Annotated in this window: 68 protein-coding genes, 1 tRNA gene and 1 riboswitch (2 of these 70 cut by a window edge); of the genes, 55 read left to right on the top strand and 14 right to left on the bottom strand. The window is 46.3% G+C overall.

What is annotated here, in order from left to right:
- Both AB447_RS04285 and AB447_RS04280 read left to right on the top strand, forming a co-directional pair.
- Positions 1-916 carry the 3' portion of a YqgU-like beta propeller domain-containing protein gene (locus tag AB447_RS04285; protein WP_445661404.1) on the top strand. The gene continues 179 nt to the left of window position 1, outside the view, so the window shows 916 of its 1,095 coding nt (coding positions 180-1,095); the start codon falls outside the window, past its left edge; the stop codon is at positions 914-916.
- A gap of 16 nt (positions 917-932) precedes the next feature.
- Complete coding sequence (locus tag AB447_RS04280; protein WP_046129980.1) at positions 933-1,247, top strand: MTH1187 family thiamine-binding protein; 315 nt, start codon at positions 933-935, stop codon at positions 1,245-1,247.
- A gap of 70 nt (positions 1,248-1,317) precedes the next feature.
- Here AB447_RS04280 and AB447_RS24965 read toward each other — a convergent pair whose 3' ends face one another.
- Positions 1,318-1,491 (bottom strand): DUF2759 domain-containing protein, encoded by a 174-nt coding sequence (locus tag AB447_RS24965; protein WP_046129979.1) that lies wholly within the window; start codon positions 1,489-1,491, stop codon positions 1,318-1,320.
- A gap of 140 nt (positions 1,492-1,631) precedes the next feature.
- Here AB447_RS24965 and AB447_RS04275 point away from each other — a divergent pair, with 140 nt between their 5' ends.
- Entirely contained in the window at positions 1,632-2,270 is a 639-nt protein-coding gene (locus AB447_RS04275) for an MBL fold metallo-hydrolase (RefSeq protein WP_048356171.1), read from the top strand.
- A gap of 48 nt (positions 2,271-2,318) precedes the next feature.
- Here the strand turns inward: AB447_RS04275 and AB447_RS04270 are convergent, their stop codons facing one another.
- Positions 2,319-2,564 carry a DUF2626 domain-containing protein gene (locus AB447_RS04270; RefSeq protein WP_046129977.1) on the bottom strand — a complete coding sequence of 82 codons (246 nt, stop codon included), beginning with the start codon at positions 2,562-2,564 and terminating at the stop codon, positions 2,319-2,321.
- A gap of 203 nt (positions 2,565-2,767) precedes the next feature.
- On the opposite strand from AB447_RS04270, the gene AB447_RS04265 reads away from it, so the two are divergent.
- Entirely contained in the window at positions 2,768-3,148 is a 381-nt protein-coding gene (locus tag AB447_RS04265) for a Spx/MgsR family RNA polymerase-binding regulatory protein (RefSeq protein ID WP_046129976.1), read from the top strand.
- Positions 3,149-3,211: 63 nt separating this feature from the next.
- On the opposite strand, the gene AB447_RS04260 is transcribed toward AB447_RS04265, so the two are convergent.
- A tRNA-Gln gene (locus AB447_RS04260) sits at positions 3,212-3,283 on the bottom strand.
- A gap of 77 nt (positions 3,284-3,360) precedes the next feature.
- Between AB447_RS04260 and AB447_RS04255 the strand changes: the two genes are divergently transcribed.
- From AB447_RS04255 to AB447_RS04215, 9 genes are all read left to right on the top strand, one after another.
- Positions 3,361-4,200: an STAS domain-containing protein gene (locus tag AB447_RS04255; RefSeq protein ID WP_048356172.1), complete on the top strand. Its 840-nt coding sequence runs from the start codon at positions 3,361-3,363 to the stop codon at positions 4,198-4,200.
- A 156-nt stretch (positions 4,201-4,356) separates the two neighbouring features.
- The gene (gene comGA / locus AB447_RS04250) at positions 4,357-5,424 is read left to right on the top strand and encodes a competence type IV pilus ATPase ComGA (RefSeq protein ID WP_046129974.1); all 1,068 of its coding nucleotides are present in this window, start codon (positions 4,357-4,359) and stop codon (positions 5,422-5,424) included.
- The gene (gene comGB, locus AB447_RS04245; protein ID WP_046129973.1) at positions 5,411-6,448 is read left to right on the top strand and encodes a competence type IV pilus assembly protein ComGB; all 1,038 of its coding nucleotides are present in this window, start codon (positions 5,411-5,413) and stop codon (positions 6,446-6,448) included. The genes comGA and comGB overlap by 14 nt, the downstream gene beginning before the upstream one ends.
- A gap of 14 nt (positions 6,449-6,462) precedes the next feature.
- Positions 6,463-6,756: a competence type IV pilus major pilin ComGC gene (comGC, locus tag AB447_RS04240; RefSeq protein WP_046129972.1), complete on the top strand. Its 294-nt coding sequence runs from the start codon at positions 6,463-6,465 to the stop codon at positions 6,754-6,756.
- Positions 6,756-7,199, top strand: a complete 444-nt coding sequence (comGD, locus tag AB447_RS04235; RefSeq protein WP_046129971.1) for a competence type IV pilus minor pilin ComGD — start codon at positions 6,756-6,758, stop codon at positions 7,197-7,199. Before comGC ends, comGD begins: the two co-directional genes overlap by 1 nt.
- Positions 7,183-7,530, top strand: a complete 348-nt coding sequence (gene comGE / locus AB447_RS04230) for a competence type IV pilus minor pilin ComGE (RefSeq protein WP_048356538.1) — start codon at positions 7,183-7,185, stop codon at positions 7,528-7,530. The genes comGD and comGE overlap by 17 nt, the downstream gene beginning before the upstream one ends.
- On the top strand, positions 7,445-7,930 hold the full coding sequence (comGF, locus tag AB447_RS04225) for a competence type IV pilus minor pilin ComGF (protein WP_082634619.1): 486 nt from the start codon (positions 7,445-7,447) through the stop codon (positions 7,928-7,930). Before comGE ends, comGF begins: the two co-directional genes overlap by 86 nt.
- A gap of 11 nt (positions 7,931-7,941) precedes the next feature.
- Positions 7,942-8,307, top strand: a complete 366-nt coding sequence (gene comGG, locus AB447_RS04220; protein WP_048356539.1) for a competence type IV pilus minor pilin ComGG — start codon at positions 7,942-7,944, stop codon at positions 8,305-8,307.
- A gap of 81 nt (positions 8,308-8,388) precedes the next feature.
- Positions 8,389-8,571, top strand: a complete 183-nt coding sequence (locus AB447_RS04215) for a YqzE family protein (protein WP_048356540.1) — start codon at positions 8,389-8,391, stop codon at positions 8,569-8,571.
- An 84-nt stretch (positions 8,572-8,655) separates the two neighbouring features.
- On the opposite strand, the gene AB447_RS04210 is transcribed toward AB447_RS04215, so the two are convergent.
- The gene (locus AB447_RS04210; RefSeq protein ID WP_046129967.1) at positions 8,656-8,979 is read right to left on the bottom strand and encodes a DUF3889 domain-containing protein; all 324 of its coding nucleotides are present in this window, start codon (positions 8,977-8,979) and stop codon (positions 8,656-8,658) included.
- A gap of 262 nt (positions 8,980-9,241) precedes the next feature.
- On the opposite strand from AB447_RS04210, the gene tapA reads away from it, so the two are divergent.
- The 3 genes from tapA (at position 9,242) to tasA (ending at position 11,408) form a co-directional block, all read left to right on the top strand.
- Positions 9,242-9,967 carry an amyloid fiber anchoring/assembly protein TapA gene (gene tapA, locus AB447_RS04205; RefSeq protein ID WP_046129966.1) on the top strand — a complete coding sequence of 242 codons (726 nt, stop codon included), beginning with the start codon at positions 9,242-9,244 and terminating at the stop codon, positions 9,965-9,967.
- Positions 9,964-10,545: a signal peptidase I SipW gene (gene sipW / locus AB447_RS04200; RefSeq protein WP_046129965.1), complete on the top strand. Its 582-nt coding sequence runs from the start codon at positions 9,964-9,966 to the stop codon at positions 10,543-10,545. Before tapA ends, sipW begins: the two co-directional genes overlap by 4 nt.
- Before the next feature lie 68 nt (positions 10,546-10,613).
- Positions 10,614-11,408, top strand: a complete 795-nt coding sequence (tasA, locus tag AB447_RS04195) for a biofilm matrix protein TasA (protein ID WP_048356541.1) — start codon at positions 10,614-10,616, stop codon at positions 11,406-11,408.
- Between the two features lie 103 nt (positions 11,409-11,511).
- Here tasA and sinR read toward each other — a convergent pair whose 3' ends face one another.
- The 4 genes from sinR to AB447_RS04175 all read right to left on the bottom strand — a co-directional run bounded on the left by sinR (position 11,512) and on the right by AB447_RS04175 (position 14,708).
- Positions 11,512-11,847, bottom strand: coding sequence for a transcriptional regulator SinR (sinR, locus tag AB447_RS04190; RefSeq protein ID WP_096891855.1), 336 nt, complete (start codon positions 11,845-11,847; stop codon positions 11,512-11,514).
- 33 nt (positions 11,848-11,880) lie between these two features.
- Positions 11,881-12,057: an anti-repressor SinI gene (gene sinI, locus AB447_RS04185; protein ID WP_046129962.1), complete on the bottom strand. Its 177-nt coding sequence runs from the start codon at positions 12,055-12,057 to the stop codon at positions 11,881-11,883.
- A 185-nt stretch (positions 12,058-12,242) separates the two neighbouring features.
- Complete coding sequence (locus tag AB447_RS04180; RefSeq protein WP_048356322.1) at positions 12,243-13,037, bottom strand: YqhG family protein; 795 nt, start codon at positions 13,035-13,037, stop codon at positions 12,243-12,245.
- Positions 13,038-13,040: 3 nt separating this feature from the next.
- Complete coding sequence (locus tag AB447_RS04175) at positions 13,041-14,708, bottom strand: DEAD/DEAH box helicase (RefSeq protein ID WP_057957444.1); 1,668 nt, start codon at positions 14,706-14,708, stop codon at positions 13,041-13,043.
- A 242-nt stretch (positions 14,709-14,950) separates the two neighbouring features.
- Positions 14,951-15,055: riboswitch (glycine riboswitch) on the top strand.
- A gap of 233 nt (positions 15,056-15,288) precedes the next feature.
- Between AB447_RS04175 and gcvT the strand changes: the two genes are divergently transcribed.
- Genes gcvT through gcvPB form a run of 3 tightly spaced genes read left to right on the top strand, consistent with a single transcriptional unit; the run spans position 15,289 to position 19,211 of the window.
- Positions 15,289-16,383, top strand: a complete 1,095-nt coding sequence (gcvT, locus tag AB447_RS04170; RefSeq protein WP_048356323.1) for a glycine cleavage system aminomethyltransferase GcvT — start codon at positions 15,289-15,291, stop codon at positions 16,381-16,383.
- Positions 16,384-16,411: 28 nt separating this feature from the next.
- Positions 16,412-17,758, top strand: coding sequence for an aminomethyl-transferring glycine dehydrogenase subunit GcvPA (gene gcvPA / locus AB447_RS04165; RefSeq protein ID WP_057957443.1), 1,347 nt, complete (start codon positions 16,412-16,414; stop codon positions 17,756-17,758).
- Positions 17,751-19,211, top strand: coding sequence for an aminomethyl-transferring glycine dehydrogenase subunit GcvPB (gene gcvPB, locus AB447_RS04160; RefSeq protein ID WP_057957442.1), 1,461 nt, complete (start codon positions 17,751-17,753; stop codon positions 19,209-19,211). Before gcvPA ends, gcvPB begins: the two co-directional genes overlap by 8 nt.
- Positions 19,212-19,284: 73 nt before the next feature.
- Here gcvPB and AB447_RS04155 read toward each other — a convergent pair whose 3' ends face one another.
- A complete protein-coding gene (locus tag AB447_RS04155; protein ID WP_048356289.1) occupies positions 19,285-19,617 on the bottom strand; it encodes a rhodanese-like domain-containing protein in 333 nt (110 codons plus the stop codon).
- A gap of 223 nt (positions 19,618-19,840) precedes the next feature.
- Between AB447_RS04155 and AB447_RS04150 the strand changes: the two genes are divergently transcribed.
- The 3 genes from AB447_RS04150 (at position 19,841) to AB447_RS04140 (ending at position 22,178) form a co-directional block, all read left to right on the top strand.
- Positions 19,841-20,677, top strand: coding sequence for a lipoate--protein ligase family protein (locus tag AB447_RS04150; RefSeq protein ID WP_048356286.1), 837 nt, complete (start codon positions 19,841-19,843; stop codon positions 20,675-20,677).
- A 94-nt stretch (positions 20,678-20,771) separates the two neighbouring features.
- Positions 20,772-21,200: a transcriptional regulator MntR gene (gene mntR, locus AB447_RS04145; RefSeq protein WP_048356287.1), complete on the top strand. Its 429-nt coding sequence runs from the start codon at positions 20,772-20,774 to the stop codon at positions 21,198-21,200.
- 102 nt (positions 21,201-21,302) lie between these two features.
- Positions 21,303-22,178, top strand: a complete 876-nt coding sequence (locus AB447_RS04140; protein WP_048405789.1) for a patatin-like phospholipase family protein — start codon at positions 21,303-21,305, stop codon at positions 22,176-22,178.
- Here AB447_RS04140 and AB447_RS04135 read toward each other — a convergent pair.
- Positions 22,175-22,561 (bottom strand): SA1362 family protein, encoded by a 387-nt coding sequence (locus AB447_RS04135; protein WP_046131894.1) that lies wholly within the window; start codon positions 22,559-22,561, stop codon positions 22,175-22,177. The genes AB447_RS04140 and AB447_RS04135 overlap by 4 nt on opposite strands.
- Positions 22,562-22,607: 46 nt before the next feature.
- A complete protein-coding gene (locus AB447_RS04130; protein WP_048356120.1) occupies positions 22,608-23,552 on the bottom strand; it encodes a DUF1385 domain-containing protein in 945 nt (314 codons plus the stop codon).
- 248 nt (positions 23,553-23,800) lie between these two features.
- Here AB447_RS04130 and AB447_RS04125 point away from each other — a divergent pair, with 248 nt between their 5' ends.
- The 28 genes from AB447_RS04125 (at position 23,801) to AB447_RS03990 (ending at position 47,394) form a co-directional block, all read left to right on the top strand.
- On the top strand, positions 23,801-24,343 hold the full coding sequence (locus AB447_RS04125; protein WP_048356119.1) for a YqhR family membrane protein: 543 nt from the start codon (positions 23,801-23,803) through the stop codon (positions 24,341-24,343).
- Between the two features lie 96 nt (positions 24,344-24,439).
- Positions 24,440-24,871 (top strand): type II 3-dehydroquinate dehydratase, encoded by a 432-nt coding sequence (gene aroQ / locus AB447_RS04120; protein WP_048356118.1) that lies wholly within the window; start codon positions 24,440-24,442, stop codon positions 24,869-24,871.
- 20 nt (positions 24,872-24,891) lie between these two features.
- Complete coding sequence (locus tag AB447_RS04115) at positions 24,892-25,953, top strand: M24 family metallopeptidase (protein ID WP_057957441.1); 1,062 nt, start codon at positions 24,892-24,894, stop codon at positions 25,951-25,953.
- 31 nt (positions 25,954-25,984) lie between these two features.
- Positions 25,985-26,542, top strand: a complete 558-nt coding sequence (gene efp / locus AB447_RS04110) for an elongation factor P (RefSeq protein WP_048356117.1) — start codon at positions 25,985-25,987, stop codon at positions 26,540-26,542.
- Positions 26,543-26,684: 142 nt separating this feature from the next.
- A complete protein-coding gene (locus tag AB447_RS04105; RefSeq protein ID WP_048356116.1) occupies positions 26,685-26,966 on the top strand; it encodes a YqhV family protein in 282 nt (93 codons plus the stop codon).
- Between the two features lie 81 nt (positions 26,967-27,047).
- Positions 27,048-27,971: a stage III sporulation protein AA gene (gene spoIIIAA, locus AB447_RS04100; RefSeq protein ID WP_048356115.1), complete on the top strand. Its 924-nt coding sequence runs from the start codon at positions 27,048-27,050 to the stop codon at positions 27,969-27,971.
- Positions 27,965-28,480 carry a stage III sporulation protein SpoIIIAB gene (gene spoIIIAB / locus AB447_RS04095; protein ID WP_046131887.1) on the top strand — a complete coding sequence of 172 codons (516 nt, stop codon included), beginning with the start codon at positions 27,965-27,967 and terminating at the stop codon, positions 28,478-28,480. The genes spoIIIAA and spoIIIAB overlap by 7 nt, the downstream gene beginning before the upstream one ends.
- Positions 28,481-28,502: 22 nt before the next feature.
- Complete coding sequence (gene spoIIIAC, locus AB447_RS04090) at positions 28,503-28,709, top strand: stage III sporulation protein AC (protein ID WP_003183409.1); 207 nt, start codon at positions 28,503-28,505, stop codon at positions 28,707-28,709.
- A gap of 13 nt (positions 28,710-28,722) precedes the next feature.
- A complete protein-coding gene (gene spoIIIAD / locus AB447_RS04085) occupies positions 28,723-29,118 on the top strand; it encodes a stage III sporulation protein AD (RefSeq protein WP_269082048.1) in 396 nt (131 codons plus the stop codon).
- Positions 29,119-29,139: 21 nt separating this feature from the next.
- Positions 29,140-30,336, top strand: a complete 1,197-nt coding sequence (spoIIIAE, locus tag AB447_RS04080) for a stage III sporulation protein AE (RefSeq protein ID WP_048356114.1) — start codon at positions 29,140-29,142, stop codon at positions 30,334-30,336.
- Positions 30,337-30,348: 12 nt separating this feature from the next.
- Positions 30,349-30,978, top strand: coding sequence for a stage III sporulation protein AF (gene spoIIIAF / locus AB447_RS04075; RefSeq protein ID WP_048356113.1), 630 nt, complete (start codon positions 30,349-30,351; stop codon positions 30,976-30,978).
- Positions 30,971-31,663 carry a stage III sporulation protein AG gene (gene spoIIIAG, locus AB447_RS04070; protein WP_048356112.1) on the top strand — a complete coding sequence of 231 codons (693 nt, stop codon included), beginning with the start codon at positions 30,971-30,973 and terminating at the stop codon, positions 31,661-31,663. Before spoIIIAF ends, spoIIIAG begins: the two co-directional genes overlap by 8 nt.
- A 3-nt stretch (positions 31,664-31,666) precedes the next feature.
- The gene (locus AB447_RS04065) at positions 31,667-32,317 is read left to right on the top strand and encodes a SpoIIIAH-like family protein (protein WP_057957471.1); all 651 of its coding nucleotides are present in this window, start codon (positions 31,667-31,669) and stop codon (positions 32,315-32,317) included.
- A 176-nt stretch (positions 32,318-32,493) separates the two neighbouring features.
- A complete protein-coding gene (gene accB / locus AB447_RS04060) occupies positions 32,494-32,973 on the top strand; it encodes an acetyl-CoA carboxylase biotin carboxyl carrier protein (protein WP_048353330.1) in 480 nt (159 codons plus the stop codon).
- A gap of 11 nt (positions 32,974-32,984) precedes the next feature.
- Positions 32,985-34,337, top strand: coding sequence for an acetyl-CoA carboxylase biotin carboxylase subunit (gene accC / locus AB447_RS04055; RefSeq protein ID WP_048353331.1), 1,353 nt, complete (start codon positions 32,985-32,987; stop codon positions 34,335-34,337).
- A gap of 47 nt (positions 34,338-34,384) precedes the next feature.
- Complete coding sequence (locus tag AB447_RS04050) at positions 34,385-34,768, top strand: Asp23/Gls24 family envelope stress response protein (protein ID WP_048353348.1); 384 nt, start codon at positions 34,385-34,387, stop codon at positions 34,766-34,768.
- A gap of 279 nt (positions 34,769-35,047) precedes the next feature.
- On the top strand, positions 35,048-35,437 hold the full coding sequence (nusB, locus tag AB447_RS04045; RefSeq protein ID WP_048353332.1) for a transcription antitermination factor NusB: 390 nt from the start codon (positions 35,048-35,050) through the stop codon (positions 35,435-35,437).
- Between the two features lie 16 nt (positions 35,438-35,453).
- Entirely contained in the window at positions 35,454-36,302 is an 849-nt protein-coding gene (folD, locus tag AB447_RS04040) for a bifunctional methylenetetrahydrofolate dehydrogenase/methenyltetrahydrofolate cyclohydrolase FolD (RefSeq protein WP_048353333.1), read from the top strand.
- Positions 36,303-36,377: 75 nt separating this feature from the next.
- Positions 36,378-37,727 carry an exodeoxyribonuclease VII large subunit gene (gene xseA, locus AB447_RS04035; RefSeq protein ID WP_048353334.1) on the top strand — a complete coding sequence of 450 codons (1,350 nt, stop codon included), beginning with the start codon at positions 36,378-36,380 and terminating at the stop codon, positions 37,725-37,727.
- Positions 37,720-37,980 (top strand): exodeoxyribonuclease VII small subunit, encoded by a 261-nt coding sequence (locus tag AB447_RS04030; RefSeq protein ID WP_048353335.1) that lies wholly within the window; start codon positions 37,720-37,722, stop codon positions 37,978-37,980. The genes xseA and AB447_RS04030 overlap by 8 nt, the downstream gene beginning before the upstream one ends.
- On the top strand, positions 37,970-38,860 hold the full coding sequence (locus tag AB447_RS04025) for a polyprenyl synthetase family protein (RefSeq protein WP_048353336.1): 891 nt from the start codon (positions 37,970-37,972) through the stop codon (positions 38,858-38,860). The genes AB447_RS04030 and AB447_RS04025 overlap by 11 nt, the downstream gene beginning before the upstream one ends.
- A 264-nt stretch (positions 38,861-39,124) precedes the next feature.
- Complete coding sequence (dxs, locus tag AB447_RS04020) at positions 39,125-41,026, top strand: 1-deoxy-D-xylulose-5-phosphate synthase (RefSeq protein WP_048353349.1); 1,902 nt, start codon at positions 39,125-39,127, stop codon at positions 41,024-41,026.
- Positions 41,023-41,868 carry a TlyA family RNA methyltransferase gene (locus AB447_RS04015; protein ID WP_048353337.1) on the top strand — a complete coding sequence of 282 codons (846 nt, stop codon included), beginning with the start codon at positions 41,023-41,025 and terminating at the stop codon, positions 41,866-41,868. The genes dxs and AB447_RS04015 overlap by 4 nt, the downstream gene beginning before the upstream one ends.
- 106 nt (positions 41,869-41,974) lie before the next feature.
- Positions 41,975-42,424 (top strand): transcriptional regulator AhrC/ArgR, encoded by a 450-nt coding sequence (gene ahrC / locus AB447_RS04010; RefSeq protein WP_046131874.1) that lies wholly within the window; start codon positions 41,975-41,977, stop codon positions 42,422-42,424.
- Between the two features lie 30 nt (positions 42,425-42,454).
- Positions 42,455-44,185 (top strand): DNA repair protein RecN, encoded by a 1,731-nt coding sequence (recN, locus tag AB447_RS04005; protein WP_048353338.1) that lies wholly within the window; start codon positions 42,455-42,457, stop codon positions 44,183-44,185.
- 171 nt (positions 44,186-44,356) lie between these two features.
- Positions 44,357-45,673, top strand: coding sequence for a SpoIVB peptidase (gene spoIVB / locus AB447_RS04000; protein ID WP_048353350.1), 1,317 nt, complete (start codon positions 44,357-44,359; stop codon positions 45,671-45,673).
- 288 nt (positions 45,674-45,961) lie between these two features.
- The gene (spo0A, locus tag AB447_RS03995) at positions 45,962-46,762 is read left to right on the top strand and encodes a sporulation transcription factor Spo0A (protein ID WP_048353339.1); all 801 of its coding nucleotides are present in this window, start codon (positions 45,962-45,964) and stop codon (positions 46,760-46,762) included.
- A 329-nt stretch (positions 46,763-47,091) separates the two neighbouring features.
- Positions 47,092-47,394 (top strand): LCI fold-containing protein, encoded by a 303-nt coding sequence (locus AB447_RS03990; protein WP_057957440.1) that lies wholly within the window; start codon positions 47,092-47,094, stop codon positions 47,392-47,394.
- Between the two features lie 151 nt (positions 47,395-47,545).
- Here the strand turns inward: AB447_RS03990 and AB447_RS03985 are convergent, their stop codons facing one another.
- Positions 47,546-48,004: a hypothetical protein gene (locus tag AB447_RS03985; RefSeq protein WP_156183661.1), complete on the bottom strand. Its 459-nt coding sequence runs from the start codon at positions 48,002-48,004 to the stop codon at positions 47,546-47,548.
- A 140-nt stretch (positions 48,005-48,144) separates the two neighbouring features.
- Complete coding sequence (locus AB447_RS03980) at positions 48,145-49,059, bottom strand: class I SAM-dependent methyltransferase (RefSeq protein ID WP_048353341.1); 915 nt, start codon at positions 49,057-49,059, stop codon at positions 48,145-48,147.
- 326 nt (positions 49,060-49,385) lie between these two features.
- Between AB447_RS03980 and AB447_RS03975 the strand changes: the two genes are divergently transcribed.
- Complete coding sequence (locus tag AB447_RS03975; RefSeq protein WP_048353342.1) at positions 49,386-50,114, top strand: glycerophosphodiester phosphodiesterase; 729 nt, start codon at positions 49,386-49,388, stop codon at positions 50,112-50,114.
- A gap of 30 nt (positions 50,115-50,144) precedes the next feature.
- Here AB447_RS03975 and AB447_RS03970 read toward each other — a convergent pair whose 3' ends face one another.
- Positions 50,145-50,399 (bottom strand): DUF2627 domain-containing protein, encoded by a 255-nt coding sequence (locus AB447_RS03970; protein WP_046131867.1) that lies wholly within the window; start codon positions 50,397-50,399, stop codon positions 50,145-50,147.
- 151 nt (positions 50,400-50,550) lie between these two features.
- On the opposite strand from AB447_RS03970, the gene AB447_RS03965 reads away from it, so the two are divergent.
- The 4 genes from AB447_RS03965 to buk form a co-directional block, all read left to right on the top strand.
- Positions 50,551-52,620: a sigma-54 interaction domain-containing protein gene (locus AB447_RS03965; RefSeq protein WP_048353343.1), complete on the top strand. Its 2,070-nt coding sequence runs from the start codon at positions 50,551-50,553 to the stop codon at positions 52,618-52,620.
- A gap of 126 nt (positions 52,621-52,746) precedes the next feature.
- The gene (yqiS, locus tag AB447_RS03960) at positions 52,747-53,658 is read left to right on the top strand and encodes a phosphate butyryltransferase (RefSeq protein WP_048353344.1); all 912 of its coding nucleotides are present in this window, start codon (positions 52,747-52,749) and stop codon (positions 53,656-53,658) included.
- Positions 53,659-53,661: 3 nt separating this feature from the next.
- On the top strand, positions 53,662-54,756 hold the full coding sequence (bcd, locus tag AB447_RS03955) for a branched-chain amino acid dehydrogenase (RefSeq protein ID WP_048407115.1): 1,095 nt from the start codon (positions 53,662-53,664) through the stop codon (positions 54,754-54,756).
- A gap of 36 nt (positions 54,757-54,792) precedes the next feature.
- Positions 54,793-54,999: the 5' portion of a butyrate kinase gene (gene buk, locus AB447_RS03950; RefSeq protein ID WP_048353345.1), read on the top strand. 906 nt of this gene lie beyond the right edge of the window; only the first 207 of its 1,113 coding nucleotides appear in the window; the start codon lies at positions 54,793-54,795; its stop codon lies off the right edge, out of view.

The raw sequence follows: 54,999 nt of genomic DNA, 5'->3' as shown, positions 1-54,999 counted from the left end.
AGGGTGGCTTGATAATGAAACGATATTATATACCGCAACTGACCCGGTTGCGGGAAGTGAAGTAAAGTCATATGATATATTTACAGGGACCAAGAAAACGATATACAAAACCGATGAACGGCTGATCACAGCTGAACTGAACCGTAAAAAAGACATGATCCTCATCCAAACCGCCGGAGACGGCTCCGAGTTCAAATTGACGCTGATGAATGTGCGGGGCGAAAAGCTGTTTACAAAAGGTTTTAACACGAACGAACTGCAGGTTGACTGGAATGAGTTTGATCCTTATCTTCTATATGTGACGGCATTCACGAAAGATTGGAACTATCATTCATATTTGATCAATTCAAAAGAACAGACAACGGAGCAAAACATTGCCCAGGCTGCCTTTGTTCATTGGACATCGCCCGATTCATTCGATTATGTAAAGTGGGATAACAGGGACCGGGAAAAGCCGGCCCCTGTGTATTCCTATGACATATCGGCGGGAAGGCAAACGAAGCTTGCCGATGATGCGCTGCTTTCCGACGTGTTTGACAATGTCAGGCTGGTCGTGACATCATCGGGTAAAAACGGGTACGGGACCTACATATTTTCTGATGTGAAGTCATCGGAAAAACGGCTGTCTGTCACGCTCCCGCTGTTTTCCGATGATACAGGACAGTCGCCAATGGAATACGGCTATGATCAGAAAAACGAATGGTTTTACACGTATCAGCCGGGTGCATCGAGCTCCCTGTGCGATCTGATCGCCATCAGCCTTAAGACGGGGGAGCGGCGCGTGATTCAGAAGAGTGTGGAAATGCTTCCGATCACCGTGTCTCCAGACGGTCAATATCTATTGTACGGCTATGCGCACGATGAGATCATTTCACTCGGTTCGAAAACAATAGAACCACTTGTAGTCAAAGAATAGAAAGGAGCATGTTGCGATGGCAATAGCAGACGTAACCATCATCCCGATCGGAACGGAAACCCCGAGTGTGAGCAGTTATGTAGCGGAGATTCAAACGATTTTAGAAGGGTTTCAAAAGGAAGGAAGAATCAAATATCAGCTGACGCCGATGAACACCTTGATTGAAGGGGAGCTGAGCGATTTATTTCACGTCATTCAAACCATCCATGAAGCCCCTTTTCAAAAAGGGATACACAGGGTGGCCACAAACATCAGAATCGATGACAGGCGCGATAAGAAAACGACAATGGAAGGCAAACTGTCAAGCGTTCAAAAACATTTAAACAAATAAGCCCAAGCTTAAAAGCCTTGTTCCGTTTCATAACGGAACAAGGCTGTCCATTCAGCGGCAGAGGCGGTCTTTAGTGAGCCGTCGGATACCCGCTGTTTATAATCGTCATTACCGTAAACCAGCCGAAGACAAAAAAAGCCGCTCCTCCGAACAATATCCCGAGAACGTTGATTTGTTTAAGCGAACGAAGTGCCCCAACAGCAGATAATATCGTGACAAGGCCGAAAATGATCACGAGCAACATCAATATTAACCCCCTTCGTTTGGATCCCCTGCAGTTTATTTCCAATTTTATTTTAACCGTTTTCATTAGCTTTGTCGAGTGGAACATGGTTCATTGAAAGTTTCTCACAAAACGTTCATAATGAGACTGAGGTGAAAAGGATGAAATGGAGAAGAATGCCTTTAGGGCCGATTCAAACAAATGCGTATATTTTAGCAAATGATGACGGCGCCTGCTTAATATTTGATCCCGGCGGTGAAGCCGGTAAACTGAATGCCTATATAAAAGAACATCATCTTAGACCGCTCGCCGTTCTATTGACGCATGCCCATTTTGACCATATCGGAGCTGTTGACAAGGTGAGAAAAGAGTGGGATATTCCCGTCTATGTCCATAAAAATGAAGCGGAATGGCTGACAGATCCTTCATTAAACGGGTCGTCTCTGTTAACTGGTCAGGCTGTTACAGCAGAGAAAGCCAACCGGCTGATCGACAAAGAGCACGAGCTGAAAATCGATCCGTTCAAGCTTCAGGTTCTTTTTACGCCAGGCCACTCGCCCGGAAGCGTCTCTTATTATGCAGAAGAGGAAAACCTGATCATTTCAGGCGATGTTCTGTTTAAAGGGAGCATCGGCCGCACAGATCTCCCGGGCGGAAGCCACGATGTTCTAATGGACAGCATTCACAAAAAGCTGCTTACTCTTCCTGAAGATACGCTCGTATTGAGCGGACACGGCCCTGAGACGGATTTGCTGACGGAACAGGAACAAAATCCGTTCATCAACGGCTTCACATTATAAAATGAAAAAAGAGACGAAATCCAGGCGGATCGTCTCTTTTTTCGTGCCTTAATGGCCTCCTTGCCCGGGGACCATAATAAACACGGAATAGTATGTAAACGCGGCAAAAAAGACCGTCAAGTATGCGCCGAAAATATAAATGTACATCCGTTCTGTCAAGTTAAGATACGATAAGAACACGAAGAAAACAGTTTGGCCGAAAAACAGCAATGACGCATCTTTCATATCTCCTAAATAAAACATGACCGCAAAAATACCTGTCCAGAAACCTAACACGCGGAACATGCGATTCATTGATATCCCTCCCAGAAAGCCCCTTTGTTTCTATTATAGATCAATCGCTCTTGAAATGTAAACATTTTCATTTTGGGAAAATCAATTCATTTTTTACAATTTTGTGATAACGGAATGTTTTTTGCACGTGTTTAATGAAACAAGATCCCGGGTACTAATCATAACAAAGACAGGACAGAACAATACAGAGGAGGAAACCAACCATGGAAGAGCTGATCTTTTATTCTTACCCGAGCTGCACGTCATGCAGGAAAACAAAGCATTGGCTGAAAGCGAATCAGATCGATTTTAAGGAGCGCCATCTGTTCAGGGAGACGCCGAATCAAGAGGAATTAAAACACATTCTGTCTTTGACAACGGAAGGATTCGATGAAATATTGGCGACGAGGAGCCAAGCATTCAAAGAGCTCAATTTGAATATCGAGGAGCTGACGGTGAGCGAAGTAGTAGACTTGCTCATTGAAAAGCCGAAGCTCTTGAGACGCCCGATCATCGTCAACGGTGAAAAGCTTGTTGTCGGATATAACCCCGGCGAGCTATTAAAGCTATTAAAGAGAAGCGCTTTGCAACGCTCTGTTTCGTGAAAAAACCGAAGATATGCTGAAAAAACTTCATTTTCAGCAATCTTCGGTTTTTACGCTTGGAAACTGGGCTAGCTGGATTCGAACCAGCGCATCACGGAGTCAAAGTCCGTTGCCTTACCGCTTGGCTATAGCCCAATGCCGCTACAAAATTAGTGTTGGCAAAATCGCTTGTTTTATACATAAGCATTTCGTTTTTGATCAGGAGGATAGATATGAAAAACAAACATTCAGCCCTGTATCATTATTTAATCAAACGATCGGACAATATAACGAATCAATGGTTATCCAAAACGTCCGGCATCCCTTCGGCCGATAAGGCAAAGCCGTATATCCGGGCGGTTGCCCACCTATTGACAGCGCATCAGCCGGAAAAAGAATGGGAGGAAGCGCTGGATTGTGCGAGAGAAATGGCGCGGGACAGGGCAGCGAGCCAGGTTCCCATCTATGAAAGCATAAACGGAATCAACGTGTTCCGGAGAATAATTATTGATGAAATCGGGATGTTTTCTCATGAAGAAGCACCCGAAAGTTCCAAGAGCGACGTGTTGGAATGGAGCAGACGGCTCAATTTGATAATGGATGAAATCATCGGGCAATTCATGACGGAATATGATCTGTTGACGATGAGCCAATTAAAGACCCAAAATGAAATGATTCATGAATTAAGCGCCCCGGTGATCCCGATATCAAGCCATATAGGCGTTTTGCCGATCATAGGAGAAATCGATACACATAGAGCGAAGGGGATTTTGGAATCCGCTCTTGAGCGATGCGCAGGGCTCCGTTTGTCGCATTTATTTATCGATATTTCCGGGGTTCCGATCATCGATACAATGGTTGTATATCAGTTGTTCAGAATACTTGACACAACGAAGCTCTTAGGAATTGAAGCGACGATCTCCGGCATTCGTCCCGAAATGGCCCAGACGGTGGTCAAACTGGGCATCGATTTTTCCAATGTCAAAACAGAGCAGAATCTCGCAAAAGCTCTTTCGAAGAAAGGGTTCCGCATCCTGGAAGAAGGCGATGGCACATATAAAAACACGGTTTGAAGAGCCGTATTGTAAGAAATATGAGCCGGAAAAAGCAATTTTCGTGTTTCATAATCTTTTTTTGTCCCACGATAACGGCATATTTCCGTTTTTTGCGGATTTGAAGCTTCCGATGCTTTTCGCTTAAACTGCGATTAGAAAGGAGGCGTAACGATTGTGTACGCGATTGAATCATTAAGCGGGAAATTGATCGAAGAGGCGTGTGCGATGAGAGCTTCTGATATTCATATCGTTCCGGGGGAAAAAGAGGCGGTTATCCGCTTTAGAATTGATGATGAACTATTTCAAAAGGGCAGACTGACGAGAATGGAGTGCTCAAGGCTCATTTCTCATTTTAAATTTCTTTCTTCAATGGATATCGGGGAGCGAAGGCAGCCGCAAAGCGGTGCTTTAACCATTAAAGTGAACAATCAGCCCGTTCACTTGAGAATGTCGACTTTGCCTACCATATACGACGAAAGCCTGGTTATTCGCGTATTGCCGCAGGCAAGCGCCCCGCCGCTCAGAAGCCTGTCTTTGTTTCCAAACGCAACGGCAAAGCTGCTGTCTTTTCTGAAACATTCCCACGGTCTGCTGATCTTCACAGGTCCAACCGGTTCGGGAAAAACGACGACCCTGTACTCGCTGATCGAGTATGCCAAACAGCATTTCAACCGCAATATTATCACGCTGGAGGACCCGGTTGAATCCAGAAGCGAGCATGTTCTTCAAGTACAGGTGAATGAAAAAGCGGGCATGACGTATTCAGCAGGTTTAAAGGCTGTTCTCCGTCATGATCCCGACATGATCATCCTTGGAGAAATCCGCGATGCCGAAACAGCCAAAATCGCCGTCAGAGCTGCGCTGACGGGACATCTTGTATTATCTAGCATGCATGCGAAAAACGCAAAAGGAGCTATATACCGGCTGCTTGAGTTTGGCATTCATATGACCGAAATTGAGCAGACGCTTGTCGCTATAAGCGCACAGCGTCTCGTCAACCTTGTTTGTCCGTTATGCGGGGAGCGGTGTTCTTTGTATTGCAGGATGTCGGGGAACGGAAGAAGAGTGAGCGTTTTTGAGCTTTTGTACGGGAAGAGTCTGAACCTGTGCATAAAAGAGGCAAAAGGCGCATACGTGAACAGCCGTTTTGAAACGCTGAGAAAATTGATTCGAAAAGGGATAGCGCTCGGCTATCTCCCGGAGGAAACTTATAACAGATGGGTGCATCATGAGACTGAATAACATAAGATGGCCCCTTCGGAAGCAGGCGGAGCTGTTTGAGAAGCTCGGCGAAATGATGATGAACGGGTATACGCTTCTCGACGCTTTGAATATGCTTGAGCTGCAATTCGACAATAAGCAAAAAGCGGACATTTCATTCGGAAGAAAAAAGCTGGCAGAAGGTTATCCCGTTTTTCAGGTTTTGAATATGATTTCGTTTCATAGGGACGCCGTCAGCATTGTTTATTTTGCCGAGCAGCACGGAAATTTGCCATTCGCTTTTAAGCAAAGCGGCGAATTGCTCAGCCGCAAAGTCGACCAGTCCGAAAAATTGAAGAAGGCTGCAAAATATCCGTCATTCCTGGTTGCAACGGTCTGTCTCATCGCCTATATTATGAAATCGGCGATTATTCCGCAGTTTTCCGCGATCTATGACTCCATGAATATCGAAACATCTTTTCTGACCTCCTTCATCTTTTTATTTTTTGACAGCCTCCCGCTGTTTTTTATGTGCATTCTCATCATTGCTGTGGTTTTGTTAACGTATTATGTTTCGATTTTCCGAAAAAAAGCCCCGGAAGAAAAAATGGCCCTCCTCGTTAAAATCCCGCTGGCAGGCAGAATCCTCAAGTTATTCAACAGCTATTTTTTATCGCTTCAGCTAAGCAATCTTTTAACATCGGGATTGTCTGTATATGACAGCTTAAAAGCGTTTGAGAGCCAGCCTTTTTTGCCGTTTTTTCACAAGGAAGCAAAGCGCATGATCGAAAGGCTGAAACAGGGGGAAGCGCTGGAACAGATGCTGGACAGGCATCCGTTTTATGAAAAGGATCTCTCCAAAGCGGTGGCTCACGGTCAATTGAACGGTCATCTCCACAGGGAGCTATATTCATACAGCCAATTTTTGATCGACCGGCTTGAAAAGAAAGCGGAAAAGTGGACAAGCATGCTTCAGCCTCTGATTTACGGATTTACCGCAGCCATGATTTTAATCCTCTATTTGTCGATGCTTTTGCCAATGTATCAAATGATGAATCAGTTATAAAGGGGGACATCCATTTGAATGAAAAGGGATTTACGCTGATAGAAATGCTGGTCGTTATGCTTGTCATCTCAATTCTGCTCTTAATTACGATCCCGAATGTGACGAAGCATAATCAAAACATTCAAAAGAAAGGCTGTGAGGGATTGATCAATATGGTTCAGGCCCAAATTACCGCGTATCAGATGGATCACGACGGGAAAACGCCAAGTCTTGGAGAGCTTGAATCAGAGGGATATATCAAGAAAAATTTGGCGTGTCCTAATGGAAAATCGATCGTGATTTCAAATGGCAAGGCACAAACACAATAATGGGAAGGGACCAAACAGGGTTTACCCTTCTAGAAAGTTTAACCGTGCTATTGATCAGCTCGATCATGCTGATTCTTTTGTTTGACAGACTGCCTTCCGCATATGACGCAAGGATCGTCAAGCATTTTGCCGAACAGCTTGAAGACGATTTGCTTTATGCTCAGCAGGCAGCGCTCGCTCAAAACAAAAAAATAAACGTGCTGTTTGATGCTGATCATTGTAAATACACCATCAAGCCTGCGGATGAGAGCTTGACTCCTTATCTTATCAGGGAATATGATCACAAAATTGCCATCAAAAAGTCGACGCTCAGACAACATTTCACATACAGCCCAAACGGGGCTCCGAGTCAAGGAGGAAAGATGTTGATTGAAGCAAACCGTGCCTCCTTTGAACTGACGATTTATTTAGGAAGCGGTAAGATCAATGTTCAAAAAAAATAGAGGCTTTATGACAATCGAAACTGTTTCTGCATTCAGTATATGGGTGATGATAGCGGCTCTAATGATTCCCGTGTACCATCAGCTTGAATTAAAAGCCGAGATGGCAAAAAAAGAAGAAGCCGGGTACCGCATATTAGATGAGAAGATCAGCAGCTACATGCTGACCGGTCGCTACAAGCCCGCTGAAACCGTGTTTTATCAGGGAGCCGCATACTTGATTGAATGGGAGGAAAAAGGAGAAGAATATGAAGTCTGCATCTCTGTTGAAAACAGGCATGACCGTCAGTATTGCCTTGCGATTCTCAAAACAAAAGGGCTTTACCCTTCTTAATGTTTTGCTTTCATTAACGGTCTACATGTTTATCGCCGGAACGGCTGCCACGATTTTTCAGCTGTTTTTATCCCCGGGTGTCAAAAAAAATGAAATTCGCCCGGAAGAATGGACGATCACAGCTGAACAAATGCAGAAAGAATGCAAAGAAGCCGTTGCCGTTAAAGTGGCAGACAACGGACAGGCGCTTGAAATGACGAATTCCTCAGGTGATGCCGTTCGTTATGAACCGTATCAGGCGCTCATTCGAAAACGAGTGAATTCTAAAGGCCATGTGCCGATGCTGCAGCATGTCAAACGCGTCACATTCAGGCTTCAAGATCACCAAGTCATCGTTGAAGCAATCAGCCTTAACGGCACACAATACCGAGCTGCATTTCCGGTCTATCATTCTTCATAAAGGTGGTTCATGTGACTAATTCCAGAGGCTTTATTTACCCTGCAGCGGTTTTTTTGGCGATTATCTGCATGCTTTGCGCCGCTCATTCGGCAGCGGCTTTTATCACGAAGCATGCTTTTATCAAACAGACGAAAGACTTTTACATTCAGCAAAATCTTCTGCAAAATGGAATCCTTCACTCCATCAGGCATATGCAAGACGAAAAAGCTGGAGAGGAGAACAAAGCGTATGGCTCTGTGACGTATTCCATTACTTCAGCCGGCAAGAAAACGAAGCAAGTCAGGCTAAAAGTGAAGACGGCAGCAGAATCTGAAAGGACTGCTGATTTTCAATTCCATCTAAGGAAAAAGACCATCAGTCACTGGAAAGAGCATTAGCGATCAAAACGGTTTGGTGTATAAAAAAGAGAGGGGCTGACAACACTTCATCATAAGAGGACTCTCTCATGAGGTGATTTGATGAAAACGAACGATTATGTGAAATATATGACAGAACAGCTTGTCAAATATATGGACACGCCGAAACAAGAAAGAAAAGAAATGAAAGAAAGACGCAGGGAAGGCAAACCGCCGTCCCGCATTTTTCGGTGGTTCGGCATTCTCCCGCTCGGCTGTATGATGTTTTTTAAACGTCATAAATAGCGAAGCAAAGGGCCGTTATTCCGCCCAGGTACAGACATGGTCCGGGCATACCGAAAATGAAGCCGCTTTTCAACAGAAAGCGGCTTATTTATATTCTTCGACGACTACCACTTTATTTATTTTATGGGTTGAGGGCTCATATGAAATGGTGACAAATACGCCAAATTTTCGATTTCCTTCGCTTAATGTTACATGATATTGCTCTACTGCTTCATCGGTTCGTTTTCGGTCCCATACTTTTTGAGTGAGCCGGACTTCAGCTGCAGGGTATCTTTTTTTCGCTGCCTGGACAGCTTTTTCTTCCCATTTTGTCATGCCGGTTGTTGTTTTCTCTGCCGCCTGTATATCAAGCGGTCCGGCGATTATTGGCAGTAAAAAAAAGCATGACACGATGATTTTTTTCAGCATGGGTCATCATCCTTTCTCCCCTATTTTTTTCCTCGTTCATTTGGTTTATACGGAAAAATAAGAATAAAATTCGTACTTTATAAAGAACTTCATATTTTTCAAAAAGATGAGAATTTGAGAGATTTTTTGAGGATTTAAACGATAATGTTCTGTAAAACGAACTAAATCGACCATTTCGGCAGTTTTCAATTCAATGGGTTGTTCTTTATACTCTAACTGTAAGGTTCTTTAAAACGAACGAAAAGCTGCTAGGAGGGTAGTCATGATTCGATTATCTCGAACTAGGAGATGCCGAAAAAGAAGCAAAAAGGCAGTCATCGGTTTTCAAATAATTTTGATCATTTACCTTTTGATTGGATTGGGGAGTCAGCTGAATCATTATACGAACGCATCGTTTCATGATGTGGAAACATACAGCTTGACGATGAAAGCGTCTGCAAAATTTAAGGACATAGATGATAAGGTGTGGGACGGAAGCGATTTAAAGCTTCATAAACAGACAAAAACAAAAGGAAACGCTTGTGCGCCATTGGTTTTATTTGCTGAATTTAAAAACAGCGGCAAACACATTACTTCTTCTGAATGGAAATGGGAGCTGCACAAAATCGATGGTTCTTCAAAGCCGAAAGACGGGACTGTCATCGATAAAGGTACGATTGGCAAAGAAACAAAAAGCCGTGTATACAGGATAGAGTCAAATCGCGCGACAAAGGGAGGAACTTACGTTTTTAAATTGATCAAACCTGAAGGGCATCCCGATCACAAACGGGGAAAGCCGTTTATTTGGTCAAAGGCGATGAAGCTGAACGACTGCAAGGAAAAAACGCTGAAGCCTCCAAAAAAGGCCGAGTCTCATCGTAAGTCTGAGTCAGAAAAAACGAACAAGATGGAGCGGAAAGAACAAACAAAAGATACAGATGCCAGCCAATCTGTTCGTGAGGAAAAAAATAAAGAGAAACATTCATTAGAAAGCGGGGATGAGTCATGAAAAAAATCATGAAATGGGTCAGCAATATCTTATATGTGATTATTTTCACGCTGATCATTGCGACGGTTATCGTCGTGATTTCGACAAAATCGTCCGGCGGGGAGCCCCAGCTCTTCGGGTATCAATTGAAGACGGTTTTATCGGGTTCGATGGAGCCCGAATTTAAAACGGGGTCGATTATCGCCGTTCAAAAGGTTGACAATCCCGAGGCATTGAAAAAGGGCGACATTATTACATTCATGCAAGACCAGAACACAATGGTTACTCACCGAATTATCGGTATAACAAAAAATAAATCAAATCTCATGTTTCAGACAAAAGGGGACAACAACCAAAATCCTGATTCCGATCCAGTTCTTTCGGAAAATGTTGTCGCCAAATATTCCGGAATTACGGTTCCTTATGCCGGATATCTGCTGGACTTTGCCGGCAAACCGATCGGCACGGCCATCTTATTGATCGTACCGGGCCTATTGCTAATCCTTTATGCGGTCATCACTGTCTCGGCGGCATTGCGTGAGATTGAGCAAAAAGCAAAAGCGATCGAAACTGCCGGCAAAGACCGGGTTTCAATGTAACTTTCGTTGGTCACCTGTTATTCAGGTCTCCATATATAGATTTTCTTATTATAAAAGGAGGAGTTATCATGGGTACAAAGAAAAAAATCGGATTGGGAGTTGCATCCGCTGCTCTTGGACTGGCATTAGTAGGAGGAGGAACTTGGGCTGCGTTTAACGATATCGAATCGACTCATGCTACTTATGCAGCAGGAACGCTTGACTTAAATGCAAAAGAAACGTCTGCAAGAGTGAACCTGTCAAACTTAAAACCGGGTGATAAATTCAAAAAAGAATTTACCTTTAAAAATGACGGATCATTGGCTATTAAAGAAGTGTTAATGCAAATGGGTTTCAGCAATTTCGTTGACGGAAACGCGAAAAACGGCGGGAAAAACTCTGCCGAGGATTTCCTGAAACAGTTTAAGGTGAGCGTACTGACGGTCGGTGTTGAAGGCGGAAACGGCTATCCTAAAAACATCATCCTGGATTCCGCAAACCTCTATGACTTGTACAATATGTCTGTGAAAAAAGATAAAGCATCAATGGACAAAGTCAAAAAGCTGATCGAGCCTGGATTCCTGCATGACAACGGCAAAATCAATGTAGCGACAATCAACGGAAAGACTGCGCCTGAGTACGACGGAATTCCAAAAGATCCGTACGATTTTGACAAAGTCGAAATGGTCATTGAATTTGTCAATGACACAACAACAGACAGCAACGGCAACATGGTGCAGAACAAATATCAAGGAGATTCTGTACAGCTCGACTTCTCGTTTGAAGCTACTCAATGGAACGGCCTGACCATCGACGGAAATAAACATGCCGATGAAAAAGGTTATGTAAAAGAGAACGAAAGAGCGCACAGTGAAGATAAATAAACGAATGATGAAAAAACGGATCTGGTATGATCCGTTTTTTTATGTATACTTGATCGGCGCCGTTTTATTTTTACAATGCCAAAGGGAGTAAGATATGCGGCACTTACTCCTTTTCCTGACTCTTCTTCCATTTTTGGTAATCTAAAAATTCTCGAAATTGTTTTTTAGAAACCCCTGATGCCATCGCGTCACGAACTAGATTTTCCCATTCACTATCTAATTGACCATCGTATTCGGTTTCATCTTTTTCATCAAGCAGGGTATGAACCGAGACGTCCAGAACAGCGGAGACTTTTTCTAGAAATTGAATGGAGGGGTTTGTTTGCAAATTTCTTTCTATTGAACTTAAATAAGACTTCGCTACCCCAGCCTTTTCAGCTAGTTCAGATAGTGAGTAGCCTTTTTCTTTTCGATATTGTTTAATACGCTGGCCAATCAATGTCATCACCTTCCTTTCGATATTATAGCACATTCAGAAGGGATTTATTGAATGACTTCTTTCAATTGGTGTGGAAGCTTCGGAAGTCTTATTTCCTAAATTGAGAAATATTCTTATTTCTTCCGGACTAATGCCTTCATTGAGAGCACTTTTGATCAGCTCTTCCCACTCCTTGTCCAATTCTTCTTTCTCATGTTCCACTTTATTCATGGCATTTCCCCCCAAAATACTTCATTATGTATTTCAGTTAAACGTGTTGTGATAAACAAAGATCGATCTCTAGTCTCAACACTTTTCCAAACTTGTCCAATTGATGTTCCAAAAGTTATTCTCCTTACATTCATTATAATAGGAGGACTCTGAATAAAAAGAAGAACGGTGTCGAATCGGAAAATTTATCCTGAAATTTTTTTCTGTAAATAAAACAATCCGCCGTTTTCGATCTTAATTTCGATTTTCGGTTCGTAGAGCGCTTGAAGGGCTTTTTTTTCAATTTCGTATTCCTCGGGCTTTTCTTCCGTCTCTTCGTAAAATTGATTCAGAAGGAAAAGGTCGTTGTTCCATCTTTTAAGAGAAGCTTCGGCCCAGTCGAGGGGTTCGGCTCTCGCGGCTTGTTCGATATAGCGTTCGAGCCGTTTGATGCCGCTTTCCGGTTTGATTAAAGGCGACACCGTGTAGCAGTAGTCGGAAATGTGCGAAGAAAGCGCCCTTGCTTCCATTCGTTCCTGAAAGTTTTCTGTAAGCTGCCCGCTGATTAAATGGAGGCCGAGGGACAAAAGCTTGTCTTTTTTCAAGTCGGACTGGTAGGAAATCGTTACATTCAAACCGAGCCACGGCTCAAGCGGAATATGCCCCCCCGCGGAGCTGATTTTTTCATAGAGGCGGATAAATTTTCCGTTCTTTTTGACCGCCTGAAATATTTGAAACAGCCGCGGCGATCCGAAGTGAATAAATTCGCCGTCAATATCTGCTGGCGCTGCTTCTTCATTTGTAATCAGCGTAATTTTCATCGGGTTCGGCACCCCGCCCGTCTTTTCAAGCCAGTGCCAATAAAATGGCCTGTTCATGATTTGCTTATCGACGTCAGCCGTCAGTTGCACCGTTAAGTGGCCGGGGCTTTTGCCGGTGATGTCACACCCGTTTGCGGTGAAAAAACGTTCCAAAAATCTTTGAATTTCCTCCTGTCTCATGCATTAGCCTCCAATCTGTTTATGATCATGTCCATAGGAGATGAACGATGCCAGATTTTCCATTTTAATTTTCATTTCCTCATCTGATGACGAATAAAAGAGAATGTCGTGCAGGTGCTCTTCAAAATTGCCGACCTCTATTTTTGTTAAAATATCATCCAGTTCGCCGACGACTTTTTCGAATAAATGGATTTTTTCATAGAGAAGCTTCAAAATATGCTCTTCTACCGTGTGCTTTGTCGCCATATTGTAGATATACACATCGCGCTCCTGGCCGAGCCGGTGAATCCGTCCGATTCTTTGTTCAAGGCGCATAGGGTTCCACGGAAGGTCATAGTTGATGATTTTGTTGCAAAATTGCAGGTTGATCCCTTCGCCGCCCGCTTCTGTGGCGATCAGCACCTGAACCTTGCCCCTGAACAAGTCTTTCATCCAGTCTTTTTTTCCTCTTTTAAAGCCGCCCCTAAACGGTACGGAACTGATTCCGTTTTGCTGGAGAAACCATTGGAGATAAATTTGCGTCGCCCTGTACTCCGTAAAGATAATGACTTTGTCATCCAGCTCTTCAATCAGCTCAACGACCTTAAGCGCCTTTGAGTTTTGCGCGACCTCATTGACCTTGTTGATCAGCCGGTGAATCGCGGCTTCTCCGATGACGGGCGCTTCGCGGTCTTTTTTGTCAAGCATGTTTTTTAAGGTCATGTAGACCGCTTCTCTGCTTGAGCAGCATTCGCGTTCCAATGTCATAATCGAAAACATGCCTGCAGATTGGCGATGATCTTTTTTCAGGCTTGTGATTTCGTCATATAAAGCCTGTTCGGTCGGAGAAAAGGAGATCGGCACCGTTTCGACGTGGCGCTTCGTCCATGTAATGCCCGTATCCTGGCGCCTGTTCCTGATCATCACTTTATTGATGAGCGATTTCAATCGTTCATGCGCCTCTCTCGAATCGATTTGTTTTGAATAATCTTTGTTAAAATTGCTTTCATTGCCCAAATGTCCCGGCTTTAACAGGGAGACGAGGTTGAAAATTTCGTCGATCTTGTTTTGGATCGGCGTCGCCGTCAGCATTAGGCAATATTTTTTCTTTAAATTGCGGACGAATTCGTAGTTTTTGGTTTTGCTGTTTTTCAGTTTGTGAGCCTCATCAATAATGACTACATCGTATTGGATTGATAATACGGTTTCCCGGTGCGGCGATCGTTTCGCCGTATCGAGAGAGGAGACGACAACGTCGCACTGCTCCCATACATAGCTTTTTTTCTGTTCGACGGCCGGGATCAAAAATTTTTCGCGCAGCTCTTTGACCCATTGCGAGACAAGCGAAGCGGGCACGAGAATCAAAATTTTCTTTGCGAGTCCGCGAATCATGTATTCTTTTAATATCAGGCCGGCTTCTACCGTTTTCCCGAGACCTACTTCATCGGCCAATATGGCTTTTCCGTTCATTTGTTCAACCACTCTTTGAGCGACCTCAAGCTGATGGGGAAGCGGAGTAAAGTCAGGCAGGTGATTCGGCGCCTGCAGCCCTTCAAAGCTCGGTATCGCCAGCCTTTTTTGCACCTCGCAGGACAGCTGGTAAAGCTCCCAGTTTGCCCAGGGGCCGTCCTGGTCAAGGTGTTTTGCAAACTGCTCCGGCCACTCATGGTCAAAATGAATGTCTGGTATCATCGTAACGCCGCCTTTCCTCTCACACGAAATGTTCTTTTCTTCCGGAGATCACCATTTGTAAATTGGGCTGATGTTATAATCAAATTGATAAAATACGAACGTTTTAGAGAAAAAATAATGGATTGTTAATAATTTTTCCTGTTGCCCAAACGCTTTGATGATGGTAGGATATTTGTAGATCATCAGCGAAAAAATCGAAAGTCCTTATGTAGTATGTCCAGAAATGAAGCGAATATGAGCGAATGACGGCAAGGGGAGAGACCGGCAAGGAATGCCTTATGACGGCGCCGAAGGAGCAAGCTCTTGAAATAAGCGAATCTCTCAGGCAAAAGAACTCTTGCTTGACGCAACTCTGGAGAGAGTTTGCACCATTATCATGTTTAGCAAACCACCAAAGGGGACATCTTTGCTTTCGTGCAAAGTAAACTTTCAGGTGCCAGGACAGAGAACCTCCGAACTGACAAAGGGGGTTCTCTGTCCTTTTTTGTGCCGTCTATAAAGAGCTTTTAATATTGGAATCTTTCGCGTTTTCTGATGATTGGCAAACTTATGGTGATAAAAAAACGAAGGGGGAAAGAGGATGCTTAAACGAACGCCTTTATTTGACCTGTATAAGGAATACGGCGGAAAGACGATTGATTTCGGCGGCTGGGAGCTGCCTGTTCAATTTTCATCGATCAAAGAAGAGCATGAAGCGGTGAGGACGAAAGCCGGATTGTTTGACGTCTCCCACATGGGGGAAGTCGAGGTAACGGGAGCCGGAAGCCTTCCGTTTTTGCAGAAGCTTTTAACAAACGATGTCGCCGCATTGAAAGAAGGCGGCGCCCAGTATACGGCGATGTGCGACGAAAACGGCGGGACGATCGACGATCTCCTGGTTTATCGAAAGGGAAGCGGCCGCTATTTTTTGGTCATTAATGCAGCGAACATTACGAAGGATATCGATTGGCTGAATCGGCACGCCGGAGGGGATGTCACGATTCAAAACGTGTCTGGCGAGATCTCTCTGCTCGCCCTTCAGGGACCGAAAGCAGCACAGATTTTAAAGCAGGTGACAGATCTTGATCTCGAGGCTCTAAAGCCGTTTACATTCCGCGATGAAGCCGCAGTAGGAAATGTAAGGGCGCTTGTGTCAAGAACAGGGTATACGGGAGAGGACGGCTTTGAAATCTACTGCCGGAATGAAGATGCACCATATATTTGGAAGCTTCTTTTAGAAACAGGCAAGGATGACGGTCTCATTCCGTGCGGACTCGGCGCAAGGGACACACTCCGCTTTGAAGCAAAACTGCCGTTATACGGGCAGGAGCTCACAAATGAGATTACGCCGATTGAAGCGGGGATCGGTTTTGCCGTGAAAACGAATAAAGAAGCCGATTTCATCGGAAAGTCAGCATTGGCAAGGCAAAAAGAACACGGGGCTGCCAGAAAGCTCGCCGGCCTTGAAATGATCGATAAAGGGATTCCGCGGCACGGGTATGCCGTTTTTCATCAAGGCGAGCAAGTCGGCGAGGTGACGACCGGAACACAGTCCCCCACTTTGAAAAAAAACGTCGGCCTTGCCTTGCTGAAAAAAGAAGCAGCCGAAATCGGCACCATTGTCGAGGTTGAAATCAGGAAGAAACGGCTGAAAGCGAAAGTTGTAAAAACGCCATTTTATAAACGGCAGTCATAAGTTTGCGATCATGAAAGGAGACGAAAAGATGAAGCACCGCTACCTTCCTGCGACAGAACAGGATAAACAAGAGATGCTCGGGGCGATCGGAGTCGAAAAGATCGACGACTTATTCTCCGATATTCCCGAGAGCGTTCGATTTAAAGGCGAATACCAAATCAAAAAAGCAAAGTCAGAGACGGAGCTTACGAAAGAGCTGACAAAGCTCGCGGCAAAAAATAAGGACACGGCATCGTACGCCTCGTTTTTGGGAGCGGGGGTCTATGACCATTACCAGCCTGTCATTGTCGACCATGTCATTTCAAGATCCGAATTTTATACGGCTTATACCCCGTATCAGCCGGAAATTTCGCAAGGGGAGCTTCAGGCGATTTTTGAGTTCCAGACGATGATTTGCGAATTGACGGGAATGGACATCAGCAATTCGTCGATGTATGACGGAGGGACCGCCCTGGCGGAAGCTGCGATGCTTACATCAGGGCATACGAAAAAGAAAAAAATCGTCGTCTCTGAAACGGTTCATCCGGAATCGCGCGAGGTGCTGAAAACGTATGCAAAAGGGCAGTACATCGAAGTCGTTGAAGTGCCTGCAGGTGGAGGGGCGACAGATCTCGAAGCGCTTGACGCCGCAGTGTGTGACGAGACGGCAGCCGTGATCGTCCAGTATCCGAACTTTTTCGGACAGATCGAACCGCTGGACAAGATCGAGCCGATCGCTCATAAAGGAAAAAGCATGTTCATCGTTTCCGCCAATCCGCTGGCGCTCGGTATTTTAACGCCGCCTGGGGTGTTCGGGGCGGACATCGTCGTCGGGGATGCCCAGCCGTTCGGAATACCGGCTGCGTTCGGCGGACCGCACTGCGGATATTTCGCCGCGACGAAAAAGTTGATGCGGAAGGTTCCGGGGCGCCTTGTCGGACAGACGGAAGACGAAAACGGGAAACGGGGCTTCGTTTTAACGCTGCAGGCCAGGGAGCAGCATATCAGACGGGATAAAGCGACCTCGAACATTTGCTCAAATCAGGCGCTCAATGCGCTTGCTGCTTCTGTTGCAATGACGGCCCTCGGCAAAAAAGGCGTTAAGGATATCGCCTGGCAGAACGTGCAGAAAGCGGCTTATGCAAAAGAAGCCGCCAAGCGGGCGGGTCTTGAAGTCGCATTTGACGGGCCGATGTTTAACGAATTCGTCGTCAAACTGAAGGAGCCTGTCTCTTTGGTGAATGAACGCCTGCTTGAAAAGGAGATCATCGGCGGATATGACCTCGGTGCGTCATACAAGGATTTAAAAGACCACGTGCTGATCGCTGTTACCGAGCTCCGGACAAAAGAAGAAATCGATACACTCATCAAGGAATTGGGGGATCGCCATGCATAATCAGGATCAATCGCTTATTTTTGAAATATCGAAAGAAGGCCGGGTCGGCTACAGCCTTCCTGAGCTTGACGTCCCTGAAACAGATGTGTCAAACCTTTTCGACGAGATGTACATCAGGAAAGAGCCGGCTGAGCTTCCGGAAGTGTCAGAGCTCGATATCATGAGGCATTATACCGCTCTGTCAAAGCGAAATCACGGCGTTGATTCAGGCTTTTATCCGCTCGGTTCCTGCACGATGAAATACAATCCGAAGCTGAATGAGAAAATCGCGAGAATCCCCGGCTTTGCGGCGGTTCATCCGCTTCAGGACGAACGTACGGTGCAGGGGGCGCTGGAGCTGCTCTACGATCTGAGCAAGCATTTGGAAGAGATTACAGGCATGGATGAGGTTACGCTTCAGCCGGCGGCCGGGGCACACGGAGAGTGGACCGGTCTGATGATGATCCGCGCGTTCCATGAGGCAAACGGCGATCATAAAAGAACGAAGGTGATCGTCCCGGATTCTGCGCACGGAACGAATCCTGCGTCTGCGACCGTTGCAGGCTTTGAAACGGTCACCGTTCAGTCGAATGCCGACGGGCTCGTCGATCTGGAAGATTTAAAACGGGTCGTAAGCGACGAAACGGCTGCATTAATGCTGACAAATCCGAACACGCTTGGTCTTTTTGAAGAGCATATTTTAGAAATGGCCGAAATCGTCCATCAAGCAGGAGGGAAGCTGTATTATGACGGAGCCAACCTCAATGCGGTGCTGAGCAAAGCAAGGCCTGGCGACATGGGGTTTGACGTCGTCCATTTAAACCTTCATAAAACCTTTACAGGGCCGCACGGCGGCGGAGGGCCGGGTTCAGGTCCTGTCGGCGTCAAAGCCGAGCTTATCCCGTATTTGCCAAAGCCCGTTTTAGTCAAAAAAGACGGCCGCTTTACGTTTGACTATGACCGTCCGCAATCGATCGGCAGGGTCAAGCCGTATTACGGAAACTTCGGCATCAATGTGAGAGCCTATACGTATATTCGTTCGATGGGTCCTGACGGGCTGAAGGAAGTTACGGAAAACGCCGTTTTAAACGCGAACTATATGATGAGGAAGCTTGCGTCGTATTATGATCTGCCGTATGACCGCCACTGCAAGCATGAATTTGTGCTGTCAGGCAGGCGCCAGAAAAAGCTCGGCGTCAGGACGCTCGACATCGCCAAGCGCCTGCTCGATTTCGGCTTCCATCCGCCGACCATTTACTTCCCGCTTAATGTGGAGGAATGCATCATGATCGAACCGACGGAAACCGAATCGAAAGAAACGCTTGATGCGTTTATCGAGACGATGATCCAGATCGCCAAAGAAGCGGAAGAAACCCCTGAAATTGTTCAGGAAGCCCCGCATACGACCGTTGTGAAACGAATGGATGAAACAAAAGCGGCGCGCAAGCCTGTGCTTCGCTATGAAAGAGGATAAACATAAAGAGAACCGGCGGATTCCGCCGGTTTTTTGTATGAAAAAAGCCGCCTCGTCATGAGACAGCGTTCATTTATTTCTTTGTTTTAATTTTTCCGCTCCACTTTTTGAAGCCGCCTTTCAGGTTGTAAATTTCCTGACAGCCGTGTTTTTTGAGCACTTGAGCGGCTCGTCCGCTTCTGACGCTGTTTTGGCAGTAAAGATAGACGGGTTTGTCCGGGCGGATTTCCGCTTTTCTTTGTTTAAGCTGAGAGAGCGGAATGTTTCTCGCGCCGAGGATGTGGCCGCCTTCAAATTCGTTCGGCTCGCGCACATCGATGAGCTGCGCTTTCCGGTAGCCGGCCCGGAATTCTTCTTCTGTTAAGGTTTTCATAATCCGCTGCTGATAAATGTATGAAACGACCATGTAGATGATCAGTGCGGCGCAAATGATAAGAACGATAATGCTGCTGGTAGACAATCTGATCCGACTCCTTTTTAAGATCGTCCCGCCTAAGGCGGGAAATGTTTAAGACAAATACTATTATAGTAAAGGGCGGGAAATCTGTCATCTGATTAGCCGAATTTATTTTCAATTTTCATAGGGGATGGTAGACTTAGGTGTATACCAAAGAAAAAGAGGGTAGGTTATGGAAAAGGAAACATGGCGTTTTATCGATTCGGGGCGCAAGGCTCCCGATTTTAATATGGCTCTTGATGAGGCGCTGCTTTACTGGCACAGCCAAAAGCAGATTCCGCCTACCATCCGCTTCTACGGATGGAACCCGGCGACGCTTTCGGTCGGCTATTTTCAAAATATCGAAAAGGAAATCGATCTGGAAGCCGTCAAAAAGCACGGCCTGGGCTTTGTGAGAAGGCCGACCGGCGGAAGGGGCGTCCTTCATGACGAAGAGCTTACCTACAGCGTGATCGTATCAGAAGACCATCCCGACATGCCGCAGACGGTGACGGAAGCGTACAGGGTGATTTCCGAAGGGATTCTTGAAGGCTTTAGAGAGCTTGGACTTGACGCGTATTTTGCAATTCCGCGAACGGAGAAAGAAAAGCAAAGTCTGAAAAACCCGAGATCATCCGTCTGCTTTGACGCGCCTTCTTGGTATGAGCTCGTTGTCGAGGGCAGAAAAGTCGCCGGAAGCGCCCAGACAAGGCAAAAAGGAGTCATTCTTCAGCACGGCTCGATTCTCCTTGATTTGGATGAAGACAAGCTGTTTGATTTGTTCATCTATAAAAACGACCGCATCAGAGAGCGGATGCAGCGGAATTTTAAACAAAAGGCGGTCGCCATCAATCAGCTGACCTCCGAAAAGGTAACCATTGAAGAAGCGAGCAAAGCATTTAAAAAAGGATTTGAGAAAGGGCTTAACATCAACCTCGAGCCCTATGAACTGACAAAAGAAGAAATCGCCTTCGTCGAGGAGCTGGCCAGGACGAAATACGCGACAGACGAATGGAATTATAAAAGATAGGACATCGATGTAAACGTTATCTGACTGCTTGTTTTTTACAAGCACATAGTGTAAACTTGTAATGATTTGAATAGGTGTGATTTGGAGGGATTAGATGACAACACCGAGTATGGAAGATTATATAGAGCAAATTTATATGCTGATAGAAGAAAAAGGATATGCAAGAGTCTCAGATATAGCAGAAGCTTTAGCCGTCCATCCCTCCTCGGTTACAAAAATGGTTCAGAAACTCGACAAAGACGAATATTTGATTTACGAAAAGTATCGCGGTCTCGTGCTGACGCCTAAAGGAAAAAAAATAGGCAAGCGTTTAGTATACAGACATGAATTACTGGAACAGTTTTTAAGAATCATTGGTGTTGACGAAGAGAAAATTTACGATGATGTTGAAGGGATTGAACATCATTTAAGCTGGAACAGCATCGACCGGATCGGCGACCTTGTGCAGTATTTTGAGGATGACCGCAAAAGGGTCGATGATCTGAGAAGCGTCCAAAAACGAAATGAACAGGAAAATCAATAGAAAGAAGCTGCCGCTAGAAACGGCAGCTTTTTCTGATGGTCTTTTTTTTCTGTCCCCTTCCTAAAATGGTGATAGGGCCAATCTTTTAAGGGGGGAGAACGGATGTACATCGACGGGGTTTTTTCTGGCGGAGGAATGAAAGGTATTGCGCTCGCAGGAGCATACGAAGCGCTCGAAGAACGGGGCTTCCGATTTAAAAGACTGGCCGGAACGAGCGCCGGATCGATCATCGCAGCATTTATCGCGGCCGGGTATACGAGCATGGAGATCCGCTGCATGCTGGAGGAATTGAATGAACGCGAGCTCCTTGACCCGAGATTTACTTTTTTGCCTTTAAAAATACTGCAATGGGCTTCGATCTATTGGCGCCTCGGTTTGTATAAGGGAGAAAAACTGGAAAACTGGGTATCCGAGAAATTAAAGGAAAAAGGAATCTCCGTGTTCGGCGACTTTGAACAAGGGAAGCTCAAACTGATCGCTTCGGATTTAACGAATGGCAAAATGCTTGTCCTGCCTGACGATCTGACCCGCTACGGCCTGAATCCCGGGCGGTTTTCCGTTGCAAGAGCGGTGCGGATGAGCTGCAGCATTCCTTATTTTTTTGAGCCTGTCAAACTGAAATCCTCTGACGGCATCAGCACGGTCGTCGACGGCGGGGTGCTGAGCAATTTTCCGATCTGGCTGTTTACTGCCGAAAAAAAACGCCCGGTTTTAGGCGTTACTTTGATGCCGAGTGAAAAAGAAAGGCCGAAGAAGGTGATCAACAATGCGTTTGAACTGTTCGGGGCGCTTTTTGAGACGATGAAAGAAGCGCATGATGCCAGGCATATCGCTACTAAACACGAACGCAACATTATTTTCCTGCCCGTCGAAGAGGTCCTGTCGACGGAATTTGCGATTTCGGCAGAAAAAAAACTAGCTCTGATTGAGCTAGGAAAAAAACGAACAGAATTATTTTTGAAACAGTGGACGTATTAAAAGAAAGCTCTGTTTTTCTTTTTGCTTTTTTTGCCTTCGATCACCGTCAGCTGAGTCTGGCTTTTTTTCTTGACCAAGACAGGCTTTGATTTGTTGATAGACGGCACGCTTCTAAGATGATTCACCCGGCCTCTGACTGAGCGTTTTTTATGATCCTGAAAACGCTTGTTTGATTGTTTGGCTGCTTTTCTAAATGCTGCTCCCTCGCCGCCCGCGTCGCGGTTTATAAGATGTCTGATCACAAAATAGACAATTGCGCCGACCGCAGCGAAAACAAACAAATATTGCAGCAAGCGGCCGGGACTTGTGACAGCAAAATAAACGAAACCAAAAATTCCAAGCGCAATCACTAAAGCTGAGACTGGATGTACCCGTTGCTTCATAACTGTCCACCTCCCAAAAAAATTAACCGATTCGTTAAAGTTTACATTACGATATAGAAGGTTCCTTCTGTTCGCCCTCTGCTTTGGTCTCCATATGAAGAAGCTCGTTAAAGCTTGCGATTGCCACTTCCACCTGATCGTCCGACGGCTCTTTTGTTGTCAAGAGCTGCAGCCAAAGGCCGGGATAGCCCAGCGCTTTCAGCACGGGTATGTTTCTCACTTTGTTCGTCAGCTGCAGCACTTCAAATGAAATGCCAAGAACGACTGGTATCAGCGCGATTCTATTTAAAATACGGACCCAGAGAGGGTCAGCAGGAACAAGCAAGTAAACAAACATGCCCACGATCACCGTAAATAGAATAAAACTGCTTCCGCATCTGTAGTGAAGCCTTGACTGACGCTGAACATTTTCCACCGTGACCGGCATGTTTTGTTCGAAACAGTTTATGACTTTATGTTCGGCTCCGTGATATTGAAAAACCCTTTTAATGAAAGGAGTGCACGATATCGCGTAAATATAGCCCAACAGCAGGACCAGCTTGAAAAAGCTTTCGACCATAATCTGTGCGACATCAGATTGGAATACCGGCCGGGTAAGCTCCGCCAAAAAGACGGGAACAAGCGTAAATACAAATTTGCTGAAGAGGAATGACAGCACCCCGACAGCGGCAAGCCCAAAGATCATCGTCAGCTTTGACTGCTTCTCTTCTTTTAATTGATCGTCCAAAGCAGGATCGCGATCATACCTTTCGCTTGAAAAATTCAAATGCTTGGTACCGTTCGCACTCGCTTCAATAATCGCGATGATCCCCCGGAGAAACGGAATTTTCTTCAGCTTTTCCAGCGTGGGATGTGATGTGCGAGGCAGCTTGAAAAATTCAATGCTCTGATCCTTCCTGCGAATCGCGGTTACATAATGGCGCCTGCCGCCGAACATTACGCCTTCGACGACGGCCTGCCCCCCGTATGCGGGCTTTTTTTGATTTGACATTTGCATCAACCTATCTGTATCAATCTATGATTACATTAACCATTTCCTTACACCTATTGTACAGGAAAAGTACTGAAACCTCTAGGTTGACGTGCCTAAAAATTTTAGAAATTAGAGAAGCGAATCGTCAAATCTAATTCAAGTATACCCGTTTTCTTGATTTTTACACTTCCGTTCAAAAAAACTTGGAAAGATACTGTTGGCACAGCTGTTTTTGGACATACTGGAAATGGAGGTGAACTGATGTCATGAGCAGTGAAGACAATGAAAAACAGCCCGAAGAACTTGAACAGAATAAACGCGAACAACCGGTATCTTTCATCGGCAGGGTGGTTACGACAGGGTTTATCGGCGGCATTCTCTGGAGTGCGCTGGGAGAGCTTGCATACCTGTTTAAATTTTCAGAGGTCACGCCGAACATGGTTCTTCAGCCTGTTGCTGTCGGCGAATGGAAAACCGGTTTTCTTGGAACGGTGATCAGCATTTTGCTGATCGGGGTGATTTCAATCGGCGCTGCCCTCCTGTACTTCGGCTGTCTGAAGCAAATCAAGGGTATGTGGCCTGGAATTTTATACGGAGCTGTTTTGTGGGGCATCGTGTTCTATCTGTTTAATCCGATGTTTCCGGATGTACAGACTGTTTCCGAGCTGAAAAGGGAAACGGTCATCACGACGTTTTGCATCTACTTGCTGTACGGATTATTTGTCGGCTATTCGATTTCGTTTGAATACAATGAATTAAATTCCGAAAAGCTTTCAAAGGCGATTGGAGAATCGAAGGAAAAGTGTTGATATCTGAATCATTATGATAAAATGTTCACTGTAAGTGGACATTTTTTAACGTGAAGCAAACGGTGGCTTTGTTTAATGAAAAAAGGGGGGAGAGAGTTGCCGCACATTTTAATTTTGAACGGACCGAATTTAAACCGGCTTGGGAAGCGCGAACCTGAAATATACGGAAGAGATACGCTGACCGATTTAGAGCAGAAGCTCTTTCAATTTGCCGAAGGCGTTCAGGCTGAGCTGACGTTTTTCCAGTCAAACCATGAAGGGGATATCATCGACGCTCTTCATGAGTCTGAGGATCAATATGACGGCGTCGTCTTAAATCCGGGCGCTTTTTCGCATTACAGCTATGCCATTCGCGATGCAGTGGCCGCCATCAGCATACCGGTGATCGAAGTTCACATTTCCAATCCCGATGCGAGGGAAGAATTTCGGCGGCAATCGGTGATTGCACCCGTGGCTCAGGGCCGGATTACCGGACTCGGTTTTGAAGGCTACAAGCTTGCCGTCTGTTATTTTTTGAACAACAAATAACAAAAGGGGGACGTTGAACAATGAAACTGAAAAAACTGAGAGAGCTTTTTGGCGGTCTTGGAATCGAAGGGCTCCTGGTAACGAGCAGCGTCAACTTGAGATACATAACCGGATTTACCGGCTCTGCGGGCCTTGCGGTCATTTCAGAGGACAAAGCGGTCTTCATTACGGATTTCCGGTATACGGAGCAGGCCAAACAGCAAATCAAGGGATTTGAGATCGTTGAGCATACCGGCTCAATCATCAAAAAAGCGGCTGATGCGATCAAGGAAATGGGACTAAATAAAATCGGTTTTGAGCAGGATAAGATGACATACGGAACGTATGCCGCATACAAGGATCTTCTCGGCCCGGCGGAGCTTGTTCCGGTTTCCGAGTCGGTTGAAAAGTTGCGCTTGATTAAGTCAAGTGAAGAGATTAAGATATTAAAGGAAGCTGCAAAGATTGCAGATGATGCATTCAGCCATATTCTGACGGTGATTAAGCCCGGCATGACAGAGATTTCAATCGCCAATGAACTGGAGTTTTACATGCGGAGCCAGGGAGCGGATCATTCTTCATTCGATATGATCGTCGCCTCTGGAGTCCGCTCAAGCCTGCCGCACGGAGTGGCTAGCGATAAAACCGTCGAGAAAGGCGATTTCGTCACATTGGATTTCGGGGCCTATTATAAAGGATACTGCTCGGACATTACGCGCACGATCGCCGTGGGAGAACCGAGTGATGAGCTGAAAGGCATTTATCAAACCGTGTTTGAAGCGCAGGCGTTCGGCATGCAGAATATCAGGCCGGGAATCACCGGCAAACAGGCTGACGCCTATACGAGGGACCATATTGCTTCCAAAGGCTACGGCGATTATTTCGGCCATTCTACTGGCCACGGCCTCGGCATGGAAGTCCATGAGGGCCCCGCGCTTTCAGTCCGTTCTGACCAGCTTCTTGAAAAAGGGATGGTCGTAACGGTCGAACCGGGAATTTACATACCGGGCAAGGGCGGAGTCAGAATAGAGGACGATATTGTCCTTACTGAGGGAGGGAACGAATCTCTCACCCATTCCGCAAAAGATTTAATTATTTTATAATCCGTTTGATTGGAGCTATAGGAGGATAAGCATGATTTCAGTAAACGATTTTCGCACAGGTTTAACGATTGAAGTGGACGGAGGCATTTGGCGCGTTGTTGATTTCCAGCACGTCAAACCGGGTAAGGGTGCGGCATTTGTCCGCTCAAAACTGAGAAATCTCCGCACAGGCGCGATTCAGGAAAAAACATTCCGCGCAGGCGAAAAAGTAGCCCGCGCCCAAATCGAGACAAAAACGATGCAGTATCTGTACGCCAACGGCGATCAGCATGTATTTATGGACACGAGCTCATACGAGCAGCTTGAGCTGAGCTCTTCGCAAATCGAGCACGAGCTTAAATTCCTGCTTGAAAACATGTCCGTTCACATCATGATGTATCAATCAGAAACGCTCGGTATCGAACTTCCGAACACGGTCGAGCTGAAGGTTGTTGAAACAGAACCGGGCATCAAAGGCGATACAGCATCAGGCGGAACAAAACCAGCAAAAACAGAAACAGGTTTAGTTGTCAACGTTCCATTCTTCGTGAACGAAGGCGATACACTCGTTGTCAATACTTCTGACGGTTCTTACGTTTCCAGAGCGTAGGTCATGCGAACAGGAGCCGGCTTCATATGAAGCCGGCTCTTTTTTTGTTTTGCAAGTTTCAAATAGAAAATCAGAAGACTACTTTTTCAAGAGAGAGCATAGATTGTAAAAAAGCCGGAAAGCGTTAATGGAGGTTTATGATATGAAGTTTTTCTTTGGACAAGTCAATCCGACTGTTTTGACAATGGCGGCTTTAAGAGTTGTTTCCTCTTTGATCGAGCTGACGGCGGCGGTCGTGATGCTTCTTTTGAACGATGTCCGCAAGGCGGTTGTCGTAAACAGCGTGCTTGCTATGGTTGGACCGCTTATTTTTATTATCACGATGACGATCGGAATATATCAGATCGCGGGACAGCTCTCCTATGCGAAGCTCATCCTTATCTTCATGGGCGTCGTTTTCATTATTGCAGGAATCTATAAATAACGAAGTAGGCTCTCTTGTCATAAAGTCTTCCTTTAAACATACATTTTTATAGAAGACAAGCTAAAAGAGGAGGGAGCGTTTTTGCAGCACATCACAGAGATTCTCCCTGACACGATTAAACGGGCGCTTGCCGGGCTTACTGAACACGGCATGAACCAGATCGAAGAAATTCGGATCAGGACAAGTCGTCCGCTCGAATTGGTTCAAAAAGGCCAGCCGCTTTTTTTGGATTATGCGGCAACACCGGAGGATGCGGCGATATTTTTGAACAGGCTCGGCAATTACAGCATGTATACGCTCGAAGAGGAACTGAAAAAAGGGTATATCACGATAAAGGGCGGCCACCGCGTCGGCCTTGCCGGCCGGGTCGTCATCGAAAACGGGGCGGTCAAGGGAATCAGGGACATTTCCTCTTTCAACATCCGCATTGCCAAAGAAAAGATCGGCATATCACAGCCATATGTGCCGTATCTCTTTAAAAACGCCTGGCTGAACACATTGATCATCGGTCCTCCGCAAACAGGCAAGACGACTTTGCTCAGGGATCTTGGCAGGCTGATCAGCACGGGAAGCGGCAACATTCCCGCGAAAAAGGTCGCCATTGTTGACGAAAGGTCTGAGATTGCCGGATGTGTAAACGGCATCCCGCAGTACAAGTTCGGGAAGCGCATCGATATTCTCGACGCCTGCCCGAAGGCGGAAGGGATGATGATGATGATCAGGTCGATGAGCCCGGAGGTGGTAATCGCCGATGAGATTGGCAGAACAGAAGACGCAGAAGCCCTGTTAGAAGCGGTGCATGCAGGGGTGTCGGTTATTGTGTCAGCCCACGGATTTTCCTTTAGAGACGTCATGAAGCGGCCTTCCTTGAAGGGGCTTCGGGAATACGGCGTTTTTCAGCGAATCGTTGAGCTGTCGCGGAAAAACGGACCGGGCACGATAAGCCGGATCTGCGGCGCTGACGGGGAGCCGCTCACAGCGGCTGAGAAGGTGTTATCATGCTGAAGCTTTTCGGGGCTGTGCTGATTTTGGCGGCTGCCACTTGGACAGGTTTTGAAATGGCAAAACCCTTCAGCGAAAGGCCGAAGCAAATTCGGCAGCTTTTGGCGGCTCTGCAGTCGCTGGAGGCTGAAATTATGTATGGGCATACCCCGCTCCGCCTGGCGTCAAAACATATTGCCGAACAGCTTTCTGAACCCGTTTCGTCCCTGTTTGAGACGTTCTCGCATAAGCTTGGAGAAGGCACCGCTTCAGCCGGAGCAGCCTGGGAGGACAGCCTGAGGAAAGTGTGGCCCGAAACGGCTCTCAAAACAAAGGAATTTGATATTTTGAGGCAATTTGGAGAAACGCTCGGCAGGCATGACCTCGTTTCACAGCAGAAGCATATCAAGCTGGCGCTGACCCATTTGGAAACAGAGGAAGCTGAAGCGAACCTCGCCCAGGCGAAAAACGAAAAAATGGTGAAAAGCCTTGGATTTTTGGCGGGACTGTTACTGGTTCTTCTATTGATGTAATGAAGAGGGGAGCGCAAACGAAATGGGAGTAGACGTAAATATTATTTTTCAAATCGCCGGCGTCGGAATCGTCGTCGCTTTTCTTCACACCATACTTGATCAAATGGGAAAGAAAGAATATGCCCAATGGGTCACGCTTTTAGGATTTATTTATATTTTATTCATGGTTGCGACTGTCGTCGATGATCTCTTCCAAAAGATAAAAGCTGTCTTTCTATTCCAGGGATAGGGGGGGCTTACTCATTGAAATCGTTCAAATCGTAGGATTAGGAATGATTGCAACCTTCCTCAGCTTGATTGTCAAAGAGCAAAAGCCGACATTTGCATTTTTGATTATCGTATTTACCGGCTGCACGATTTTTTTATTCCTGGTCGACCAGGTGTACGAAATCATCCGTATGATCGAAAAGATCGCCGTTAATGCAAACATCAACATGATGTACGTCGAAACGATTTTAAAAATCATCGGGATCGCATATATTGCGGAGTTTGGTGCACAGCTGACAAAGGATGCCGGACAGGGGGCGATTGCCTCGAAAATCGAGCTGGCAGGCAAAATCCTCATTTTAGTCATGGCCGTTCCGATTTTAACCGTCATAATCGAGACCATCATCGGGCTGATCCCTTCCATGTCTTAGTCAGAAAGGAGGATTTTTGGTGTGAAGCGTTTACTGTTTTGGCTCTTGGTCATCGGCTTCGTTTTCGCGGGGGCTCGGGAGGTACAAGCCTCTGAAAAAGAAGGGGAAGCAGGTGCTGCTGCAACATCGGCGGAAGAGATGGCCGATCAGCAGGCCGAATCGCTGGAGATCGACAAGGTCGGCGAGTTTTGGAACAACATTATGACGGAATACGGAGGCCATCTTCCGGAGAGCCAAAAAGGCAGCTTATTGGAGTTCATCAAGGGAGAGAAGCATTTTTCGCCGGAAGAGTGGGTCAAAGCGCTTTTTTCTTATTTGTTTCATGAAGTGCTGGCAAACGGGAAGCTTTTGGGAACCCTGATCCTTTTGACGATATTCTGCGTCCTGCTCCAGCTTTTGCAAAATGCGTTCCAGCAAAGCACCGTCAGCAAAGTGGCCTATGCGATCGTTTACATGGTGCTGATCATCCTCGCGCTGAACAGCTTTCGGGTCGCCGTCACCTACGCGAATGAAGCGATCCAGTCGATGACAAGCTTCATCCTGTCGCTCGTCCCCCTGCTCCTCGCGCTGATGGCGACCTCGGGAGGAGCCGTTTCAGCCGCTTTCTTTCATCCTGTGATTCTCTTCTTAATGAACACGAGCGGCCTGTTTATCCAGTATATCGTGATGCCGCTTTTATTTTTATCCGCGATTTTAAGCATCGTCAGCACGATGACCGAACAGTACAAAGTCACGCAGCTTTCCCAGCTCCTGCGCAATGCCGCGATTGGAACGCTGGCCGCATTTTTAACCGTATTTCTCGGCGTCATTTCGGTTCAGGGCGCATCAGCCGCAGTCACCGACGGCATTACGTTAAGGACGGCCAAATTCATCACGGGCAATTTCATTCCCGTATTAGGCCGAATGTTTACGGAGGCAACGGACACGGTGATCAGCGCTTCCCTCCTGCTCAAAAACACCGTCGGGATTCTCGGAGTGGCCATCCTGATTTGCATCGCCGCATTCCCGGCTGTCAAAATCCTCACCCTTGCGCTGATTTACAAAATTGCCGCCGCTGTTTTGCAGCCTTTGGGAGGCGGCCCTGTCATCAGCTGTCTTGATGTAATCAGCAAAAGCGTCATCTATATTTTCGCTGCGATGGCGATCGTCTCGCTCATGTTTTTTTTAAGCTTAACCGTCATTATTACAGCGGGGAACCTGACCATGATGATGAAGTAGGGAGGGTCTGACGTGGCTTTTTTGACAGAGTGGCTGACAAACATCATTTTGTTTATTCTGCTTGCGATCATCATCGATATGCTTTTGCCGAACTCGAGCATGCAGAAGTACGCAAAAATGGTGATCAGCCTTCTATTGATCGTTGTCATACTGAATCCGATTTTTACGCTGTTCCGCGCCGATCCGGATGCAATCATCGAGCAGCTGACCAAAAACGGACAAGTCCGGCCAGAAGAAATAAAAAATCAGCTGAATTCAGAAAAAAAAGAAATACAAGCTTCACAACAAGCATATATTTTAGAACAGATGGCTGCTCAATTAAAAAAGAGTGCAGAGGAGAGGTTGAGTCATGACAATTACAAGATAGCTCAAGTGGAAATATCTTCCACGGGCAGCCTGCAATCCGAAAAGGATGTCGCCCGGCATATCGAAGCGTCCGTTTATTTGGAAACAGCTTCCGAAAAAACGGTCCAAGCCGTCAAACCTGTCGACATCAATACAGGGGAAGCCTATCAGACAAAACGAACAAGAGACCATCAGGAAGCCGAGAAAATCAAAGAACAGCTGGCAGGCATATGGGACATGAACCCCGACAAGATCACAGTCCATATCGAAGGGGGAGAACAAAGCGGCAATGAATAAAAGAAGCTGGATCGGGAAGCTGATCGGTCATTTGGTCCCGAAAGAAGGGAAAGAAGGAAAAGCGAAGCTGACGAAATACCACTACTTTCTGCTTTTGTTCGTTCTCGGCGTTTCTTTCATGCTGGTAAGCCAGATCTTTTCTTCCGAACCGACGCAGCAGAAGGCGGAAGTTCCTGCATCATCTGAGAAATCGACATCCGAAAAAAACCAGGAACAAAGCCGTGATAAGGAAGTGTTTAAGCCTGCCGGGAGCGACAAACCAAAGGATTCGATCCAAGACTATGAAAGGGATTACGAAAACCAGCTCAAGGAGATTTTGGAAACGATCATCGGCGTTGAGAATGTATCGATCGTCGTCAACGTTGATGCGACTTCCCTGAAGGTGTTTGAAAAAAATCAGAAAACGCAAGAGACATCAACTGATGAAACGGACAAACAGGGCGGAAAACGGACCGTCACCGAAACATCTTCCGATGAAGAAATTGTGATGATCAAGCACGGCGAGGAAGAAACGCCGGTCGTCGTCCAGACGAAAAAGCCCGAGATCAGAGGCGTTCTCGTTGTCGCTCAGGGAGTCGACAACGTTCAAATAAAACAAACCATCATTGAAGCAGTGACAAGGGTTCTTGACGTTCCGAGCCACCGCGTCGCTGTTGCCCCTAAAAAAATGAAGGAGGATTCATAAATGATGCTGAAAAAACAAACGGTCTGGCTTTTAACCATGTTAAGTCTTGTCGTTGTGCTGAGTGTCTACTATATCATGTCGCCTGAAGGAGAAAATGCCGTGTCCGTAAATGACGAAGGACAAGTCGCTGCTGAAAAAGAACAGCCGGTGAAGGAACAGCCGATGAAAGAGGAGCCTTCAAAAGAAAAAAACACGGAATCTGAAAAAGGCAAAACCGATGGAAAGGAAAGGGAAGATAAAGAAACGTCCGCCAGCGAGCAAAGCGCTGAAAAAGGTGAGGTTGTAACAGAGGAAACGTCTGAGGGAGACGACTTTACGACATACCGGATGGAAATGGACGATCAGCGCAGCAAAATGAGGGAAGAATTAAACGAGATCGTTATGAGCGACAAGGCGACCGCAAAAGAAAAAAGCGAAGCCTATGATAAGATGACAGAGCTGAGCGATGCGGAAGGAACGGAAAAAACGCTTGAAACGCTGATTAAAACAAAAGGGTACAAAGATGCATTAGTCAATGCTGAAGGAGATAAAGTCAATATCACGGTTAAATCAAAAGACCATTCAAAAGCCGCTGCAATCGATATCATCGACCTCGTCGGAAAAGAAGTGAAAAACTTAAACGATGTGGCCGTTACATTTGAGCCTTCCGAATAAAACGTTTCCCGCTTGGAATAAAGCGGGATTTTTTCGTTACTGAAGAAGCTGTCAGGTTCAGCGGCTTTATGATAGGAGTTGAATTCGGCACCCCTCTCCTGTAAGATGATATATAGTATGTACTTTTAGTACTAACTGATAATCATGAGAAATCTATTCATTAGGGGTGCGATAGCATGTTAAATATTGATGAAATCAGACAGCTTATAAAACTAATTGATGAATCTTCGATAAATGAATTTACATACGAAAACGAAGGATCTAAGGTCGAGCTTAAGAAGAATGCCGGCGGCTCCGTGCAGATGGTTCAGCAGGTTCCGGCCGCGCCTGTTCAAGCTCCGGCCGCTCAAGCCGCGCAGCAGCAGCAGGCTCCTGTTCAGGAGGCGCCGGCAAAGGAAGAGAAAGATAACGGCAACCTGCATAAAATCACGTCTCCGATGGTCGGAACGTTTTATGCATCGTCTTCGCCTGAAGCTGATCCATATGTAACCGTTGGATCAAAAGTTACAGAATCGTCCGTCGTCTGCATCGTCGAAGCGATGAAGCTCTTCAATGAAATCGAAGCCGAAGTGAAAGGCGAAATCGTTGAAGTTTTAGTAGAAAACGGACAGCTTGTTGAATACGGACAACCTCTATTTTTAGTAAAAGCAGAGTAAGGAGCAGTAAGATGATTAAAAAGCTATTAATTGCGAACCGGGGAGAAATTGCCGTCAGAATTATCAGAGCTTGTAAGGAAATGGGGATCGAAACGGTGGCCGTCTATTCGGAAGCAGATAGAGAGGCGCTCCATGTTCAGATGGCAGACGAAGCATTCTGCATCGGGCCGAAGCTTTCAAAAGACAGCTACTTGAACATCACCAACATCGTCACCGTCGCCAAGATGACCGGCGCGGACGCGATTCATCCGGGTTACGGCTTTCTTGCGGAAAATGCGGATTTTGCCGAGCTTTGCCAAGAGGTAAACGTAACCTTCGTCGGACCGACAGCAGATGCCATTTCTAAGATGGGGACGAAAGACGTCGCGCGGGAAACGATGCAGAAGGCAGGCGTTCCGATCGTGCCGGGATCACAAGGAATTATCGAAAATGTCGAAGATGCGGTTTCATTGGCGCGTGATATCGGGTATCCTGTGATTATCAAGGCAACCGCAGGCGGAGGCGGAAAAGGAATCCGCGTCGCCCGCACGGAAGAAGAATTGATCAACGGCATTAAGATCACCCAGCAGGAAGCGGCCACAGCATTCGGAAATCCAGGCGTGTATATTGAAAAGTACATCGAAGATTTCAGACACGTGGAAATTCAAGTGCTTGCCGACACGCACGGAAACACGATTCATCTGGGTGAGCGCGACTGCTCGATCCAAAGAAGGCTGCAAAAGCTTCTTGAAGAAACGCCTTCACCTGCTCTGGATGAATCTGTCAGGGAGCGGATGGGCCAAGCAGCTGTAAAAGCGGCTGAAGCGGTTCAATATACGGGCGCAGGAACGGTTGAGTTCATTTACGATTACCGCGAACAGAAATTTTACTTCATGGAAATGAACACGCGGATTCAGGTTGAACATCCCGTGACGGAAATGGTGACAGGCGTCGATTTGATTAAAGAACAGATCAAAGTGGCTTCAGGCGAGAAATTGAGCCTTACACAGGAAGAGGTCACATTTGACGGATGGGCGATCGAATGCCGGATTAACGCCGAAAATCCTGAGAAAAACTTCATGCCGTCACCTGGGAAAATCGAAATGTATCTTCCTCCGGGCGGCCTTGGCGTCAGAGTCGAATCGGCCGTATACCCCGGATACTCGATTCCGCCGTATTATGACAGCATGATCGCCAAAGTGATCACCTACGGAAAGACGAGGGATGAAGCTGTTTCAAGAATGAAGCGGGCCTTGAGCGAATTCGTGATCGAAGGCATTCACACGACAATCCCGTTCCATTTAAAATTATTGGATCATGAAACATTTGTAAGCGGAGAATTCAACACGAAGTTTTTAGAAATATATGATGTCATGGGATCGTAATTATTACGGAGGTGAATCTGTTGAAAGACGATAACAGCTTATTGGACATGAGCCAGGAAGAAAACCATTTGGGGAGAGTGGAAATCGCTCCCGAAGTCATTGAGGTGATCGCCGGAATCGCAGCTTCCGAAGTCGAAGGCGTTGCCGAAATGCGCGGCAATTTTGCAACGGGCGTTGTGGAGCGCTTCGGCAAAAAGAACCACGGCAAAGGCGTTAAAGTCGATCTGTCTGATGACGGGATTACGATTGATGTATTCTGCGTCATGTTATTCGGCGTGTCGATTCCGAAGGTCGCAAATGCTGTCCAGGACAACATCCGCCAGACGCTCCTCAATATGACAGCTCTTTCGATTAATGAAATTAATATTCACATCGTTGGAATTCAATTTGATTCAAAAACGCATGAAGTTGAAATTGATCAAGAGATGTAGCGCGGTTGAATGGAAGAACCAAGGGGACCCGGCGGCCCTTTGGTTTTTTCGTGTCCAGCCTTTAAAAAACAAGCATCATTCTGACCATTGCGATGAAAAATAAAAAGGATCCAAGAGAAAGCGCACAGAAAACGAATGATTTCCGGAGGATTTCATTTATTATTCGGTTATAACCGATAAAACCACGATTTTTGCATGCGGAAAGACTAAAAATATGATATGATCTCTTTGTGGCTTAACCGGTTAGCAGCAAAGAGGGTTAAAGGAGAAAAAGAAAGAATGAAAAGAAGAACAGCAAGAGAAAAGGCTTTGCAGTCATTGTTCCAAATTGACGTCAGCGATATTGAACCAAAAGAAGCGATGGCCCATGCCCTGGACGGCCTGGAAAGCGACGCTTTTTTCGAACAGCTTGTCTACGGGGTCTTAGAGAATAAGGAAAAAATCGATGAGATGATCACGCGTCATCTCGTCAATTGGAAGCTTGACAGACTGGCAAATGTCGACCGCGCCATTTTGCGTTTATCAGCATATGAAATGGCGTTTGTAGACGATATACCGGCCAGCGTCTCTATGAATGAAGCGATTGAGCTGGCAAAGCAATTTGGGGATGACAAGTCGGCGAAGTTTATAAACGGTGTTCTTTCTAACATTAAGTCCGATCTTGAATAATTTAGGAGGAGAGCAAATGACAGCAACCATCATCGACGGGAAAGAAACAGCAAAAGAAAAGCGAGGGCAGCTGGCCAAGGAAGTTGAAGAACTGAAAAAACAAGGAGTTACCCCGGGGCTGGCCGTTATTTTAATCGGCGATGATCCGGCGTCTCTTTCGTATGTGCGCGGCAAGAAAAAAGCGGCTGAGGCTATGGGGATTCGTTTTCAATTGGATCATTTCGACTCAAGCTTCACCGAACAGCAGCTGCTCGAGGTGATCGATCAATACAACAATAATGACGACTTTCACGGAATTCTTGTCCAGCTGCCTCTTCCGGAGCATATTTCCGAACAAGCGGTGATCGAAAAAATTTCCCCTGATAAAGATGTCGACGGGTTTCATCCGTTGAACGTCGGGAAAATGCTGCTCGGCGAGGATATATTTCTGCCTTGCACACCTGCGGGCATCGTCGAGCTATTGAAAAAAACCGGCGTCGATTTGTCAGGAAAAGAGGTTGTTGTCGTCGGCAGAAGCAATATTGTCGGAAAGCCTGTAGGGCAGCTTCTTCTGAACGAAAACGCAACCGTCACATATTGCCATTCAAGAACGGCCGATATTACGGCGCATACGAAAAAAGCCGATGTTCTCATCGTAGCGGTAGGGAAAGCTAATTTTATCAAAGCGGATCAAATTAAAGAGGGAGCCGTCGTTATCGATGTCGGCGTCAACCGCCTTGAAAACGGAAAACTTGTTGGGGACGTGGCGTTCGACGAGGCGAAAGAGAAAGCTTCCTACATCACGCCTGTGCCGGGCGGGGTCGGTCCGATGACCATCACCATGCTTGCCCATAATACGGTTAAATCAGCGAAACGTTCGTTGTAACGGACAGCCGTTCATCCGTCAGAAACCCTGGCGGATGAACGTTTTATGATGCCGGCAGGAAAGGAGGCTCTCGCCATGAGTGAAGTAGCATTTGTCACGGTTACGGCATTGACAAAATATATTAAACGCAAATTTGACGTCGATCCCCATCTCGATGACCTTTGGATCAAGGGGGAGCTGTCAAATGTGAAAATACATAGCAGGGGCCATATTTATTTTACGCTGAAAGATGACAACGCCCGCATTCAGGCCGTCATGTTCGCCAGACAAAACAAAAGCCTCGGCTTTACTCCCGAAAACGGAATGAAGGTGCTGGTAAGAGGCGGCATTACGGTTTATGAACCGAGCGGCAATTATCAGCTTTACGCTAAAGAAATGCAGCCCGACGGAATCGGGGCGCTTCATTTGGCATATGAAGAACTAAAGAAAAAGCTGTCGCAAGAAGGGCTGTTCGACGAAGCGCACAAAAAGCCCATCCCCGCTTTTCCGTCAGTCATCGGTGTAGTCACTTCCCCTACAGGAGCGGCTGTACGGGACGTCATCACCACTATTAAAAGAAGATATCCTCTCGTAAAAGTGATTGTCCTCCCAACCCTTGTTCAGGGAACAAACGCGAGTGAATCCATCGTCAGAAACATCGAAGAGGCCAACCGCAGACAGCTGTGCGATGTGCTGATCGTCGGGCGCGGAGGGGGATCGATAGAAGAGCTGTGGGCTTTTAATGAAGAAATCGTCGCAAGGGCGATTTTTGGCTCCGACATCCCGATTATATCAGCCGTCGGACATGAAACCGACTTTACGATCAGCGATTTTACGGCCGATCTGCGCGCGGCAACCCCGACGGGAGCCGCCGAGCTTGCCGTCCCGAATATGATTGATCTGATGGAGCGCCTGAAAACGCTCGATGTCCGAATGACAAAAGCGATGCAGCAGGATTTGCGAAAGCGGCAGGAGCATATGAATTACCTTCAATCCTCATATGCTTTCCGTTATCCGAAAAGGCTGTACGCCCAAAAGGAACAGGAGTTTGATCTTATATTCGACCGCTTTCAAAAGCAGATTGTCCTGACCTTGGACCGGAAAAAGCAGAAGCTGAGCGAGCAGACGTACAAATTGCAGATGCGCCATCCGGAAGAACAGCTCAGGCAGGCGAGAAGACGGCACGGGGAACAGACAGAACGGCTGAAGCGGAATATGAGCGTGCAGCTCAAGCAGATTCATTCGCAGTTTCAGACGGTTCTTGGTAAACTGAATGCATTGAGCCCTCTTCAAGTCATGGAAAGAGGGTACAGTCTGACATATAAAGAAGACGAATTGATCAAAAGTATCGAACAGGTGCAGGAAAAAGACGAGATCCAAGTCAAATTAAAAGACGGGACGCTGGCCTGTGAAGTACGTCAGAAGAGAGGCGAAACAAATGGCTGAAGAAAAGAAAAAAAATCAGGAAGAAATAACGTTTGAAGAGGCCATGAAAGGTCTTGAACAAATCGTATCAAAACTGGAGGAAGGGGACGTGCCTTTGGAAAAAGCGATCGATTATTTCCAGGAAGGCATGCTTCTTTCGAAGATGTGTCACGAAAAGCTGCAACATGTAGAGAAGCAGATGGACTACATTTTGCGGGAAAATGGGGAATTGGCTCCTTTCAGCGTTCGGGAGGAGGAAAAAGGTGACCAGTAAGCTAGAAGGATTTTTAAAAACGAGAAAAGCGTTAATCGAACAGCGTCTTCCTTTATATATTCAAGAGCTGCAAGCGCCGGCAACCCTTAAACAATCCATGCTTTATTCCCTGGAAGCTGGAGGAAAAAGGCTCAGGCCGATTTTGGTGCTTGCTCTTCTTCATGCATACGGAAAGCATGAAGAGGACGGTATACCGGTCGGCTGTGCGGTTGAAATGATCCATACGTATTCGCTGATCCACGATGACCTTCCTTGCATGGATGACGATGATTTAAGAAGGGGAAAACCGACAAACCATAAAATATACGGCGAAGCGACGGCCGTGCTCGCAGGCGACGCTCTGCTGACGGAAAGCTTTAAAATGATTACCACACACGTCTCTTTTAACGTCCCGGCTGAAAAGCGGCTCAGAATTGTGAATGAGCTCGTCTCCGCCGCGGGAGCGGAAGGCATGGTCGGCGGCCAAATTTTGGATATGGAAGCGGAGTCAAAACCCGTGTCATTACAAGAGCTTCAATCGGTTCATGAAGGAAAAACGGCCAAACTTCTCAGCTTCAGCGTAATTGCCGGAGCGATTCTTGCGGACGCGCCGGAAGAAGAGATTGAAAAGCTTCGCGAATTCGGACATCATATCGGGATCGGCTTTCAAATCAGGGACGACATTTTGGATCTTGAAGGATCAGAGGATAAAATCGGCAAGCGGACCGGATCTGATACGACGAACGGAAAATCGACCTATCCGTCGCTTCTGTCAGTGGAAGGCGCCAAACAAAAGCTCAACGAGCATATCGAAAAAGCGAAGCGGCTGATCTCAGAGCTCTCGCTTGAAAAGGAGCTGCTGTATGAACTGTGCGATATGATCGCAGACCGTGACCACTGATGCCGCGGTTCCCATTTGAGTATAAAAGAGTGATTGTGATAAAATGTTAACAGTTGAACTTTAAAACGCCGCGCCGTTATCACGATGTGTTAGCGGCTGTTTTTTCAGACTGAAGCGTCCGCATATGCAAGTTTGCGCATAAGGGTGGGTTCATCATATAATAATTCAAGCTGATAAAAAGGGATGGTATCCTTTTTAAATAAACTGTAATCAATGAAGCAAGGCGCATACTTGCAGAAATCATCTGAAAGTGAGTTGATCCGATTGGATCTGTTATCTATAAAAGACCCTACGTTTTTAAAACATCTTTCCATTCAGGAACTGGAAAGCTTGAGCGCTGAGATTCGCCGATTTTTAATTGAAACGCTTTCTGAATCGGGAGGCCACATCGGTCCGAACCTTGGCGTTGTCGAACTTACGATCGCTCTTCATCGGGAATTTAACAGCCCGAAAGATAAATTTTTATGGGATGTCGGGCATCAATCTTATGTTCACAAGCTTTTGACCGGCCGCGGAAAGGAATTTGCGACATTGCGCCAGCATAAAGGCCTTTGCGGCTTTCCGAAGCGGAACGAGAGCGAACACGATGTCTGGGAAACAGGCCACAGCTCAACTTCTCTTTCCGGAGCGATGGGAATGGCGGTTGCCAGGGATTTAAAAGGTACGGACGAGTATATTATCCCGATCATCGGCGACGGGGCTCTTACTGGCGGAATGGCGCTTGAAGCGCTAAACCACATCGGACACGAACAAAAAGATATGATCGTCATTTTGAATGACAATGAGATGAGCATCGCCCCGAACGTCGGAGCGATTCATTCCATGCTCGGAAGGCTGCGCACGGCGGGAAAATACCAATGGGTGAAAGATGAGCTTGAATACTTGTTCAAGCGCATACCGGCCGTGGGCGGAAAGCTGGCCGCGACGGCTGAGCGCGTCAAAGACAGTCTGAAATACCTATTAGTGTCCGGGATGTTTTTTGAAGAGCTCGGTTTTACGTATCTGGGGCCTGTAGACGGCCATTCCTATGAAGAGTTGTTTGAAAATATGCAGTATGCGAAGAAAACGAAGGGGCCTGTACTCCTTCACGTCATTACGAAGAAAGGGAAGGGCTATAAGCCTGCCGAAGCGGACAAAACCGGGACATGGCACGGTACAGGCCCATATAAAATCGATACGGGAGACTTCGTCAAACCGAAGGCCGCCGCTCCGTCGTGGAGCGCTCTTGTCAGCGAAACGGTCCGGAAGCTTGCAAGGGAAGACGAACGAATCGTTGCCATCACCCCGGCCATGCCGGTCGGTTCCAAACTTGAAGGGTTCGCAAGCGAATTTCCCGACAGAATGTTTGACGTCGGGATAGCCGAACAGCATGCCGCAACGATGGCGGCCGGCCTTGCAACACAGGATATGAAGCCGTTTCTCGCGATTTATTCGACATTTCTTCAGCGCGCCTATGACCAGGTTGTCCACGATATTTGCCGGCAAAACCTAAACGTGTTTATCGGCATTGACAGGGCGGGGCTCGTCGGCGCTGACGGCGAAACCCATCAAGGCGTATTTGATATCGCTTTTTTAAGGCATATTCCAAATCTTGTGCTGATGATGCCGAAAGACGAAAATGAAGGCCAGCACATGGTCAACACGGCGATCCGCTACGATGACGGACCCATCGCCATGCGCTTCCCGCGCGGAAACGGCCTCGGCGTTAAAATGGATAAAGAGCTGAAGACGATTCCGATCGGAACATGGGAAGTTCTGAGGCCCGGAACTGACGCGGTGATTTTAACGTTCGGCACGACCATTCAAATGGCGCTTGATGCAGCAGAAGACCTTCAAAAAGAAGGCCGCTCCGTCAGAGTGGTGAATGCCCGCTTTATCAAGCCGCTTGACGAAGCCATGCTCAAAGGCATCTTAAATGAAGGTCTTCCGATTTTAACGATCGAAGAAGCCGTTCTTCAGGGCGGATTCGGCAGCTCGATCCTTGAATTTGCCCATGACCATCAATCATACAGTCCGATGATTGACAGAATGGGGATACCTGACCGCTTCATCGAACACGGAAGCGTTGCAAAGCTTCTTGAAGAGATTGGCATGACAAAGGAAGATGTCATCAGACGAATCAGACTGTTGACACCCGTAAAGACACATAAAGGAATTGGATCATGACAGCAAAAAAAGAACGGCTCGACGTTTTACTTGTAGAAAGAGGGTTAATCGAAACCCGCGAAAAAGCGAAAAGGGCGATTATGGCCGGAATCGTCTATACGAATGAAAACAGGCTGGACAAACCGGGCGAAAAGGTTGACCGCACCATTCCGCTGACGATTAAAGGAAAGGCGTTGCAATACGTCAGCAGGGGCGGTTTAAAGCTCGAAAAAGCGCTGAAGGAATTTAACCTGTCCGTCAGCGGCAAAACGATGATTGACATCGGTTCATCAACCGGCGGTTTCACGGACTGCGCCCTGCAAAACGGCGCCGCATGCTCGTATGCCGTTGATGTTGGCTATAACCAGCTCGCATGGAAGTTGAGGCAGGATGAACGGGTCATCGTCATGGAACGCACCAATTTCAGGTATTGCACGCCTGCCGATTTCGCGGAAGGTCTGCCGGAATTTGCGACGATAGACGTTTCGTTCATTTCGCTGAAAATTATCTTGCCGGTTCTAAAGACGATTTTAGTTCCCGGAAGCGATTGCGTGGCGCTCGTCAAACCGCAATTCGAAGCAGGCCGCGAATCCGTGGGGAAAAAGGGGATTGTCCGTGACCCCCTCGTTCATAAGGCTGTGCTGAACGACATCAGCGGGTTTGCAGCGAAGGAAGGATATGACTGCAAAAATGCATCGTTTTCCCCGATTACCGGCGGTGACGGCAATATCGAATTTCTCCTTCATCTGCAGTGGGCCGGACAGGACGAGCCCGGTGCGGCGATTCCGGAGGGGATGGTCAATCAAATTGTCGAAGAAGCCCACAAGACATTAAAAGCGAAAAAGTCGGATGAAAAGGAATAATAGCGGGCTATTATTCCTTTTTGACTGTAATCGTGTACTTTTTCATTAAAATCAGATAACATATTTGTATAAACATACACAATACCTGTATAAACCGAGGTGCTATATGAACAAAGGTCAAAGGCATATTAAAATCAGGGAGATTATTACCGCACATGAAATCGAGACGCAGGACGAACTCGTCGATATTTTAAAGAAAGACGGCTATAATGTGACACAAGCTACCGTATCCCGCGATATTAAAGAGCTCCATTTGGTCAAGGTTCCGACAAACAATGGCACGTATAAATATAGTCTGCCTGCCGATCAGCGATTTAACCCCCTTTCCAAATTAAAAAGGGCATTGATGGATGCGTTTGTCAAAATCGATTCGGCAAGCCATATGATCGTCCTCAAGACAATGCCGGGCAACGCTCAGGCAATCGGCGCGCTGATGGACAACTTGGATTGGGAGGAAATCCTCGGGACGATCTGCGGGGACGATACCATTTTGATCATCTGCCGGACACCGAACGATACGGAGACCGTGCAGAAAAAAATATTGGAGCTTTTATAAAGAAAGCCTGAAAAGAGGTGCGATAAAAGCTTGTTAACTGAATTATCGATCAAGAACTTTGCGATTATCGAAGAACTAACGATTTCTTTTGAAAAAGGACTGACGGTTTTGACCGGTGAAACCGGCGCCGGAAAATCAATCATCATCGATGCGATTTCGCTGCTCGTCGGAGGCAGAGGATCATCAGAATTTGTCAGATACGGAGAAAAACGAGCGGAATTGGAAGGGCTCTTTCTGCTGGACGAGGGACATCCGGTTTTTGATATGTGCAGAGAGCTCGGCATCGAAGCATCAGACGGCATGATCGTGATGAGGCGTGATATCAACGCCAACGGCAAGAGCATCTGCCGTGTCAACGGAAAGCTCGTAACGATCGCCGCTCTGCGGGAAGTCGGCAGGCTTTTACTCGACATCCACGGTCAGCACGATAACCAGCTTTTGATGGAAGACGATCATCACCTTGAGCTTTTGGACCGGTATGCCGGAGATGAAATCGAAAAAGCGCTGAAAGCATATCAGGAAGTGTACGCCCGCTATATGAACGTCATGAAAAAAGTCAAGCAGCTTTCTGAAAGCGAACAGGAAATGGCTCACAGACTCGACTTGATCCAATTTCAGCTTGACGAAATCGAATCTGCAAATCTCGAGCCGAAAGAGGACGAGCTTTTAGAAGAAGAGCGCCGGCAGATTTCCAACTTTGAGAAAATATACGAAGCTTTGCAAAATGCCTACAATGCGCTTCGCAATGAGCAGGCGGGCCTAGATTGGGTCGGCATGGCTTCAAGCGAGCTCGAAAATGTGTCAGGCATCAATGACGGACTGAAGAAAATATCCGAATCCGTCGCAAACGCCTACTACACGCTGGAAGACTCGACGTTTCAAATCAGAAACATGCTCGACGAATTGGAATACGACCCTGCACGCCTCGACTTCATTGAATCCCGCCTGAACGAAATAAAACAGCTGAAGCGGAAATACGGCGCCACAGTGGAAGATATTCAAGCCTATTCGGCTAAAGTCGAAGAAGAAATCGACCGCATTCAAAACCGGGACAGCCACTTGCAGGCTTTAAAAGAGGAGCTTGAGTCGGTCGGCCAGGATGTCGCGATCGAAGCGATGAATGTGTCAGAGATCAGAAAAGCATGGGCGAAAAAACTCGCCAAAGATATTCACCGCGAACTAAAAGAGCTGTACATGGAAAAATCAACGTTCGATACCGAATTTGAGATCAAAACAGCCGATGCCCGAGAAGTCGCGCCTGTTGTCAACGGAACGCCCGTTCACCTGACAAAGCAAGGCGTTGACACCGTCCGCTTTTTGATTTCCACCAATACGGGAGAACCGCTGAAATCGTTGTCAAAAGTCGCTTCAGGCGGCGAATTGTCAAGGATTATGCTGGCGATGAAAAGCATTTTTTCCGCACAGCAGGACGTCACATCGATCATTTTTGACGAAGTGGATACTGGTGTAAGCGGAAGGGTGGCGCAGGCGATCGCCGAGAAAATCCACCGCGTATCGATCGGCTCCCAGGTGCTGTGCATCACCCATTTGCCGCAAGTCGCCGCAATGGCGGACACGCACCTTTTGATTATGAAGCAGTCCAAAGACGGGAGAACGACGACAAGCGTTACCCCTTTGTCAAAACAGGAAAAAATATCGGAAATCGGCCGGATGATCGCCGGCGTCGAAGTTACCGATCTGACGAAACGCCACGCAAAAGAGCTTTTGCAGCAGGCCGAACTCGTCAAAACGACCGGATAAGCTGTTCAACACGAACAGCTTATTTTTTATCTTTCCATGTTTGCCTGACTTGATCCGCATTTTGCTTATACAAACGTTTCTTTATCATTTTATCCAATGTTTTTCTCGCGCTCACAGTTATAAATCACCGTCAGAAAGGCAAAAGTAATGGATGTAGCGAAAGAAATTTTTATGGTGTGGGTTAGGTGCGAGGAGAGTGAAAAGGTGGATGTTGAAAAAATCAGAAAAGCTGTGGGTATAATTCTCCTTGTTTCTTTAATAAGTGTAGGATTTTACAAACCGGTGAAAGAATACATTGAAATACCAAAAAACATGAACATTTTTGAGGCGGATTCGCGTGCCGTTCACACAGGCTTATCCGTCAGCATACCCGAAGACGAATCATCAGAAGCGTTCACATTAAAAGAAAATAAAGGCGAAGTGGAAATAAAAGGCGAACAAAACGGAAAGGCAGAGCTTGTTTATGACTTTGCCGGATTTCCTGTCAAAAAAACGAAAGTGAATGTTCTACCCGAGCTTAAAGTCGTGCCCGGCGGGCAGTCGATCGGCGTCAAGCTTCACTCTGTAGGGGTATTGGTTGTCGGCTTTCATCAAATCAATACAAACGACGGAAAAAAATCACCCGGTGAAGCAGCCGGAATCGCGGTAGGCGACATAATCACCGAAATCAACGGAACGAAAATCGAAAAAATGAATGACATCACCCCTTTTATTCAAAAGGCGGGGAAAACGGGAGAGACCTTGAACCTGTTGATCAAAAGGGATAAACAGGAGCTCAAGACAAAGCTTGTTCCGGAAAAGGATCAGGCTGAAGACAAATACAGAATCGGTTTATACATCAGGGACTCGGCTGCCGGAATCGGCACGATGACCTTTTATGAGCCGAAATCGAAAAAATACGGGGCGTTGGGCCACGTCATTTCCGACATGGATACAAAAAAGCCGATCGTCGTTGAAAACGGCCAGATCGTAAAATCAACCGTCACATCAATCGAAAAAGGAACAGGCGGAAATCCGGGAGAAAAACTGGCCCGTTTTGCATCAGAACGAAAGGTCATCGGCGACATTAACAGAAACAGTCCTTTTGGAATATTCGGGACGCTTCACCAGCCAATCAAAAACCGCATTTCAGACAAAGCCATTCCGATTGCATTTTCAAACGAAGTCAAAGAAGGACCGGCACAGATTTTGACGGTCATCGAAAACGACAAAGTTGAGAAATTCGATATCCAAATCGTCAGCACCACTCCGCAAAAATTTCCCGCCACTAAGGGAATGGTGCTGAAAATTACCGATCCGAGACTGATCAATAAAACCGGAGGCATCGTTCAAGGTATGAGCGGCAGCCCGATTATCCAAAACGGGAAAATCATCGGAGCGGTTACCCACGTTTTCGTCAATGATCCGACAAGCGGCTACGGCGTTCACATCGAATGGATGCTTTCTGAAGCGGGGATCGATATTTACAAAAAGGATAAAGCGAGCTGAACTGCCGGGATCCCCGGCAGTTTTTGATTACACCTTTAATTCTTGATCATCGTAGGTTAAAATAGGGATGAAAAGATTTTTCGACAAATTCACGTTCCTCTGTTTGTCAAGCTTCATTTCAAGTCGAAAAAACGAGAAAATCTAAAAAAAACCGAAAAAAAGCAAGATATACCACTAATATTGGAAAAATCATTTTTTTAAAAGGGAATAATGCGGCGCTGTCGAATTAAACATATTAGAAAAAGATTGATGAATTTTATCAACATACACATTTGGGGAGGAAGAAACGTGGAGAAAATTAAAGTATGTGTTGCTGATGATAACAGGGAGCTTGTCGGCCTATTAAGTGAATATATCGAGGGTCAAAACGACATGGAAGTGATCGGCGTGGCATATAACGGACAGGAATGTCTTTCTCTGTTTAAAGACAAGGAGCCTGACGTACTCGTACTGGACATTATCATGCCTCATCTCGACGGATTGGCCGTTTTGGAAAGGCTGCGGGAATCTCAGCTTAAAAAACAGCCGAACGTCATCATGCTGACTGCTTTCGGTCAGGAAGACGTAACGAAAAAAGCCGTGGATTTAGGCGCATCGTACTTCATTCTGAAGCCGTTTGATATGGAGAATCTCGTCGGCCATATCCGCCAAGTCAGCGGAAACGGTTCTCAAATGACACACCGCGCCCCTTCGGTTCAAAGCAGCGTCCTTCGGCCGCAGCCTGAATCGCCGAAGAAAAACCTGGACGCCAGCATCACGAGCATCATCCACGAAATCGGCGTTCCCGCCCATATTAAAGGGTACTTATACTTAAGAGAAGCCATCTCCATGGTGTATAACGATATTGAACTGCTCGGCAGCATTACGAAAGTGCTGTATCCGGACATCGCCAAAAAATTCAACACGACCGCAAGCCGGGTCGAACGGGCGATCCGCCATGCCATCGAAGTCGCATGGAGCAGAGGCAACATCGATTCCATCTCTTCTCTGTTCGGCTACACCGTCAGCATGTCAAAAGCAAAGCCGACGAACAGCGAGTTCATCGCGATGGTCGCAGATAAGCTGAGGTTGGAGCATAAGGCTTCTTAAGCGTGCTGTACCCGTGGTTTCTTAATTGGATGAATTTATTCATAACAAAAGGTCTTTAGCCTCGTCTTTATAGACGGGGTTATTTTTTGGCCCGAATTTAATGTGTTCGAGTTCTTTGCTAAATTTACGTTTGTTCTCATTCGGATACGTCTATCTCGTCATTCATTCAATGTCGAATGCTTCTATATGATTAATGGCAAATTTGTTAATTTAATCGTAATGTCCCACTTTAATTTACCAAAATATTGTAAATTTTTCACTATAAATACAAGCCTAAAAACGATATGATGTAATTGTAATACAATATATGGAAATGGAGTTGGTTTAAAATGAAACTGACAAAAGTCTTAACTGGCACAACTCTGGCATTTGGTTTGCTCGTTTCTGCGGCACCTGTATTTGCTACATCCCATACTTCTGAGCCTATTGCACATCCGGCAGCTAAATATATCAACTGTCCTAGTGACTTACCAAATAGTTTTAAAAACAGCAACAAATCGTCAAAATGTGTAAAGTCTTCTTCAGGAGTTTTTAGTAACGTATTTACTGATAGTGATGGAACGTGGTATTTTAAAGGGAAATTTTACAGTGATGTATTTAAAACGTATGTTGGTTTTTACGAAGGAAATTAAACGAAAGGGGGGATCACCCCCTTTTTGTCTTCCTGTGGATTAAACGGAGAGGAACGGCCCCTTTGAGACTTCAACAGCTTGAACGAAAAATAAGAATCGCTCGTTTGCGTATGAGCACGCCGAAACAAAGCGATTTTACAAATCTCCTATACTATTGATATTCAGACAGATATTTAAACGCATCTTCAGGTATCTTGAAACTGAATTTTACGTTTTTTAAGTTGAAATCAATATAAGAAGCATTACTGTATGTCGTAATATTTCCAATCTCCTTTAGGTCTTTTTTGTCTTTGTTTGAATCACTTATTGTATCAGTTTCCTCTTGATACATTTTGAATTCTTTCCCTTTAACCGCATTTGAAGGAACTTCCGTTACTTCCCACTCATCCAGTTTAAGGGCTTGAACAAAGTCTGCTATATCCTGTTGATCTGTAATATTTGAAGCAGGTTCAGACTCCCCGGGTGATATCACTTCAATTTTTTGCGTCTTCTCTAAACCGTCAGCCCAATCAGATTTTTTATCGCCGCCATTACAGCCGGCTAAAAGAATCGAAATGCAGATCACAAACAAAAATGATAGAAATACCTTTTTAATTGTAAACTCCTCCATCAGTCATTTTTTCAATCAAATATTTTTACGATTAACCGTTATAAAAGTTTCATTGCGTTGTCTGTTTCCTGCAAAAACCGCAGAATTTCATAAACGAAAAGCCGCTCAATGCATCATTGAGCGGTAGTAAAACCAAGTCCTTATTTTTTTACGGCATGAATGTAATGAACCGATTCGAAAGCAGATAAATCATCCGTTCGGTTGCGAAAGAAACGGTCGTTTATCGCGTCAGGCGCTAGATGCTCATAAATGAGCAAGCCTGAAGTTTCCAGCAGCTTCTCGATTTCTTCATAAGAGAAACACGATTTCATCGGTTCTCCGCTTGCTGCAGCCATTTTTACCATATTTTCAACTCTGTTGGATATTCCTTTTTCTTCATAGAGCCGTTCGTCCGCATAATCAAACACGATGGAACTGCCTGATGGGACTTTGGAAAATAAGTGGCTGATCAAGTTTGCATTTTCCTCTTTCGTTAAATAATAAGAAACACCTAAAAGGCTGAAGAACGTTTTTTCGTTTTCAAATCCTTCATCTATCAGACTTTGATACGAAAACTCCCGGGTAAAGTCCATCGGGACAAAATGAAGATGATCCGGAATGTCATAAGCGGTATTTTCCAGCCGTTTCTTTTTGAATTCCTGTGTGGATGGATGATCCACTTCGAAGATTTGCAAGCTGTTTTTCAGTTCTGGATGCCGGAAACAAAACGTATCCAGCCCGGCTCCGAGGATGACGTACTGTTTTAGTCCCAGCGTGACTTCATGAAGCAGCACGCTTTCGCAATACGCTGCCCGTGCCAATGGCGTCGGCGAAAGCTGGACTTGTGTAATCCATTTTAATATTTTTTTACGTTCGCCCTGAAATTTTTGGGCGATGCCTTTGTTGAAAAACTGTATTCCTTGAATCATATTTTCGCTGATGTCTAAAAACTCTTTTTCGGAAATGAGATCTTTTGCAATGAAATCATCGAAAATTTTTGGTTCATCAAATTGACTGTGATAGGCTCGGCCAAATGCTGATATTAGGGAAGTTAAACTTGACTCGTTTTGCTTCATGCCTGCTCCTCCTGCATAAAAAATAAGATTCCCCCGGCCAGGAGAATCTTATTATATACAGAAATATTATAATAGTAAATTGTAGCACAAATAATTTTTTTTGTCAAGGGAGTATAAGGATTTATTTTTTGTCAAATCTAGTAAACCACCCGCTTCAAAATGAAAGCGTCAATCTGAAAACAGCTATTAGGGCGGTAATTGAGGCTGTCTTGGAAAAAGGAACTGTTTTGTAATGCTTATGTTAAAAAAAGGCCTAAGTGTGGAAAGAACATCATAAGACCTTCATAATGAGGGTGGACCGTTAATTCATTAAGAGGTGAACTTACATGACGAAAATATTTGCACACAGAGGCGCTTCAGGGACGTACCCTGAGAATACGATGACGGCATTTGAACGCGCAGCTGCATCAGGCGCCGATGGGATCGAGCTTGATGTTCAGATGTCGAAAGACGGGCGTCTTGTCGTGATTCACGATGAAAAGCTCGACAGGACGACTTCTTTAAAGGGTTATATTAAAGATTTTACATACGATGAGATCAGGCAGGGGGATGCGAGCTTCCGCTTTTCCGAAAAGACCGGATTTGTCAAGGTGCCGACTCTTGAAGAGGTGTTAGACTGGGCAGCAAAAGGCGATTTTCTCGTCAATGTTGAGCTGAAAAACAGCATTGTACGCTATGATGGAATGGAAGAAAAAGTGCTGGGGCTTATTTCTGATTATAAGCTCGAGGACCGGATCATCATCTCTTCTTTTAACCACGAAAGCCTCGCCCATTGCCGGAAGCTGAACCCGGAGATCGAATTGGCTGCGCTTTACATGGATGTCATCTATAAGCCTGAACAATACGTAGACATGATTCCGGCATCCGGGTTCCATCCGTATCTCCGCTCGATGTCGCCGGATACGATCGCAAATGCCCATAAAAAGAACATAGCGGTCAGGCCGTTTACCGTCAATCGCGAGGAGGATATGAAGGAGCTGATTGCGGCCGGGGTCGACGGATTTTTTACCGATTTTCCCGAAAAAGCGATGAAACTGAAGGAAAGCATGTCATGAAAAAAACCGCAGATGTTGATCTGCGGTTTTTTATGCCCCGGGGCCGTTTTGTTTTTTTCTAAAGCGCGCGCTTACCTGGTTTCGTTTTCTGTCTCTGTAAAGGATGAAGCCTCCTAACAGGTAAAGCCCTAGACAGAAGCATATTAGTCCTGTCAGCCCCTGGAGCCAAAGAATTTGAAACGGGCTGATGAGTACGCCGAATACAGTGTCTCTCATCAATTTAATCCCCAACGCTGCCAAGCATCCCGGAATCAGCAAAATCAGCAGTGCGACCAGTCTCCCCATACACCTAATCCCCTTACCAATCATTTTCCTTTATTGTCTATTTGAAAAAAAAGTTTGTCAAGAAAGGAAAACGTGATAACATAGGTGTTGTGCAAATTGTTGCAAGAGAACGTTTAAGTGTGCAAAATTTTTCATACAAAGGGGTAAAGGGATGAAGCAAAAAGTACTGATTGTAGGTGCTGGAAAAGGGGGAAGTGCTCTCTTAGAGTTGCTGCTGAAGACGAAAACGATGCATATCGCGGCCGTCATCGACAAAAATCCGAAAGCGCCGGGACTGTTCATTGCCGAAAAAAACGGTATTGAAACGGCTTTGGACTGGCTGCCTTACATCGATCAGCAGATCGATATCATCATTGAAACGACCGGAGATCCCGGCGTGTTGAAGCAGCTCGTTCGTAAAAAACCGGACAGGACGATCGTTGTGCCGGGCTCGCTCGCTTATATCATTTCTCAATTGATGAATGAAAAGCAGCAGCTGATCCAAATGCTGAAAGAACAGACATACAAACACGACCGGATTTTTAATTCGATGAATGACGGCATGATTTTTATCGATATCAATGAAGAAATCATCCTGTTTAACAAAATGGCCGAGGAGATGACAGGTACAAAACGGGAGGAAGCGATCGGCCAGCACATTCAAAAGGTCATCCCGACGACGAAGCTTCCCCGCATTCTCAACACGAGAGAGCCGGAATACAATCAAAAACAGTTTTTAAAGCCGAACAGGCAGATCGTAACGACTAGGATTCCGATTATTGATGACGGTGGAACGCTGTTAGGCGCGCTCAGCATTTTTAAAGATATTACGGACGCGGTTGAACTGGCCGAAGAAGTGACAAACCTGAAGGAAGTCAGAACGATGCTTGAAGCGATCATTCAGTCGTCTGATGAAGCGATTTCCGTCGTCGATGAGAACGGAATCGGGATGATGATCAACAGGGCGTATACAAAAATGACCGGTCTGACAAAAGATGAGGTAATCGGAAAGCCGGCCAATACCGATATATCCGAAGGCGAAAGCATGCATTTGAAAGTGCTCGAAACAAGGCGGCCTGTCAGAGGCGCCAGAATGAAGGTCGGCCCGAATAAGAAAGAAGTGATCGTCAACGTTGCGCCGATTATCGTCGACGGGATTTTAAAAGGCAGTGTCGGCGTCATACAGGACGTGTCCGAAATCCAGTCGCTGACGAAGGAATTGAACAGGGCGCGCCAGATCATCCGTACGCTTGAAGCGAAATACACATTTGCCGACATTATCGGGTCCAGCGAGCAAATGCTTGTGGCACTTGAACAGGCGAAGTTGGGGGCGAAAACGCCTGCCACGATTTTGCTCAGGGGTGAATCGGGAACGGGGAAGGAGCTTTTCGCCCATGCGATACATAACGAAAGTGACCGAAAGTATAATAAGTTTGTCCGGGTAAACTGTGCGGCTATTTCGGAATCTTTGCTTGAATCAGAGCTGTTCGGCTATGAAGAAGGCGCCTTTTCCGGCGCAAAGCGCGGCGGGAAAAAAGGGTTTTTTGAAGAGGCCAATAACGGAAGCATTTTTCTCGACGAGATCGGCGAGCTGTCTCCGAGTACGCAGGCGAAGCTGCTCCGCGTTCTTCAGGAAAAAGAAATCGTCAGGGTCGGCGGGACAAAGCCGATCCCCGTGAACGTCAGAATTATTGCCGCGACCAATGTCAATATTGAAAAAGCGCTGGCCGAAGGGAGATTCCGCGAAGATTTATACTACCGCATCAATCGCTATCCGATTTCGATTCCGCCGCTTAGGCAGAGAAAAGAGGATATTGAAGCCCTGAGCCGCCATTTGATCGGAAAGATCAATCAAGAATACGGCCGCAATGTAAAGGGGCTTACGAAAAAAGCTCTTAAATCGCTGACTGCAAGAAAATGGCCGGGAAATGTCAGGGAGCTTGAAAACGTCCTCGAGCGGGCGATGATCTTTTTAAAGCCGCAGATGGAGTGGATTGACCTTGAACATCTCCCCGAAGCGGACAGTCCGAGGAAAAAGGCCGAAACCGGCCTGGCTTTTGCCGAAGTCGAGAACGAGAAGCTTTCGGATGCTGTTGAGCGTTTTGAGGCGCATGTGATCAAAGAGACGCTGGAAAAACATCAATACAACCGAACGAAAACGGCAAAAGCGCTGGGCATCAGCATCCGGAACCTTTATTACAAAATGGATAAATACCATCTTGCAAAAGACAGCATGCAATAACCTGCATCTCTCACTGCAAACTTGTGCAGGGTTTTAGGCGGGATCGCCATTCTGATCATTTTTTTCAGACTGGCACGAAACTTGCATGAATAAGAGTGCGGATGTTTGCTTAGAAAGGTGGGTACTATGAAGCTGACACAACTATTTCAAAAAGCGGCGGAACTGGAAAATAAAACAGTTGCCGTCGCACATGCAGAAGATGACGAAGTGCTTCAAGCCGTCAAACTTGCGGTTGACAAGCAATTTGCCAGGTTTTTGCTGATCGGGCACAGAGAAAAGATCAGGCATATGATGAAAGAGCTGGATATTCCAAAACGGCACGTCGATATCATCCATTCGGAAACGCCGGAAGCTTCCGCGAAAATCGCGGTCCAATCCGTAAAGAGCGGCAATGCAGATGTCCTGATGAAAGGACACGTCCCGACTGCAGTTCTTCTGAAAGCCGTTTTGAATAAGGAATACGGCTTGCGTTCCTCACATGTGCTGTCGCATGTCGCGGCATTTGAAGTGGAAGGGTTTGACAGGCTGATATGTGTAACAGACGCGGCGATGAACATCCATCCGAAGCTTGAAGAATTGAAACAGATTTTAGAAAATGCGGTTCGCGTGGCGAGAGCGGTCGGTGTACAAATGCCGAAAGTCGCCTGCCTTGCCGCTGTTGAAACGGTGAATCCCGCGATGGAAGCCACATTAAACGCGGCTGCTTTAACGCAGATGAATCATCGGGGCCAAATTAAAGACTGCATCGTCGATGGACCCCTTGCTTTGGACAATGCGATTTCCGAGCTTGCCGCCAGGCACAAAAACATTTCCGGAATCGTGGCAGGCCAGGCTGACATCCTGCTCGTTCCTTCCATTGAAACGGGCAATGTGCTTTACAAATCGCTGATTCATTTTGCAGGTGCAAAAGTGGGGGCTATTTTGGCAGGTGCAAAAGCGCCCATCGCTTTAACGAGCAGGGCCGATTCCGCCGAAAACAAATTGTATTCAATTGCTTTGGCGCTTTGTACGTCTGAAGCACGACAAGAGGAGGAATAAGACATGGAACTATTTCGATATATGGAACAGTACGATTATGAACAATTGGTGTTTTGCCAGGATAAAGAATCCGGATTAAAAGCGATCATCGCGATCCACGACACGACGCTCGGGCCGGCTTTGGGCGGTACGAGAATGTGGACATACGATAGCGAAGAAGCCGCAATCGAAGACGCGCTTCGCCTTGCAAGGGGGATGACCTACAAAAACGCGGCTGCCGGATTGAACCTCGGCGGAGGCAAAACGGTCATTATCGGAGATCCGCGCAAAGATAAAAATGAGGAAATGTTCCGTGCCTTCGGCCGCTACATTCAAGGGTTGAACGGCAGATACATTACCGCTGAAGACGTCGGGACGACCGTTGAAGACATGGATATCATTCATGATGAGACGGATTTTGTAACGGGAATTTCCCCTGCCTTCGGCTCTTCGGGTAATCCTTCTCCAGTCACAGCGTACGGTGTGTATAAGGGCATGAAAGCCGCGGCGAAGGAAGCGTTCGGAACGGATTCCCTTGAAGGCAAGACCGTTGCCGTCCAAGGCGTCGGAAATGTGGCGTACAATCTTTGCCGCCACCTTCATGAAGAAGGCGCAAGCCTGATCGTGACAGACATTAACAAAGAAGCGGTTGAGCGGGCCGTCGCTGACTTTGGCGCCCGGGCCGTCGACCCTGACGATATTTATTCACAGGATTGCGATATCTATGCGCCATGCGCGCTTGGAGCGACCATCAACGATGATACGATTCCGCAGCTCAAAGCAAAAGTGATAGCGGGGGCGGCTAACAATCAGCTGAAAGAAACCCGCCACGGCGATTTGATTCACGACATGGGCATCGTCTATGCGCCGGATTATGTCATCAATGCCGGCGGCGTCATCAACGTCGCAGATGAGCTTTACGGCTACAATGCGGAGCGTGCCCTCAAAAAAGTCGAAGGAATTTACGCAAACATCGAAAGGGTCCTTGATATTTCAAAACGGGACGGCATTCCAACATACTTAGCGGCAGACCGGCTTGCCGAAGAGCGGATTGAGCGGATGCGTCGTTCAAGAAGCCAATTTTTGCAAAACGGGCAGCACATTTTAAGCAGGCGCTAATATCAATACCCCTTATCACTGGAGGTTTTAAATAAAATGCAGGCACAGGAAAAACGTATTCTCGTCATTAACCCGGGATCAACATCTACAAAGATCGGCGTTTTTCACGATGACCGTTCCATTTTTGAAAAATCAATCCGCCATGACGAGGCAAAGCTGAAGCAGTATGAGACGATTTCTGACCAATATTCATTCAGAAAACAGGCCGTTTTAGAAACGCTGCACGAACAGGGCATCAATATT

Origin of the sequence: Bacillus glycinifermentans, from assembly GCF_001042475.2 — a bacterium.
Taxonomy (GTDB): Bacteria; Bacillota; Bacilli; order Bacillales; family Bacillaceae; genus Bacillus; species Bacillus glycinifermentans.
This window is presented reverse-complemented; position numbering and strand designations above follow the sequence as displayed.

What these genes read in the sequence shown, in the direction of transcription:
- AB447_RS04280 (WP_046129980.1), top strand. Translation starts at nt 933, where the DNA reads ATGGCAATAGCAGACGTAACCATCATCCCGATCGGAACGGAAACCCCG.
- AB447_RS24965 (WP_046129979.1), bottom strand. Translation starts at nt 1,491, where the DNA reads ATGTTGCTCGTGATCATTTTCGGCCTTGTCACGATATTATCTGCTGTT.
- AB447_RS04275 (WP_048356171.1), top strand. Translation starts at nt 1,632, where the DNA reads ATGAAATGGAGAAGAATGCCTTTAGGGCCGATTCAAACAAATGCGTAT.
- AB447_RS04270 (WP_046129977.1), bottom strand. Translation starts at nt 2,564, where the DNA reads ATGAATCGCATGTTCCGCGTGTTAGGTTTCTGGACAGGTATTTTTGCG.
- AB447_RS04265 (WP_046129976.1), top strand. Translation starts at nt 2,768, where the DNA reads ATGGAAGAGCTGATCTTTTATTCTTACCCGAGCTGCACGTCATGCAGG.
- AB447_RS04255 (WP_048356172.1), top strand. Translation starts at nt 3,361, where the DNA reads ATGAAAAACAAACATTCAGCCCTGTATCATTATTTAATCAAACGATCG.
- comGB (WP_046129973.1), top strand. Translation starts at nt 5,411, where the DNA reads ATGAGACTGAATAACATAAGATGGCCCCTTCGGAAGCAGGCGGAGCTG.
- comGD (WP_046129971.1), top strand. Translation starts at nt 6,756, where the DNA reads ATGGGAAGGGACCAAACAGGGTTTACCCTTCTAGAAAGTTTAACCGTG.
- comGE (WP_048356538.1), top strand. Translation starts at nt 7,183, where the DNA reads ATGTTCAAAAAAAATAGAGGCTTTATGACAATCGAAACTGTTTCTGCA.
- comGF (WP_082634619.1), top strand. Translation starts at nt 7,445, where the DNA reads ATGAAGTCTGCATCTCTGTTGAAAACAGGCATGACCGTCAGTATTGCC.
- AB447_RS04215 (WP_048356540.1), top strand. Translation starts at nt 8,389, where the DNA reads ATGAAAACGAACGATTATGTGAAATATATGACAGAACAGCTTGTCAAA.
- AB447_RS04210 (WP_046129967.1), bottom strand. Translation starts at nt 8,979, where the DNA reads ATGCTGAAAAAAATCATCGTGTCATGCTTTTTTTTACTGCCAATAATC.
- tapA (WP_046129966.1), top strand. Translation starts at nt 9,242, where the DNA reads ATGATTCGATTATCTCGAACTAGGAGATGCCGAAAAAGAAGCAAAAAG.
- sipW (WP_046129965.1), top strand. Translation starts at nt 9,964, where the DNA reads ATGAAAAAAATCATGAAATGGGTCAGCAATATCTTATATGTGATTATT.
- tasA (WP_048356541.1), top strand. Translation starts at nt 10,614, where the DNA reads ATGGGTACAAAGAAAAAAATCGGATTGGGAGTTGCATCCGCTGCTCTT.
- sinI (WP_046129962.1), bottom strand. Translation starts at nt 12,057, where the DNA reads ATGAATAAAGTGGAACATGAGAAAGAAGAATTGGACAAGGAGTGGGAA.
- AB447_RS04180 (WP_048356322.1), bottom strand. Translation starts at nt 13,037, where the DNA reads ATGAGACAGGAGGAAATTCAAAGATTTTTGGAACGTTTTTTCACCGCA.
- AB447_RS04175 (WP_057957444.1), bottom strand. Translation starts at nt 14,708, where the DNA reads ATGATACCAGACATTCATTTTGACCATGAGTGGCCGGAGCAGTTTGCA.
- gcvT (WP_048356323.1), top strand. Translation starts at nt 15,289, where the DNA reads ATGCTTAAACGAACGCCTTTATTTGACCTGTATAAGGAATACGGCGGA.
- gcvPA (WP_057957443.1), top strand. Translation starts at nt 16,412, where the DNA reads ATGAAGCACCGCTACCTTCCTGCGACAGAACAGGATAAACAAGAGATG.
- gcvPB (WP_057957442.1), top strand. Translation starts at nt 17,751, where the DNA reads ATGCATAATCAGGATCAATCGCTTATTTTTGAAATATCGAAAGAAGGC.
- AB447_RS04155 (WP_048356289.1), bottom strand. Translation starts at nt 19,617, where the DNA reads ATGGTCGTTTCATACATTTATCAGCAGCGGATTATGAAAACCTTAACA.
- AB447_RS04150 (WP_048356286.1), top strand. Translation starts at nt 19,841, where the DNA reads ATGGAAAAGGAAACATGGCGTTTTATCGATTCGGGGCGCAAGGCTCCC.
- mntR (WP_048356287.1), top strand. Translation starts at nt 20,772, where the DNA reads ATGACAACACCGAGTATGGAAGATTATATAGAGCAAATTTATATGCTG.
- AB447_RS04140 (WP_048405789.1), top strand. Translation starts at nt 21,303, where the DNA reads ATGTACATCGACGGGGTTTTTTCTGGCGGAGGAATGAAAGGTATTGCG.
- AB447_RS04135 (WP_046131894.1), bottom strand. Translation starts at nt 22,561, where the DNA reads ATGAAGCAACGGGTACATCCAGTCTCAGCTTTAGTGATTGCGCTTGGA.
- AB447_RS04130 (WP_048356120.1), bottom strand. Translation starts at nt 23,552, where the DNA reads ATGTCAAATCAAAAAAAGCCCGCATACGGGGGGCAGGCCGTCGTCGAA.
- AB447_RS04125 (WP_048356119.1), top strand. Translation starts at nt 23,801, where the DNA reads ATGAGCAGTGAAGACAATGAAAAACAGCCCGAAGAACTTGAACAGAAT.
- AB447_RS04115 (WP_057957441.1), top strand. Translation starts at nt 24,892, where the DNA reads ATGAAACTGAAAAAACTGAGAGAGCTTTTTGGCGGTCTTGGAATCGAA.
- efp (WP_048356117.1), top strand. Translation starts at nt 25,985, where the DNA reads ATGATTTCAGTAAACGATTTTCGCACAGGTTTAACGATTGAAGTGGAC.
- AB447_RS04105 (WP_048356116.1), top strand. Translation starts at nt 26,685, where the DNA reads ATGAAGTTTTTCTTTGGACAAGTCAATCCGACTGTTTTGACAATGGCG.
- spoIIIAB (WP_046131887.1), top strand. Translation starts at nt 27,965, where the DNA reads ATGCTGAAGCTTTTCGGGGCTGTGCTGATTTTGGCGGCTGCCACTTGG.
- spoIIIAC (WP_003183409.1), top strand. Translation starts at nt 28,503, where the DNA reads ATGGGAGTAGACGTAAATATTATTTTTCAAATCGCCGGCGTCGGAATC.
- spoIIIAG (WP_048356112.1), top strand. Translation starts at nt 30,971, where the DNA reads ATGAATAAAAGAAGCTGGATCGGGAAGCTGATCGGTCATTTGGTCCCG.
- AB447_RS04065 (WP_057957471.1), top strand. Translation starts at nt 31,667, where the DNA reads ATGCTGAAAAAACAAACGGTCTGGCTTTTAACCATGTTAAGTCTTGTC.
- accB (WP_048353330.1), top strand. Translation starts at nt 32,494, where the DNA reads ATGTTAAATATTGATGAAATCAGACAGCTTATAAAACTAATTGATGAA.
- accC (WP_048353331.1), top strand. Translation starts at nt 32,985, where the DNA reads ATGATTAAAAAGCTATTAATTGCGAACCGGGGAGAAATTGCCGTCAGA.
- AB447_RS04050 (WP_048353348.1), top strand. Translation starts at nt 34,385, where the DNA reads ATGAGCCAGGAAGAAAACCATTTGGGGAGAGTGGAAATCGCTCCCGAA.
- nusB (WP_048353332.1), top strand. Translation starts at nt 35,048, where the DNA reads ATGAAAAGAAGAACAGCAAGAGAAAAGGCTTTGCAGTCATTGTTCCAA.
- folD (WP_048353333.1), top strand. Translation starts at nt 35,454, where the DNA reads ATGACAGCAACCATCATCGACGGGAAAGAAACAGCAAAAGAAAAGCGA.
- xseA (WP_048353334.1), top strand. Translation starts at nt 36,378, where the DNA reads ATGAGTGAAGTAGCATTTGTCACGGTTACGGCATTGACAAAATATATT.
- AB447_RS04030 (WP_048353335.1), top strand. Translation starts at nt 37,720, where the DNA reads ATGGCTGAAGAAAAGAAAAAAAATCAGGAAGAAATAACGTTTGAAGAG.
- AB447_RS04015 (WP_048353337.1), top strand. Translation starts at nt 41,023, where the DNA reads ATGACAGCAAAAAAAGAACGGCTCGACGTTTTACTTGTAGAAAGAGGG.
- ahrC (WP_046131874.1), top strand. Translation starts at nt 41,975, where the DNA reads ATGAACAAAGGTCAAAGGCATATTAAAATCAGGGAGATTATTACCGCA.
- spoIVB (WP_048353350.1), top strand. Translation starts at nt 44,357, where the DNA reads ATGGTGTGGGTTAGGTGCGAGGAGAGTGAAAAGGTGGATGTTGAAAAA.
- AB447_RS03990 (WP_057957440.1), top strand. Translation starts at nt 47,092, where the DNA reads ATGAAACTGACAAAAGTCTTAACTGGCACAACTCTGGCATTTGGTTTG.
- AB447_RS03985 (WP_156183661.1), bottom strand. Translation starts at nt 48,004, where the DNA reads ATGGAGGAGTTTACAATTAAAAAGGTATTTCTATCATTTTTGTTTGTG.
- AB447_RS03980 (WP_048353341.1), bottom strand. Translation starts at nt 49,059, where the DNA reads ATGAAGCAAAACGAGTCAAGTTTAACTTCCCTAATATCAGCATTTGGC.
- AB447_RS03975 (WP_048353342.1), top strand. Translation starts at nt 49,386, where the DNA reads ATGACGAAAATATTTGCACACAGAGGCGCTTCAGGGACGTACCCTGAG.
- AB447_RS03970 (WP_046131867.1), bottom strand. Translation starts at nt 50,399, where the DNA reads ATGGGGAGACTGGTCGCACTGCTGATTTTGCTGATTCCGGGATGCTTG.
- AB447_RS03965 (WP_048353343.1), top strand. Translation starts at nt 50,551, where the DNA reads ATGAAGCAAAAAGTACTGATTGTAGGTGCTGGAAAAGGGGGAAGTGCT.
- yqiS (WP_048353344.1), top strand. Translation starts at nt 52,747, where the DNA reads ATGAAGCTGACACAACTATTTCAAAAAGCGGCGGAACTGGAAAATAAA.
- bcd (WP_048407115.1), top strand. Translation starts at nt 53,662, where the DNA reads ATGGAACTATTTCGATATATGGAACAGTACGATTATGAACAATTGGTG.